The organism is Xanthomonas sp. LF02-5, assembly GCF_034105325.1.
Classification (GTDB): domain Bacteria; phylum Pseudomonadota; class Gammaproteobacteria; order Xanthomonadales; family Xanthomonadaceae; genus Xanthomonas_A; species Xanthomonas_A sontii.
On the sequence record NZ_JAXGGF010000003.1, the window covers coordinates 400,866 to 458,536 of the forward strand.

The window sequence follows — 57,671 nt, forward strand, 5'->3', positions numbered from 1 at the left end:
CGCGGGTGCTGTCCTCGTTCCCCGAACATCTCTCGGCCAAGGCGCAGAAACAGCTGGAGAAGCTCGGCGTGGACGTGCTGACCGGGGTCCCGGTCGCCGACATCGACGCCCATGGCTACCGCCTCGGCAGCACCTTCGTGCCGGCGCGCACCGTGGTCTGGGCCGCCGGCGTGGCCGCCTCGCCGCTGGCGAAGACCCTGCAGACGCCGCTGGACCGCAGCGGCCGCGTGCAGGTGCAGCCGGACCTGAGCGTACCCGGCCATCCGGAACTGTTCGTCGCCGGCGACCTGGCCGCGCTGCAGCAGGCCGACGGCCGCCCGGTTCCCGGGGTGGCGCCGGCCGCCAAGCAGATGGGCCGGCACGTCGCAGACACCCTGCGCCGGCGGCTGCGCGGCGACACCGCCAGCGTGCCGTTCCGCTATGCCGACTACGGCAACCTGGCCACCATCGGGCGCATGGCCGCGATCGTGCACCTGGGCCGGCTGCAGCTCTCCGGGGTGCTGGCCTGGTGGTTCTGGCTGGCCGCGCACGTGTTCTTCCTGATCGGCTTCCGCAACCGCGTGGTGGTGCTGCTCAACTGGGCCTGGGCGTACTGGAGCTACCAGCGCGCCGCGCGCATCATCCTCGGCGACCCGCCCGCGGCGGAGGACACGCAGGCGCAGCCCGCACCGCCCGTGGACAGGTGACACTGCAAGGCCGGGCTGCGATCCTAGCCGGCCTTTTTGCTGCAGCGCAGTGCCGTTTTGGCCACCTTCCTGTTCCTGCTCGACCTGCTGGGCACCTTCGTGTTCGCGATCAGCGGCGCCACCGTCGGCGTGCGCCATCGCCTGGACCTGTTCGGGGTGCTGGTGCTGTCGTGCGCGGCCGCGGTCTCCGGCGGCATCGCCCGCGACGTGCTGATCGGCGCCACCCCGCCGGCGGCGCTGGCCGACGTGCGCTATCTCGGCGTCGCCTGCCTGGCCGGGCTGCTGGCTTTCTACAGCCACCACACGGTCGAGCGCCTGCGCAATCCGGTGCAGATCTTCGACGCGATGGGTCTGGCGCTGTTCGCGGTCTACGGCACCAGCAAGGCGCTGGCGTTCGGCCTGGGTCCGCTCAGCGCGCCGCTGTTGGGCATGCTCAGCGGCATCGGCGGCGGCATCGTCCGCGACCTGCTGGTGGCGCGCACGCCGGTGGTGCTGCAGGCCGAGCTGTACGCGGTGGCGGCGCTGCTCGGCGGCGGCGTGGTGGCCGCGGCGCAGGTGCTGCATCTGCCGCAGCCCTGGGGCCTGGGAGTGGGCGCGGCGCTGTGCTTCGGCCTGCGCTTCATGGCGATCCGCTATGGCTGGCACCTGCCGGTGGCACGCCCGCCGGAGTCGTGATCCAGCGGCGTGCGGACGGACTTCCGCAGCCGGCAGTCGCAGCCGCCCAGGACAAGAAAAAGGCCCGGCAATGCCGGGCCTTCTCGCGCGTTGCAATCGCTCGCCGCAGGCGACTCAGGCGACGAACAGCGCCTTCATCTTCTTCAGCGCGTTCGCCTCGATCTGGCGAATGCGCTCGGCCGACACGCCGTACTCGTCGGCCAGTTCCTGCAAGGTGATCTTGCTGTCGGCATCCAGCCAGCGGCGCTTGATGATGTCGCGCGAACGCGCATCCAGTTCCGCCAGGCCTTCGCGCAGCAGCTGCAGCTGGTTGTCCTCGCTGTCGGCGCGTTCGTAGGCCTGCGAGGGATCTTCCTCGTTGGCCATCAGATACGCGGCCGGCGACGGCGGTGCGTGGTCGTCGTCCTCGTCGGACGGCGCGTCGAAGCCAATGTCGCGACCGGAAAGGCGCGACTCCATCTCCATCACCTCGCGCTCGGACACGTTGAGGTCCTTGGCCACGGCGGTGACCTCGGCCGCGTTCATCCAGCCCAGGCGGGTCTTGGACTTGCGCAGGTTGAAGAACAGCTTGCGCTGCGCCTTGGTCGTGGCGACCTTGACGATGCGCCAGTTCTTCAGGATGTACTCGTGCATTTCGGCACGGATCCAGTGCACCGCGAAGCTGACCAGGCGCACGCCCATGTCCGGGTCGAAGCGCTTGACCGCCTTCATCAGGCCGATGTTGCCTTCCTGGACCAGGTCGCCCAGCGGCAGGCCGTAGCCGTTGTAGCCGCGGGCCACGTGGACCACGAAGCGCAGGTGGGAATGGACCAGTTCGCGGGCCGCGTCCAGGTCTTCCTGGTCGCGATATCGCACCGCCAGTGCACGTTCCTCGTCGGACGTCAGCACCGGGATCTGATGCACGGCGCCGATATAGGCATCCAGCGAACCGAGCGGACTGGGGATCGGGAGGTTGTTGGCAACCAATGCGTTGGAAGTAAGCGTCTGGCTCATAGGGCTCATCTTAGCAGTCTACTAATTGGACTGCTGGGTACAGTAAAAAGTTCCTGTGTTCTGTTTATGCAACATATGAATCAGGAATGACACTGCATCACAAGCCACTGAAACAATCGGGACGCATCGTCATCCCGTTCTCTGACCGCAAAAGTACCAGCCAGTTCGCGAAAATGGCGTCCACGTCAGGCGACAGCGTCGCCCTGTCCAACCGCGGTTCAGGCGCCGCCCAGCACCGCTTCCAGCTCTGCGCGCGGCGGCAGACTCCAGTCGATGGGGGCGGCGCCGCGGCGCTTCAAGTACTCATTGGCCGCGGAGAAATGCTTGCAACCGAGGAAGCCGCGGTGCGCCGACAGCGGCGAGGGGTGCGGGGCCTTGAGCACACGGTGGCGGCGGGTGTCGATGACCTTGCCCTTGGCCTGGGCATAGCTGCCCCATAGCAGGAACACCAGACCCTCGCGCTCGCGGTTGAGGGTCTCCACGACGTGGTCGGTGAAGCCCTCCCAGCCCTTGCCCTGGTGCGCGCCGGCGCGGCCTTCCTCCACCGTCAGCACCGCGTTGAGCAGCAGCACGCCGCGCTGCGCCCACGGCAGCAGGCAGCCGTGGTCCGGCCGGCGGATGCCCAGGTCGTCCTCGATCTCCTTGTAGATGTTCAGCAGCGACGGCGGCACCGACACCCCCGGCAGCACCGAGAAGCACAGCCCGTGCGCCTGGCCGTCGCCGTGGTACGGGTCCTGGCCGAGGATCACCACCTCCACCTTTTCGAACGGGGTGGCGTCGAAGGCGGCGAAGATCTGCCGCCCCGGCGGGAACACCCGCGCACCGGCGGCCTTGCGCTGGCGCAGGAAGGTGGCCAACTCGCGCATCTCCGGACGCAGCAGCCAGTCGCCGACCTGCGCCTTCCACGACGGCTCCAGCTGGATCCGGCTTTCGTCTTCGTTGTTGCTCATCGCTTGCAGGCTCGGGACATCACATCGGTCAGAAGGTCACCGCGATCTCGTCGAGCCGCGCCAGGCGCAACTGGAACAGCACCTTGGTGACCAGCAGGCGCTCTTCGATCGGTTTCTGCACCAGGTCATTGGCGCCGGCGCGCAGCAGCTCGGACTGGGTGTGCGGATTGCTGTCGCCGGTCATCACCAGCACCGGCATGCGCCGCTTGCCGTAGGCGAAGTCGACGCGGATGCGCTGGACCACGTCGCGGCCGTTGAGCTCGCCTTTCAAGGTGACGTCGGTCAGCACCAGGTCGATGCGGCGGGTGGTGCGGCCCAGCGACTCGGCGGTCAGCAGGGCGAAGGCGTCCTCGGCGCTGAGCACGTGCACCACGTGCAGCTGCTGGCGCTCGAGCATGCGCTTGGTGGCTTCGGCCACCACCCGGCTGTCCTCGACGTAGAGCACGGTGGCGCCGGCCACCGGCTGCGGCTGCACGTAGCCGCGAATGAAGGTGGCCAGCGCCTCGTGGCCGAGCGCCTTGTCGAAATAGTCGGTGACGTACTCGGTGAAGCGGCGCTCGATCAGGTGCTGCTGGGCGTCGCCGGAGACCACGATCACCGGCACGTAGGCCTGGCCGGCGGCCTCGCGCACGCTGCGCGCCAGGGTCAGGCCGTCGCCGTCGGGCAGCCCCAGCGAGGTGGTGACCAGATCGACCGGACCGGCCTCCAGCGCGGCGCGCGCCTCGGCGATGCTGGCGCAGCCGACCACGGTCACGTCGGGCAGTTCGCGGTGCAGCACGTCGGCGATCAGCTTGCGCACCAGCTTCGAGCCATCGACCACCATCACCCGGGGGGCGGCGCTGATCAGATGCTTGAGCTCGTGCCCGGCCATGTGCGCCTCAGGTGTCGGTGGGCCGCGTCTGGCGCAGGAAGTGGCCGGTCACCAGCCAGGCGCCGAGCCAGCCCAGCAGCAGGGTGCCGAGCAGCACGAAGCCGGCGTGCAGCGCGTCCAGCCCGTGCAGCACGAAGTGGCTGCCGTAGCTGTCGGCCAGCGCCGCCAGCGGCTGGCCCAGGGCCATGCCGGAGGCCGCGAGCAGGCCCAGCGCCAGCACTCCGGCGCCGAAACCGTACCAGGCGCCCAGGTACAGGAACGGGCGGCGGATGAAGCCGTCGCTGGCGCCGAGCAACTGCAGCACGCCGATCTCCTCGCGCCGCGACTGGATGTCCAGGCGCACGGTGTTGCCGACCACCAGCACCGCACCGGCGCCGAGCAGCAGCGACAGCACCTGCACCAGGCGTTCGCCGAAATGCAGCCAGCCGTCCAGGCGCTTGCGCCACAGCGCGTCGTGCTGGACCAGGTCGGCCTGCGGCAGCGCGGTCAGCGCGGTCGCCAGCGGGGTGTCGTCGGCCGCGGCGGGGGTGACGATCAGCAGCGTCGGCAGCGGGTTGTCCTGCAGCGCGTCCAGCGCTTCGCCCAGGCCGGCGCTGTCGCGCAGTTCGGCCATGCCTTCGGCGGGGGTGCGCAGCGTTACCGCGGCCACGTCGGCGCGGCCGCGCAGGGTCTGCGCCAGCGCCTGCGCCGCGGCGGCGTCGACGTCGGTCTTCAGGAACACGTTGATGTCGCGCGACTGCTGCACGCTGCCGGCGAACTGCTTGAGGTTGTCCAGGGCGATCGACAGGCCCAGCGGCAGGGTCAGCGCCAGCGCCATCACCGCCATGGTCAGCAGCGTGGCCCACGGCTTGCGCATGGCGCGGCCGAGGCTGTAGACGATGCTGTGCAGGTGGTGGTCCCACCACACGCCCAGCCGCGAGGGCGCCGCGGCGCCGGCGTTGCGCGCGCTCATTCGGCCAGGTCCTGCGGCGAGATGTCGTCGACCAGGCGGCCGTGGTCCAGGATCAGCACGCGCTTGCGCATCTGCTTGAGCAGGGCCAGGTCGTGGCTGACCACCAGCACGCTGGTGCCGCGCGCCGGCAGTTCGGCGAACAGCTGCATGATCTCGGCGGCCAGGGTCGGGTCGAGATTGCCGGTGGGTTCGTCGGCGACCAGCAGCCGCGGTTCGCCGACCATCGCCCGGGCGATGCCGACGCGCTGCTGCTCGCCGGCCGACAGCTGCGAAGGCAGCGCCTTCTCGCGGTGGCCCAGGCCCATGCGCTCGAGCACCGAGCGCACGCGCTTGCCGATCTCGGCGCGACGGGTGCCGCGCAGGATCAGTGGCAGCGCGACGTTCTCGGCGATGCTGCGGTCGGTGAGCAAGCGGTGGTCCTGATAGACCGCACCGACCTCGCGCCGATGCAGGGGCACGCGGCGGCCGCGCACCTTCAGCAGGTTGCGCTCGCCGAACAGCACCGCGCCGCGCGAGGGCCGCTCGCTCAGGTGGATCAGCTTGAGCAAGGTGCTCTTGCCGGCACCGGAATGGCCGGTGACGAACAGCATCTCGCCCTCCTCGACCTCGAAGCTGACGTCCACCAGCGCCGCGTGGCCGCCGGCGTACTGTTTGCTGACATTGTCGAACCGCAGAACGCTCATCCGGCGATTATGCCGGAGCGGCCCGGGTGTTCGTCCACCGCGCGCGTCGCACGCGGCGGACGGCCGGTCCGGCTCAGGAGCTGGACACCAGCGAGCGCAGCTTGCGGCCCAGGCGGGTCAGGAACGAATCGTTCTTCGCCGCCGCACCACGCTCGGCCTGGCGCGCGGCCTTGACCGGGGTGGCCACGACCTGCACCGGCTTGGCCGGGGCCGCGGTCGCCGGCGCGACGCTGCCGTTGCCGGCCTGTGCGCCCTCGGCGCCTTCCAGCGGACGCCCGCCGCGACGGCGACGGCGCTTGCGCGGCGGACGCTCGCCTTCGACCGCGGGCGCTGCGCCCTCGGCCGGCGCAGCGCGCGGCGGCTTGGGCGCGGGCGCCGGCGCGGCGGCAACCGGCGCAGTGCCGTCGGCCGCAGCGGCCGTGGCATCGGCCGGACGCGGCGTGCGCGGACGCCGCGGCTTGCCGTCGGCGCTGCGCGACTCGCCACGGCCGCCCGGGCCGCTGCGGCCGCCGCCGGGCTTGCCGCGCCCGCCGCCGCGACGCTGCTCGTCGGCCTCGCGCTGGGCGCGGGCCTCGCGGAAGATCTCGCCGATGCTCTCCTCGCCATCGGCCTCGGCGGCCTCGCCCTCCACCGGCGCGCGCGGGGTGCGCGGCAGCGCCACCAGCAGCTCGGCGGTGACCGGCTCGACCGGGATCTTCTGCTCGATGTAGGCCTCGATGTCCGGCAGGCTCATCGCGTAGCGCTCGCAGGCGAAGCTGATCGCGTCGCCCTCCTCGCCCAGCCGCGCGGTACGACCGATGCGGTGCACGTAGTCCTCGGCGTCGAACGGCAGGTCGTAGTTGTAGACGTACTTGACCCCGTCGATGTGCAGGCCGCGCGCGGCCACGTCGGTGGCCACCAGGATCTCCAGCTGGCCCTTCTGGAAGCGGTTGAGCAGGGTCTCGCGCTTCTTCTGCGGCACGTCGCCGGACAGCACGCCGACCCGGTAGCCGTTGCGCTCAAGCGCCCGCGCCACGCGCTCGACAAACGCCTTGGTGTTGACGAACACCATGGTGCGCGCGCCCTCGCTGCGCGACAGCAGACCCAGCAGCAGGGTCAGCTTCTCCTCGTCGGAGGGGAAGTAGATGCGCTGGCGCACGCGCGCGGCGGTGATGCTCTCGGTCTCGACGACGAGCTTTTCCGGCTCGTTCATGTGCTCGTAGGCCAGCTCCAGCACGCGGTGGCTGAGGGTGGCCGAGAACAGCAGGGTCTGGCGGGTACCGCGCTCGGGCATGCGCCGCAGCAGGAAGCGGATGTCCTTGATGAAGCCCAGGTCGAACATGCGATCGGCTTCGTCGAGCACGCAGATCTCGCAGGCGTGCAGCGACACCACCTTGTGCTGCTTGACGTAGTCGATCAGCCGGCCGGGGGTGGCGATGATCACGTCCACGCCCTGCTGCAGCAGTTCGCGCTGCTTGTCGTAGTCCACGCCGCCGTAGACCAGGGCGAAGCGCAGGCCCAGCTCGGAGCCGAACTTGACCGCGTCCTTGTGGATCTGGATCGCCAGTTCGCGGGTCGGGGCCAGGATCAGCGCGCGCGGATCCTCCGGCTTGCGATCGGCCAGCGCCGGGCGGCTGAGCAGGCGATTCATCACCGCCACCAGGAACGCCAGGGTCTTGCCGGTACCGGTCTGGGCCTGGCCGGCCACGTCGCGGCCGGGAAGGGCCACCGGCAGGGTCAGCGCCTGGATCGGGGTGCAGCGGGTGAAGCCGGCGCTTTCGAGGCCTGCGAGCAGCGCGGGCTGCAGTTCGAACGCGGAAAAAGTCACATCGGTCAGCGGTTTGTCGCTCATCATTCCATCTTCGTGAGGCCACCCCGCCCGAAGCGTAAGGTCGCGGCTTGCATCGGTCCCGGCAGCGTCGCACACTGGCGTCTTCCATGCCGGGTCGCGCGACAGGGGGAATCCCTTGAGATCGCCGCGCAATGCCCCAGTTTACCGCAATGCGGCGGCCACCCGGTCCGGCCAGTCGCATTGGCCCAGGAGAACCCCCAAAGTGAGCGACAAGGTCCTTTACGTCGGCGACGCCGATTTCGATGCCACGGTGCTGCAGTCCGACGAGCCGGTCCTGGTGGACTTCTGGGCCGAGTGGTGCGGCCCGTGCAAGATGATCGCACCGGTGCTGGACGACCTCGCCGACGCCTACGACGGCCGCCTCAAGGTCGCCAAGGTCAACGTGGACGAGAACCGCGCCACCGCGATCAAGTACCACGTCCGCTCGATCCCGATGCTGCTGCTGTTCAAGAACGGCCAGATCCAGGCCACTCAGATCGGCGCGGTCGGCAAGGGCCAGCTGACCCAGATGATCGACAAGACCCTGGGCGGCAGCGCCGCCTGACGCCCGCTGCCGGCGACCGCTCCGCAACCGGGGCGGCGCCGCGGCAGCCCGGCCGGCGCAGCATCGCCGGCGGCTGAATCGCCCACGAACGCCTGCTTGCCGTGCCTGCGTGGCGGTGATAGTGTCGATACATCCGGTGGCATTCGCACACCGCACCCCCTCTGGAAGATTCTCTCCCAGACCTCCTCCCAACCCCGTATGCCCCCACGCTGGGCGCTCGCACTCTTAGCGAGGAACACCACTTGTCCGATCACACCATGTCCGAACCCGGGAGCGCCGACGCCCCCGCCGAGAAGCGCGTGCGCAAGCCGCGCGTCAGCAAGGCCGCGAGCGGCGCGGAAGGCGCCGCCGAGCACGGCGCGCCGGCACAGCCGACCCTGCCGCTGAATCCCGCGCCCGCGCCTGCGCCCGTCCAGACCGAGGCGCCGCGCGCCGCGGCCCCGGAGTCGGCCCCGGCCCCGGCCGCGAGCGGCGGCCAGAGCCACGGCGGCGGCGACGCGCCGGCCCATCAGGGCGGCGGCGGCCAGGCGTCCGAAGGCGGCGAGCCGCGCGAAGGCCGTGAGCCGCGCGACGGCGGCAACAACAACCGCTTCAACAATCAGAACCAGAACAACCAGAACAACCAGCAGGGCAACCGCCGCGACCGCTTCCGCAATCGCCGCGACCGCGACCGCAACCAGCGCGGCGGCGACCGCTTCCAGGACAACGGCCTGCCCAGCGACAACGGCGGCAACGAGCCGTTCGTGCCGCGCCCGCACGCCAGCGTGCCGGAAGGCTTCCCGATCTATTCGCTGAGCGATCTGAAGAAGATGCCGGCGCAGAAGCTGCTGGACATTGCCGAGCAGCTCAACATCCAGGACGGCGTGGCCCGCGCGCGCAAGCAGGACGTGATCTTCGCCCTGCTGAAGGTGCTGACCCGCCACGGCGAAGGCGTCGCCGCCGACGGCGTGCTGGAAATCCTGCCGGACGGCTTCGGCTTCCTGCGCGCGGCCGAGGCCAGCTACCTGGCCGGCCCGGACGACACCTATATCTCGCCCAGCCAGATCCGCCGCTTCAACCTGCGCACCGGCGACCACCTGTCCGGCCGCATCCGCTTCCCGAAGGACGGCGAGCGCTACTTCGCGCTGTCGATCGTCGACACCATCAACGGCGAACCGCTGGAAGCGAGCAAGAACAAGGTCCTGTTCGAGAACCTGACCGCGCTGTTCCCGCGCAAGCGCTTCACCCTGGAGCGCGGCAACGGTTCCTCGGAAGACATCTCCGGCCGCATCCTCGACCTGATGGCGCCGCAGGGCAAGGGTCAGCGCGCGCTGATCGTGTCCCCGCCGAAGGCCGGCAAGACCATGCTGATGCAGCAGGTGGCCACGGCGATCACCACCAACCACCCGGACGTGCACCTGATCGTGCTGCTGATCGACGAGCGCCCGGAAGAAGTGACCGAAATGCAGCGCACCGTGCGCGGCGAGGTCATCTCCTCGACCTTCGACGAGCCGGCCGCGCGCCACGTGCAGGTCGCCGAAATGGTGATCGAGCGCGCCAAGCGCCTGGTCGAACACAAGAAGGACGTGGTGATCCTGCTCGACTCGATCACCCGCCTGGCCCGCGCGTACAACAACGTGGTGCCGTCCTCCGGCAAGGTGCTCAGCGGCGGCGTCGACGCCAACGCCCTGCACCGCCCGAAGCGCTTCTTCGGCGCGGCGCGCAACGTCGAGGAAGGCGGCTCGCTGACCATCATCGCCACCGCGCTGGTCGAGACCGGCAGCAAGATGGACGAGGTGATCTACGAAGAGTTCAAGGGCACCGGCAACAGCGAAGTGCACCTGAACCGCCGTATCGCCGAGAAGCGCGTGTACCCGGCCATCGACATCAACCGCTCCGGCACCCGCCGCGAGGACCTGCTGATCGAGCCGGAACTGCTGCAGAAGATCTGGATCCTGCGCAAGCTGCTGCATCCGATGGACGAGATCGCGGCGATGGAATTCCTGCTGGACAAGATGAAGAACACCAAGTCCAACGACGAGTTCTTCGGTTCGATGAAGCGCTGAGTCCAGGCGCCGATTCGACCGCAACGCCCCGCTTCGGCGGGGCGTTCGCGTTTGTGGCGGCGGCACTGTGTTGCCAGTGTCTTGCTGGCATCGGGTCCGACGGTCTTTCGACGTGGGCGCGGGTGAGATGGGCGGCATTCGCCCCGCCGCGTCCGCCACCATGCCCGTCAACGCCAACACCGCCGTCAGCAAGGTCGCCCCGGTCACCCTCGGTTTCTGGGTGATGAAGATCTGCGCCACCACCCTGGGTGAGACCGGCGGCGACCTGCTGTCGATGACCCTGGACATCGGCTATGCGCTGAGCAGCGTGCTGCTGCTCGGGGTCTTCCTGGTCTCGCTGTGGGCGCAACTGCACGCTCGCAACTTCCAGCCATGGCGCTACTGGTGGGTGATCCTGACCACCAGCACCGCCGGCACCACGCTGTCGGACTACATGGACCGCAGCCTGGGCCTGGGCTACGCGCAGGGCGCGCTGCTGCTGGTGAGCCTGCTGGTCGCGGTGCTGGCGACCTGGTGGCTGTGCGAACGCAGCCTGTCGGTCGAGCGGATCGGCAGCGGCCGCGCCGAGATCTTCTACTGGCTGGCGATCCTGGTCTCCAACACCCTGGGCACCGCGCTGGGCGACTACCTCGCCGACAGTTCGGGGCTGGGCTTCGCCGGCGGCGCGCTGCTGATCGCGGCGCTGCTGGCGGCGATCGCCCTGGCCTATGCGTTCACCGGGGTCTCGCGCACGGCGCTGTTCTGGGCGGCGTTCGTGCTGACCCGCCCGTTCGGCGCGACTCTCGGCGACCTGCTGAGCAAGCCTGCCGGCAAAGGCGGGCTGGACCTGGGTACGGTCGGTGCGTCGCTGCTGCTGGCCGCGCTGTTGCTGGCGGTGCTGGTCGTCTCGACCCGACGCCGCGACGACGACCGCCGCGCGGCGCGCTAACGTCGGCGGGTGGTCTACGCGGGGCAGCCCGGCCTGTAAGACCGGGCGAACACCGGCGCCGATCAACCGCCCTGCAGCGGCGTCAATAGGCGCGGGCCGGCGCCGTCGGCCATGTACACACCGCCAGCCGGCAACAGGTCCGGCGAGAAGCCGGCAGCATCCTCCTCGGCACTCCACGGCGCGCGCTGGCGCGGGCCAGGCACGTAGCTCATCCAGCGGCCATAAGCCGACGGCGCACCCTGGCGGGGCTGGTCGAGCAGCGCGTAATCGACTGGCACGCGCACGTTCCAGTACGGCGCATCCACGTGCTTGCCTTCGCTCGGCGGGCGGAAAGTCCACTTGCGCGCCGCGCCGAGCGCGCTCTTGCCCAGCACGTCGCGCAGTTGCTGCATCTGCCGCTCGGACGCCACCACGCGCAGGTTGACCTGCTCTACTGCGGCGTCGGCGACGCGACCATCGCGGCCCACTTTGAGCACCAGGTACGCCGAGCCCGCGGCACCGACGCTGTAGGCGGCTTCCGGATAGGCCGGCGGCTTCATCTGAATCGCGGTCACCACGCTGTGATCGCTCGGATCGTAGCGGGTAAAGTCGGCACTGCGGATCTCGATCTGATAGTCGTCGCCTTGCAGGCGTTTAGCGACCAGGCGCAGGGTCATCGGCGCGCGCGCCGGCACCGGCTTGCCATCGCGCATGCCCGGCTCGAACTTCCACTGCATCACGCTGTTGCGGACGAAGCCGACCACGCCCTCGGGCAGACGCTCCTGCTGGTCCAGCGCCAGCGCCGACACCGCGCCGCTGGGTTCGATGTCGATGGTGCCGCTCACCAGCATGCTGCTCTCGATCTGCTTGCGCACCGCGCCCGGGCCGACTCCGTCGGCGGCAACGGCAGTCGATGCCAGCAGCAGCGACAGCACGGCGCTCCAGCGCCACCACGAACGGAGGGATCGACGGTGCATCGCGCATTCCTTTGCCTGAGATGAGGCGCCGATTACAACGCACTGGCGGCCCGCCGGCAACTCAGGCCAGGCGCAGCGCGTCCGGGTAAGGCGGCGCGTCCGGATAATCGTCCTCGCGCAGCCGCGCCTGCAGGTCGCGCCACCACTGCGGATCGAACAGTTCGCCGTGCGCATGCCGCACCGCCTCCAGCGAAGCCGCGGGCAGACCCATGAACATCGCGAAGCGCTCCGGGAACACGTCGCGCGGGGCGACGTGGAACCATGGTTCGGCGGACATCGCCTCTTCCTCGTTGCGCGGCTGCGGCCAGTCGCGGAAGTTGCAATCGGTGACCAGGCACAGTTCGTCGTAGTCGTAGAACACCGCGCGTCCCTGCCGCGACACGCCGAAGTTCTTCAGCAGCATGTCGCCGGGGAAGATGTTGTTGCGGGCCATGTCCTTGATCGCCTGCGCGTAGTCCAGCGCCGCCTCGCGCGCGGCCTCGGCGCCCTGCTCGCGCAGGTACAGGTTCAACGGGCGCAGGCGCCGCTGCACGTAGCACAGCTCGACGATCAGGTCGTCGCCGTCCTCGCGCAAGCTGCGCGCGCAGCCCTCCATCAACTCTTTCAGCAGCGCCGGCGCGAAACGCGTGCGCGGGAAGCGCAGCGAGCGGTACGGCTGCGCGTCGAGCAGGCGGCCGACGCGATCGAGGTTGAACACCAGCGCGTACTTCTCCTCGACCTCTTCGCGGCTCATCGTCTTCGGATAGGCGAAACGGTCGCGGATCAGCTTGAACACCAGCGGGTAGCTGGGCAGGGTGAACACCGCCATGACCATGCCCGGCGTGCCCTCGGCATGCACCAGCTGTTCGTTGGGATGCGCCTGGAAGTGGCGGAAGAAGGTGCGGAAGCGCTCGGTCTTGCCCTGCTTGGCGCGGCCGAGCATGGTGTACAGCTCGTCGATCGGCTTGTGCGGCAGCAGACTGCGCAGGAACACCACCGCATCGCCGACGGTGGCCAGGTCGGCCTGGAAATAGCTGCGCGAGATGCCAAACAGCTGCGCCACGTCGTTGCGCTTGGTCAGTACCGCTTCGGCGCGCAGGCCTTGTTCGTCGTTGACCAGGGCGATCACGCAGGGCGAGAAGCGGTGTTCGCCGAACACACGGCCGATCAGGTAAGCCCGGCGCTCGCGATAGAACACCGTCTCCAGCAGTTCGATGCCGCGCACCGGGTTCTCGCCCCAGTGGGCGAGGTCGTCCTGCAGCCGCACCGCGATGGCCGCCGCGCAGCGCGTGCGGTGCGCGTACGGCACGTCGAACCGGTAGTCGCCGAGCACACGCACGAACGCGTCCACCGGCCGCGCCTCGGACACCACGTAGTTGTGCCGCGCCACCGGGTGGGTGATGGCGTCGGTGGGCTCGATGTCCAGTGCCACGAACTCGATCTGCGCGTCCACGCCCTGGGTGCGGAAGAAGCGCCGGGTCAGGGTGTTGTAGAAGGTCTTGTACAGCTCCTGGTCGATCAGCGCGGCGATCAGTTCGGCGTAGTGGTCGCGCGCACGGATCCACAGCGCGCGATCGTGCGCCTGGCCGAGCAGTACCGCGCGCAGGCGCAGCATGCACTCGGCGATGCACTGGTCGTACAGGGCGATGCGTTCGATCGCATCTTCGCGCGCGGCGCTCCAGTCGCGCGCCTCGAAGCGCTGGCGCGCACGCGAGGAGATTTGTGCGAAGCGCGCGTGGTAGTCCTCGAACGCCTCGAAAACGATGCGGCCGATGACCAGGGCACGGCGTTCGGACGGCAGCGGCAGCGGCGTGGAGGACATGGCCGCAGTGTACCCAGGTGGCGGCGTCGCGCGGGTGTCGGGCACCCTGCCGCGCTCCGTCTCGTGCGCACATCCAGCGACCTGCTTCGCCAGGATCGAGCCGGACGCAGGTCGGCCGTAGAAGCGGCTTCAGCCGCGACCGGCCGTACCGGGAATGCCCTGTCGCGGCTGAAGCTGCTCCTACCGGACGCTTCCTGCGCCGGAAACGCAAAGGGCCGCCCCGAGGGGCGGCCCTTTGCGTCACATCCAGTTCGGGCGATCAGGCGTTCAACGTCGCCAGGGCGTCGTTGAGGGTCTTGCTCGGCCGCATCGCCTTGCCGATCAGCTCCAGGTTCGGACGGTAATAGCCCTGGATGTCGACCGGCTGGCCCTGCACGCCGTTGAGCTCGGCGACGATGGTCGCTTCCTGCTCGGTCAGCTGCTTGGCCAGCGGCGCGAAGCGCGCCTTCAGCGCGGCGTCCTCGTCCTGCGCGGCCAGCGCCTGCGCCCAGTACATGGCGAGGTAGAAGTGGCTACCGCGGTTGTCCAGCCCGCCGACCTTGCGCGAAGGCGACTTGTCGTTGTCCAGGAACTGGCCGTTGGCCTGGTCCAGGGTGCGCGCCAGCACGCCGATGGCGGCATCGTGGTGGCGCTGGCCCAGGTGCTCCAGCGACGCGGCCAGGGCCAGGAACTCGCCCAGCGAATCCCAGCGCAGGTAGTTCTCTTCGACGAACTGCTGCACGTGCTTGGGCGCCGAACCGCCGGCACCGGTCTCGAACAGGCCGCCGCCGGCCATCAGCGGCACGATCGACAGCATCTTGGCGCTGGTGCCCAGCTCCATGATCGGGAACAGGTCGGTGAGGTAATCGCGCAGCACGTTGCCGGTGACCGAGATGGTGTCCTCGCCCTTGCGGATGCGCTGCAGCGAGAACGCGGTGGCTTCCACCGGCGGCAGGATGCGGATGTCCAGGCCGTTGAGGTCGTGATCCTGCAGGTAGCGCTCCACCTTCTGGATCATCAGCGCATCGTGGGCGCGCTGCGGATCCAGCCAGAACACCGCCGGGGTGGCGCTCAGGCGCGCGCGCTCGACCGCCAGCTTGACCCAGTCCTGGATCGGCGCGTCCTTGGTCTGGCACATGCGCCAGATGTCGCCGGCTTCCACCGCATGCTCCAGCAGCACCGTGCCGCCGGCATCGGTGACGCGCACGGTGCCGTCGACCGGGATCTGGAAGGTCTTGTCGTGCGAACCGTATTCCTCGGCCTTCTGCGCCATCAGGCCGACGTTGGGCACGCTGCCCATGGTCGCCGGGTCGAACGCGCCATGCAGCTTGCAATCCTCGATCACCGCCTGGTACACGCCGGCGTAGCAGCGGTCCGGGATCACCGCCTTGGTGTCCTGCAGCTTGCCCTCGGCGTTCCACATCTTGCCGGAGTCGCGGATCATCGCCGGCATCGACGCATCGACGATCACGTCGCTGGGCACGTGCAGGTTGGTGATGCCCTTGTCGGAGTTGACCATCGCCAGCGCCGGGCGCTGCGCGTACAGCGCCTGCAGGTCGGCCTCGATCGGCGCACGCTGCGCCTCCGGCAGGCTGGCGATGCGCGCGTACAGGTCGCCGATGCCGTTGTTGGCGTCGAAGCCCACCTGCTTGAGCGTGGCGGCGTGCTTGTCCAGCACGTCGCGGTAGAACGCCTCGACGACCACGCCGAACATGATCGGGTCGGAGACCTTCATCATCGTCGCCTTCAGGTGCAGCGAGAACAGCACGCCCTGCTGCTTGGCATCGGCGATCTGCGCCTGCACGAAGGCGGCCAGCGCACGCTTGCTCATCACCGCCGCGTCGATCAGCTCGCCGGCCTGCACCGCGGTCTTTTCCTTCAGCACGGTCACCGCGCCGTCCTTGCCGACCAGCTCAATCTTGATGCTGCCAGCCTGTTCGATCAGCGCCGAACGCTCGCTGCCGTAGAAATCGCCGGCGTCCATGTGCGCCACGTGCGACTTGGACTCGGCGCTCCACGCGCCCATGCGGTGCGGGTGCTTGCGCGCGTAGTTCTTCACCGAGGCCGGCGCGCGGCGATCAGAATTGCCCTCGCGCAGCACCGGATTGACCGCACTGCCCTTGACCTTGTCGTAGCGCGCCTTTGCTTCTTTCTCTTTCTCGTCCTTCGGCTCGTCCACGTAGTCCGGCAGCGCATAACCCTGCTGCTGCAGTTCCTTGATCGCGGCCTTGAGCTGCGGCACCGAGGCGCTGATGTTGGGCAGCTTGATGATGTTGGCTTCCGGCGTGGTCGCCAGCTGGCCCAGCTCGGCCAGGTCGTCGGCGATGCGCTGGTCCTCGCGCAGGTATTCGGGGAACTGCGAAATCAGGCGGCCGGCCAGCGAGATGTCGCGGGTCTCCACGGCGATGCCGGCAGTGCCGGCGAACGCGGCGACGATCGGCAGCAGCGACTGCGTCGCCAGGTACGGGGCTTCATCGGTGAGCGTGTACAGGATCTTGGGCGTATTCGACATGACGCGACGGATGACCTCTGGCAGGGGGAAATAGGCAGCACCGACAGTACGGCGGCGTATGTTTTCTTGTAGTTTCGCGATGCCGCCAACCGCCGGACATCGGCCGTCCATTGTCGCGTGTCTGCCGGCTGCGGGCAAAGCGCGGGGTCTTGCGGCCCACCAGTGCGATTCATGCGCCTTCCCGAGGCAGCACCGGCTATCCGGCGATTTTGTCTCCACCGCCTCGGCGCGAGCGGCGTATGCTCGGCACGGCACCGGCCACGCCGATGCGTTTCCATAGGACATGGAACAGGGGGACAACATGGATTTCTACGCGCACTCGACCGAGCGCCGGGATCGTCACGACTGGCAAAGGCTGGCCGAGCATTTGAATGGTGTCGGCGAGCGCGCCGCAGGCTACGCCGCCGCATTCGGCGGGCAGACGATGGCGCGCGTCGCCGGGCAACTGCACGATCTTGGCAAGTACACCGAAAAATTCCAGGCGCGCCTGAATGGCGACCCGTCCAGGGTGGACCATGCGACCTGGGGCGCGCGGAAGGCCCGCGAGCTGTACGGCAATGGCGGCACGCTGCTGGCCTACGGCATCGCCGGACATCATGCGGGGCTGGCAGATGGACAGCGCGACGATCTGACATCCCGCTCCTCGCTGCGCGAACGGCTTTCGGACGAGTACCAAGCGCACGCGTTGCCGCCGTTACTGCAAGACTGGAAGCGCGAGATCGTGCTGCCCGCCAAGCTGGAATTCCCGACAGAATTCAGCGGCCACCCTCGCACAGAGCGCCGGGCGTTCCAGATGACGGTCCTCGCGCGCATGCTGTTCTCCTGCCTGGTCGATGCCGATTTCGTCGATACCGACGACTTCTACCGGCGTGTGGAAGGACGCAAGACACGCGCCGAGGAGACCGGCACGCGACCGACGCTGATGCAGTTGCGGGAACGGCTGGACCGTCATCTGGCCGGCTTTCCCACCGAAGGCGGCATCAACCCGATCCGCACCAGGATCCTGCGCGAGGCGCGGGCCAGGGCGCACGCGCGTCCCGGCCTGTTCTCGCTCACCGTGCCGACCGGCGGCGGCAAGACCCTGGCTTCGCTGGCGTTCGCACTGGATCACGCCATCGCGCACGGCTTGCGCCGGGTGATCTACGTGATTCCGTTCACCAGCATCGTCGATCAGACCGCCGCGGTGTTTCGCAACGCACTCGACGTCCACAACCGCGACGACGTGGTGCTGGAACATCACAGCGCGTTCTTCGACGATCCGTCCAAGGAACTGCAATCGATAGACAAGCGCAAGCTGGCGATGGAGAACTGGGATGCGCCGATCGTGGTCACCACCTCCGTGCAGTTCTTCGAGAGCCTGTTCGCCGACCGCCCCACGCGCTGCCGCAAGCTGCACAACATCGCCGGCAGCGTGGTGATCCTGGACGAAGCGCAGACGCTTCCGCAGAAACTGCTGCGTCCGTGTGTCGCGCTGCTGGACGAGTTGGCACGCAACTACCGGGTCAGCCCGGTGCTGTGCACCGCCACCCAGCCCGCGCTGCGCCAGGACCAGGGCTTCCCCGACGGGCTGGAACACGTCGAGGAACTGGTGGCGGACCCGGAGACGCTGTATGCGCAGTTGCGCCGCGTGCGAGTGCGACATGTCGGCACGCTGGAAGACGACGCGCTGGGCGAACAGTTGCGGCAACGCGCGCAGGTCCTGTGCATCGTCAACAATCGTCGCCATGCCCGCGCTCTGTTCGACGCCATCGCCGAACAGCCCGGCGCACGCCACCTGACCACGCTGATGCACGCGCGGCATCGCAGTGTGGCATTGGCGCAGATACGCGATGACCTGAAAGCGGGCAGGCCGTGCCGGCTGGTCGCGACCAGCCTGATCGAAGCAGGCGTGGACGTCGACTTTCCGACCGTTCTGCGCGCGGAAGCCGGCCTGGATTCGGTGGCGCAAGCGGCAGGACGTTGCAACCGCGAAGGCAGGCATCCGACCGATGCCAGCGAGGTACTGGTGTTCGCCCCTGTGCAGTGGCAGCCGCCGCAGGAACTGAAGGTGTTCACCGAGGTCTTCCGCGAGGTCGAGCGCGCCCATCGCGACGACCTGCTGGCGATGGATGCGCTCCATGCCTACTTCAAGGCGCTGTATCGGCGCCTGGGCGACGAACTGTTGGACAACACGGCGATCCTTACCCAACTGCGCACCGCCGGCCTCGACGACCTGCCCTTCGACACGCTGGCGCAGAAATTCAAAGTGATCCAGACCAACATGCGCCCGCTGATCGTGCCGTATGCGCCGTACACGGCCGACAAGAGCGCCGCGGAACGCGAAGTGGCCGACGTCAACGAGGTGCTGCGGCAACTGGAACACGCCGAGCGGATCGGCGTAGCCGGCGCCGCCCGCCGCCTGCAACCGTGGCTGGTGCAGGTGCCCGAGCAGGCCTACAAGGCGCTCTGGCAGGCCTCGGCAATCGCTCCCATTGCACCCGATCGCTACGGCGAGCAGTTCATGCGCCTGTGCAATCCGCGCCTGTACGACGCGCGGTTCGGGTTGCATTGGGAGGACCCGCAGTTCCTGGACCCGGAGAGCCTGTGTCTTTGATGGATCGAAGCATTGAACGCACCTCAACTTCTGAAAATGAGCATGCCGCAACCGTGGAAACACCGCATGTAGGCGAAGGGAGACAAGGATGAGTTACGGAATCAAGCTCCATGTCTGGGGCGAGCGGGCGTTGTTCACGCGCCCGGAAATGAAGGTCGAGCGGGTGTCCTACGACATCATCACACCCTCGGCCGCACGCGGGATTCTCGAAGCGATCCACTGGAAACCGGCGATCCGCTGGGTCATCGATGGCATCCAGGTGCTCAAGCCGATCCGCTTCGAGTCGATCCGCCGCAACGAGGTCGGCGGCAAGTTGTCCGCCGCCAGCGTCGGCAAGGCGATCAACGCAGGACGCACCGATGGCCTGGTCAACTACGTGGAGGAGGACCGCCAGCAACGTGCGGCTACGCTGCTGCGCGACGTTGGCTATGTGATCGCTGCGCATTTCGAGTTGACCGACAAGGCCGGCCCGGACGACAACGTCGGCAAGCATCTGGACATCTTCAACCGCCGCGCGCGACGCGGGCAGTGCTTCCAGGCGCCCTGCCTGGGTACCCGCGAGTTCCCCGCCAGCTTCGCCCTGCTCGGCGACGACGACCCACCGCCGGCCAGCGACCCGGGCTTGTCCGGGGAACGCGACCTGGGCTGGATGCTGCACGACATCGACTTCGCCAACGGCATGACCCCGCGCTTCTTCCGCGCGCGGATGCTCGACGGACTGGTCGCCGTCCCGCCGCCCCACGACAGCGGGGTGTGCGCATGATCCTGTCCGCCCTCGCCGACTACTACCAGCGCCTGCTCAACGACCCTGCCTCGGGGATCGCCGCACCCGGCTACAGCCAGCAGAACATCGGCTACACCGTGGTGCTGGCCGCCGACGGCATCGTCGTTTCGGTCGAGGACGAACACCGCGTCGAGGGCAAGAAACGTCTCGCCAAGGCCATGCTCGTCCCGCAGCCGGAAAAGCGCACCGCGGGAATCAAGTCCAACTTCCTGTGGGACAAGACCAGCTACGTGCTCGGCGTGAGCGCCACCAGCAAGCGCAGCGAACAGGAGCGTGCCGCGTTCAAGGCATTGCACCAGCAGGCGCTGGCCGGCACCGACGATCCTGGCCTGCAGGCGCTGCTGGCGTTTCTGGCGGCCTGGACGCCGGCGCAGTACGCCGACCACGCGGCTTTCGCTCCGCACGGCGAGGCGCTGCTGGACGCCAACCTGGTGTTCCGGCTAGAGGGCGATGTCGGCCATCTGCATGAACGTGCCGCCGCGCGTGCGGCCTGGGACCGGCAGCAAGGCCAAGGTACCGAAGGCGAACAGGGCCTCTGCCTGGTCAGCGGCAAGCGGGCGCCACTGGCCCGGCTGCATCCGGCCATCAAGGGCGTGAACGGCGCACAGAGTTCCGGCGCGTCCCTCGTCTCGTTCAATCTCGATGCCTTCACCTCCTACGGCAAGCGCCAGGGCGAGAACGCACCGATCTCCGAACAGGCCGCCTCTGCCTACACCACGGCGCTCAACCATCTGCTGCGCCGCGACGCGCACAATCGCCAGCGCGTGCAGATCGGCGATACCACCGTGGTGTTCTGGGCGCAGGCCGGCACCCCCACACAAGCGAAGAACGCCGAGGACGTCTTCGCCGAGTTCATGCGCGGCAGCGATGCCGACGATCCCGCCATCGCCGACGGTCGCGCCACCCGGCGCCTCGAACTGATCCTGAAGCAAGTGCGGCAGGCGCGGCCGCTGCGCGACCTGGACGAGACCCTGGACGACGAGGCGCACATCTTCGTGCTCGGACTGGCGCCGAACGCCTCGCGCCTGTCGATCCGCTTCTGGGAAACGCAAACGCTGGCGGGGTTCGCCAAGCGCTTGGCCGACCACTACGACGACCTCACGCTCGTGCCACCGGCCTGGAAGCGCGCGCCCACGCCGTCCTACCTTGCCCTGCAGACCGCCCCGGTCTACGGCGAACACGGCAAGCCCAAGGCCGAGGACGTCTCGCCGTTGCTGGCGGGCGAACTTAGCCGGGCGATCCTCACCGGCGGTCGCTATCCGCAGGGCCTGCTCGGCGGCGTGGTGATGCGCTTCCGTGCCGACGGGCAACTGACCCCTTTGCGCATCGCACTGTGCCGGGCGGTGCTGGCACGCGCGGCGCGCTTGAACACGCAACAAGGACTGTCCACCGACCACAAGGAACCACCCATGAGTCTCGACACCGGCAATACCGACCCCGGCTACCTGCTGGGACGGCTGTTCGCATCGCTGGAAAACCTGCAACGTGCCGCGCTGGGCGACCGCATCAACGCCACCATCCGCGACCGCTACTACGGCGCCGCCTCGGCCACCCCGGCGAGCATCTTCCCGGTGCTGTTGCGCAGCGCGCAGAACCACTTCGGCAAGCTGCGCAAGGACAAGGCCGGCCTAGCGGTGAACCTGGAAAAGGAGGTCCGCCTGATCGTCGATGCTCTGCCGCCCAGCTTCCCCCGCAGCCTGCCGATCCAGGAACAAGGCCGCTTCGCGATCGGCTACTACCACCAGACCCAGGCGCGCTTCGCCCGCAACGACGGCCAGGACGCCCCCGACACCGCTTCCGAAGGAGAGACCGCATGAGCGCCATCGCCAACCGCTACGAGTTCGTCTACCTGTTCGACGTCACCAACGGCAATCCCAACGGCGACCCCGATGCCGGCAACCTGCCGCGCCTGGATCCGGAAACCAACCGCGGCCTGGTCACCGACGTGGCCCTCAAGCGCAAGATCCGCAACTACGTGGCGCTTGAGCAGGAAGGTCAGCCCGGCCATGCGATCTACATGCAGGAGAAGTCGGTGCTGAACAATCAGCACAAGCAAGCCTACGCGGCACTGAAGATCGAACCGGAAGCCAAGAAGCTGCCCAAGGATGAAGCCAAGGCGCGCGAACTGACGGCCTGGATGTGCAAGAACTTCTTCGACGTGCGCACCTTCGGCGCGGTGATGACCACCGAAGTCAATTCCGGGCAGGTCCGCGGCCCAGTGCAACTGGCCTTCGCCAGCTCGGTGGAACCGGTGCTGCCGCTGGAAGTGTCGATCACCCGCGTGGCGGTGACCAACGAGAAGGACCTGGAAAAGGAACGCACCATGGGCCGCAAGCACATCCTGCCCTATGGTCTGTACCGCGCACACGGCTTCATCTCCGCCAAGCTGGCAGAGCGCACCGGCTTCTCCGAGGACGACCTGCAACTGCTGTGGCGGGCCCTGACCAACCTGTTCGAGCACGACCGCTCCGCCGCGCGCGGCGAGATGTCGGCGCGCAAGCTGATCGTGTTCAAGCACGACCACCCGATGGGCAACGCGCCGGCGCACGTGCTGTTCGACAAGGTGAAGGTCGAACGCGTCGCCGACAGCGACGCCGGCCCGGCACGCAGTTTCGCCGACTACCGGGTCACGATCGACCGCGACCTGCCGGCCGGCGTCAGCGTGACGGATCTGTTCTGAGGCAAACGGGAGCGGGACATGGACGATGCCGACCTGATCCCGCTCTCCGCCCTGCAGCACTACCTGTACTGCCCGCGGCAGTGCGCGCTCATCCATGTGGAGCAGCAATGGGCTGAGAACCGGCAGACGGCCGAGGGACGCCTGCTGCACCAGCGCGCCGACGCGCCGCAGGCCGAACGCCGGCGCGGCGTGCGCACCGTGACCGCGATGCCGCTGCTGGCGCTGGAGCTGGGCATCACCGGCAAGGCCGACGTGGTGGAGTTCCATCCCAACGGCGACGCCGACGTCGCCTTCCCCGTCGAGTACAAGCGCGGGCGCCCCAAGGCGCATCGCGCCGACGAAGTGCAACTGTGCGCGCAGGCGCTGTGCCTGGAGCACATGCTGGGACGCGCGGTGCCGGCCGGTGCACTGTTCTACGGGCAGACGCGCCGGCGCAAGGAAGTGGCCTTCGACGCGGCGTTACGCGACCTCACGCTGCGCACCATCGCCGCGACCCGCGCGATGCTGCTAGCCGGCTTGACCCCGTCCGCACGCTACGACGCCAAGCGCTGCGATGCCTGCTCCCTGATCGACCTGTGCCAGCCGCGCCTGCTCGACCGCGGCAGCGTCGCGCACTGGGTGCACGACCAACTCGATGCCGAGGAGGACTGACCATGCGCCGCCAACTCAATACGCTGTACGCCACCACCGACGGCGCCTGGCTGCGCAAGGATGGCGCCAACGTGGTCCTGGAGGTCGAGCGGCAGGAGCGCGCCCGCCTGCCCGTGCACATGCTGGAGAGCCTGGTCTGCATCGGTCGCGTCGCCGTCTCCCCGCAGTTGCTGGGCTTCTGCGCCGAACAGGGCATCAGCATCTGCTACCTGACGCCGCAGGGCCGTTTCCTGGCGCGGGTCGAAGGGCCGGTCTCCGGCAACGTGCTGCTGCGTCGCGCGCAGTACCGGCGCAGCGACGACCCCGCCGGCTGCGCCGCCATCGTCCGTCACCTGCTGGCAGGCAAGATCCACAACCAGCGCGCCGTCCTGGCGCGCGGCTGGCGCGACCACGGCGACCGGCTGACCGACACCGCGGCATTCCAGCATGCGTTGAAGCGGCTCAAGCGCATTCCGCAACGCGTGCTCGTCGAAACCGACGTGGACGTCCTGCGCGGCCTGGAGGGTGAAGCGGCGCAAGCGTACTTCGGCGTGTTCGGCCAACTCGTGCGCGCCGAACACCCGTTGCTGCGCTTCGGCGGCCGCAACCGGCGTCCGCCACGCGACGCCTTCAACGCCCTGCTCTCGTTCCTCTACACACTGCTCACCCACGATTGCCGCTCGGCCCTGGAAACCGTGGGCCTGGACCCGGCGGTGGGCTTCCTGCACCGGGACCGCCCCGGACGTCCCAGCCTGGCACTGGACCTGGCCGAGGAGTTCCGCCCGCTCCTGGGCGAACGCCTGGCGCTGTCGCTGATCAACCGCCGGCAGCTGCATGCACGCGACTTCCAGGTGTTCGACAACGGCGCGGTTCTGCTGAAGGACGATGCCCGCAAGACCGTGCTGGTAGCCTATCAGGAACGCAAGCGCGAACAACTGCACCACGCCTTCCTCGGCGAGAAGGTGGAGATCGGCCTGCTGCCCTTCGTGCAGGCGCAGTTGCTGGCCCGGCACTTGCGGGGCGACCTGGACGGCTACCCCGCCTTCTTCTGGAAATGACAGGGACACGCGGCGCATGATGGTCTTGGTCAGCTACGATGTCAGCACCAGCTCCCCTGGCGGCGAGAAGCGCCTGCGCAAGGTCGCCAAGGCCTGCAGAGACCGTGGGCAGCGTGTCCAGTTCTCGGTCTTCGAGATCGAAGTCGACCCCGCGCAATGGGCCGAACTTCGGCAGCGCCTGTGCGACCTGATCGATCCCGGCATCGACAGCCTGCGCTTCTACCATCTTGGCGCCAAGTGGGAAGCCCGCGTCGAACACGTCGGCGCCAAACCCAGCCTGGACCTCAAGGGGCCGCTGATCTTCTGACGCGAACCGCAAGCGACCGGCACATCCCGGGGAGGTTCGCGCATTTCGCAAGCCATTGATGCAGAAGGAAAGCGCTCGCCATCCGCGCTGGACACCGACATCGACACGGTCGCGCGGCACCTCCCCGGCGCCGGTTCGCGCGAATGCCGCTTTTCCTCCAACGCGTCTCTGCACTTATGCTGGGGCAGTCGCACCCTCACGGGTGCGTGGATTGAAACTGCTTGTGTCCGGCGTCGCTGCTGGCGTCGTCTGTCGCACCCTCACGGGTGCGTGGATTGAAACAGATCGCCGCCGTCTTTGCCGAGTACGAGCGCCGGGTCGCACCCTCACGGGTGCGTGGATTGAAACAACTGGAAGTTGCCCCTTGGCGTGCCGTCGGAGACGTCGCACCCTCACGGGTGCGTGGATTGAAACCCAATAGGGGAGGGGGCTGCAGGATCCTGGCCGGGTCGCACCCTCACGGGTGCGTGGATTGAAACCGAAAATCATGGGCGAGGTCGCGCTCGCCTTAGGTCGCACCCTCACGGGTGCGTGGATTGAAACATCATCGGGACTGAAATGGTGGGCGTAACGCAGGTCGCACCCTCACGGGTGCGTGGATTGAAACCCGATTACGCATGCGCCGAACTCCATTCGGCGGGCGTCGCACCCTCACGGGTGCGTGGATTGAAACGCTCGGATGTGGCCGGAAGGTGCGGGTCGGCATCGGTCGCACCCTCACGGGTGCGTGGATTGAAACCAGCGCAAGTTCCAGTTCCTAGCGCCGACTGTCGTCGCACCCTCACGGGTGCGTGGATTGAAACAGGCGCGACAGGGCGCAAGCCTCTGGCCCATTGAGTCGCACCCTCACGGGTGCGTGGATTGAAACTGCAGACTCTGGGTGGGAACCTCACGGCTGGTGGCGTCGCACCCTCACGGGTGCGTGGATTGAAACTATACATTGAGAGCGATTGCGGAGCGGATCAGCGTGTCGCACCCTCACGGGTGCGTGGATTGAAACTTGGCGATCGCCGCCATGGCGACGGTGACGGCCTGGGGTCGCACCCTCACGGGTGCGTGGATTGAAACGCGGCGTAACCGCCATGGCCGACTCTCCTGCCAAGTCGCACCCTCACGGGTGCGTGGATTGAAACTCCTGATGCACTGCGAAGTCCACGGCTGCGTTGACGTCGCACCCTCACGGGTGCGTGGATTGAAACTGATGACCGCCGACACATTGACCTTCAGCCGCGGTCGCACCCTCACGGGTGCGTGGATTGAAACAGATCCACAGTGACCTGGCTGAACCCGAGGTCGCGTCGCACCCTCACGGGTGCGTGGATTGAAACGGCAACAACCTCTACAACTTCGCAGGGCGCACCTATGTCGCACCCTCACGGGTGCGTGGATTGAAACCTGTAAAAAACATGAATAGCTTTACAGATGCTACGTCGCACCCTCACGGGTGCGTGGATTGAAACTTTCGCCGATCATCCTGTTCGGCTACTGGCTTGTGTCGCACCCTCACGGGTGCGTGGATTGAAACCCATAAGGGCCGCGTCAGTCTGCTTGCGGTCTGCGTCGCACCCTCACGGGTGCGTGGATTGAAACAAGTGCCGTGACGCGCGCAGCCAGGTCGTCTAGCGTCGCACCCTCACGGGTGCGTGGATTGAAACTGACCATCACGAGGGCAGCATGATTAACCAGCAGGTCGCACCCTCACGGGTGCGTGGATTGAAACAACGGCCGACAGACCGCCACGTTTGTGCATGACCTGTCGCACCCTCACGGGTGCGTGGATTGAAACATGGACTTCGACACCGGCGGCTACACCGGCCCCGGTCGCACCCTCACGGGTGCGTGGATTGAAACAACTCGCATTCCGTGTCCCAGCGCGAAAGCCTGGAGTCGCACCCTCACGGGTGCGTGGATTGAAACTCGTACACGTTGAGTTGCTTGTGGCCCTTGCGGCCGTCGCACCCTCACGGGTGCGTGGATTGAAACGTCGATCGAGGGCGTCAGTTCGTCGGCCCCCTGAGTCGCACCCTCACGGGTGCGTGGGTTGAAACTGCGCGCCGGCGAAGCTCAATGAGGATCGTGGCAGTCGCACCCTCACGGGTGCGTGGATACTCGTGCCAGATGGCATAGACGTCTCGGTGCCACCCGTCGCACCCTCACGGATGCGTGGATTGAAACTCCATCGCCTTGATCAGCTCGGCGCCCTCACCGGTCGCACCCTCACGAGTGCGTGGGTTGAAACGAAGGAACACTTGCGTTCATGGCGGGCTATGGCATGTCGCACCCTCGCGGGTGCGTGGATTGAAGTGCTGATGGACATGCCGGCTGGCAACAGTCACACCCTCACGGGTGCGCGGATTGAATCCTCTCCCTGCCAGCTTTGAATCCGCACTCCGAGCCGGAAGCTCGACTCCCTGCTTTGCGTCATCCCCCGGATAGGGTGCCAGACCTCAGACGTACCCGAGCCCGCGCCAGTAGTCCAGCGGACGCCTGGCGGGCACGCCCAACGACGCCGCAATCTCGAGAATGCGCGGCACGTCGCGCCGGTAGACCACAAACAGGTGATTGTCTTCGGTGGTCATATCGTCGATTTCCACCACGTCGTAGCCGTCGCCTTCGTCCGTCCACTCGGCAAGGTGGCGGTCCAGCCAGGTGTAGTACTCGGTCTGCGTCCCCACGTTCTTGGGAAAGGCAGGGAATGCGTCGCCCATCATCTGGCAGAGCTCGTGGTGGACATCGATCATCTTGTCGCCGTTGGCGGAGTAACGCTCCATCGCCGCGGTGATCGCGACTGCATACGCCTGTTCCTCGCACTCGGTCCACTCCAGCTCCGGCAGGAAGGCTTCGATGTCCCGAACGATCTCGCTTCGTTCGTCGGGTTCGGTGCTGCCGGAAGAAAGAAGCTCGACGAGTTCCAAGAGGGGTGCGTTCATTGCGCTCACTGACGGCTGAAGGATGATCGACGCCCAGCCCAGGCCGGCCATCCACCCAAGGCGAATCGGCCCGACCGCAACACTGGACACGCAGAAAAAAGCGCGCCGGAGCGCACCACGCGCGGCACTATAGCCGCTGGTGTTTGACATGCAAGTGTCCGTGGAGCGAAACACCCGGCCGCCACCCGGCACGGATGCAAGGCGTGGAGTACCGGGGCGACCGCGCTCAGTACGTGCCGTCGAACGCAAAGATCGGCGCGCGCTGGCGCCACGCGCCCGCGGTGAAATCCGGGAATGCGACGGTCTGGAAGCCGCTGGCGATCGACTGTTCGGAGAGCGGGGTGATCGCGCTCCACGTCACGGCGTCGTAGATGTCGATCGGCATCGGTGCCCTCGCCTTCAATGCTTCGACGAAGGCATGGATGACGAACCAGTCCATGCCGCCGTGGCCGGCGCCGGCCGCGGTGGCGGCGTAGCGCGTCCACAGCGGGTGTTCGTATTGGTCCTGGTAGGGCTTGAACGCTTCCCATTGGTGCGGCGGGCTGCGGCCTTCGAGGTGGATCGACTGGTTGAGATCCATCCAGATGCCCTTGGTGCCCTGCACGCGGAAGCCCATCGAGTAGGGACGCGGCAGCGAGGTGTCGTGCTGCAGCAGGATGGTCTCGCCATTGGCGCAGGCCAGGGTGGTGGTGACGACGTCGCCCAGCTTGAACGCCACCTTGGTGCTGGGATGGGTGTTGCCGCCACTCTTGGCCACGGTGTAGTCGTGCAGGCCGCGGGCCTTGCTGGCGAAGGCGTTGAGATGGGTGATGCGGTTGCCGCGGTTGATGCCGGCGTACATCGCGCACGGGCCGATGCCGTGGCTGGGATACAGCTCGCCGTTGCGCTGCACCGAGTGCGCGGTGCGCCAGCGCGCTTCGCTCCAGCCCTTGGCACCGAACTCCACGCCGCTGTCGTAGGGCTGGTCCGGGTCGCCGGAGTTGAACTTCACCCCGCGCAGATCGTGCTGGTAGCCGGCTTGCAGATGTACCAGTTCGCCGAACAGGCCCTGCCGCACCATCTGCAGCGCGGCCATCACGTCGCGGCGGTAGCAGACGTTCTCCAGCAGCATGTACGGGGTGCCGGTGGCGAGTTGGGCGTTGAGCACGTCCCAGTGGTCCTGCAGGGTGATGCCGGCCACCACTTCGCAGCCGACCGCCACGCCGGCTTGCATCGCCGCGATCGCCATCGGCGCATGCCATTCCCAGGGCGTGGCCACGATCACACCATCCAGGCCCTTGTGCGCGAGCACGCGCTTCCAGGCGCTGGAGTCGCGGTCCTGACCGTAGGCGGTGGGTGCGGGCTTGCCGGCCTTGGCGACCATGGACATGGCGCGGCCGAGCATGATCGGCTCGCTATCGCACAGGGCGACCAGGTCCACGTCGTCGCGGCGCAGCAGTTCGGTCAGCAGCACCTGGCCGCGCATGCCGGTGCCGATCATGGCCAGGCGCAGGGTGCGCTTGCGCGCCCAGGCCGGTGTCTGCGGCAGCAGGCTGCCGGCGGCGATGGCGGCACCGGCGGCGATGAAGTCGCGTCGTTTCATGATGTGCGGTCTCCTCTTGGATGCGCGCCGGCGTCGGCCGGCACGCATGCTGCTGCGGGTGCGCTCACTTGAAGCGGTAGCCGATGGTCACGCTGTAGCCGCGGCCGAAGATGGTGGCGTAGTCGCTGGAATCGCCCAGGAAGCTGTTCGGATCGTAGAACGGCAGGCGGTCGAACAGGTTCTTGACGGTGAAGCTCAGGTTCCAGGCGTCGTCCGGGCGCCAGGTGACGCTGAGGTTGGCGGTCCACCACGACGGCGCGCCATCGCACTTGCTCGGCTGCAGCTTGAGGTAGCCGGCGGTGCAGGTCTGCGGGTTGTTGTCCTCGGCGTCGATCCGGTCGGTGGCCCACTTGGTGCCGCCGACGTAGTTGACGAACATGCTGGTGGTGACCTGGCGGTAGGTCCAGTCGGCGTTGAGCGTGGCGCGCAGGCGCGGGTTGTTGTAGTAGCCGACCACGTCGCCGTAGTACCAACCGCTGTCCTGGTCCATGTAGAAGCGGTTGCGGTTGGCGATGGTGGCGGCCAGGCCGATGTTCAGCCCGTCCCACTGGCCGAGCGAGAAGCGGCTGCGCGCGTCGATGTCGAAGCCGTCGACCAGGGTCTTGCCGCGGTTGCGGTACTGGCCGACCACACTGGCGACATTGCCCACGCTGTAGCCCGGCAGCGTGCCCGGGCAGGCCACGCCACTGGCCGGATCGGCGCACATCGCCGCCAGCTGGGCGAGGTTGGCGCGGTCGCTGTCGGTGATCGGCGAGCGGGTCATGGCGGTGATGTCGCCGGCGCGGCGGTAGTCCGGGGCGACGATCTCGTTGTCGCGGTAGATGAACCAGTAGTCGGCCGAGACCGACAGCCAGTTGGCCGGCTCGTAGACGAAACCGAGCGTGGCGATCTTGGCCTTCTCCGGCTTCAGGTCCGGGTTCGGCTGGGTCATGCGCGCCACGGTGCGGCTGCAGTCGGCATTGAGCAGACTCTTGGCCAGATCCACGTCGCCGCTGCGGCGCGACTGCAGCAGCAGGTTGGCGATGGCGTTGGTCTCGCCGCAGCGCACCTCGTCGCGATAGCCGCCCAGCTGCGCATAGACGCCGCCGCTGCCGGACTCGGCGAGGCTGGGCGCACGGAAGCCGGTGGAATAGGTGCCGCGCAGCAGCAGTTGCTCGAAGGCCTGGTACTTGAAGCCGACCTTGGGCGCGAGGTTGGTACTGAAGTTCGGGTACTTGTCGGCGCGCAACGCGGCGTCGAGTTCCAGCTTGTCGGTGATCGGCGCGACGGTCTCGGCGAACAACGCATAGGTGTTGCGCTTGCCATCGAACCAGGAGCCGCCCTGCTGGGTGATCAGGCCGTTGGCCGCGTCCGGGTTGCCGGGGGTGTAAAACGTCTCGCGGCTGGCGTTGAAGCCGAACGCGGCGCGCATCTCGCCGGCCGGCAGTTGGAACAGCGGGCCTTCGATCTTGCCGTCGAGGGTGTGCAGGCGCGTCCACGATTCGATGTCGAAGGTGGGGAATGCTTGGCGGATCAGCGCGGCGTTGGCGGCGCTGATCTCGCCGAACCTGTACGCCGGGTGGTCGGAGATGATCACCCGGCCGGTGCCCGGGTCGATGGTGAACGGGCCGAACGCCTTCTCGAAGCCTTTCACGTTGACGTTGACGGTCTGGTAGGTGACCGAGTGGGTGCCGGCGGTGGCGAAGGCGGTTTCCCAGTTCCAGTCGCCGAAGCTGCCGCGCGCGCCGCCGAGCACGCGGTAGCTCTTGTCGGTGTTGCGCTGGCCGAAGTAGTCGGGGCCGGCGTCCTGCAGCAGGTACTGCAGGCCGACCACCCCGCCCATCATCGCCTTCAACTGCGGGCTGGCATGGTTGTACTCGTTGTTGGGCCCGAGGAACGGATACAGGAACCGGTTGACGGTGTTGCCGGTGTTGCGCGAGAACCAGCTGGTGGGGTTGCCGGTGGTGGTGTTGAACGCGCGTGGGGTGCCGCCGTTGGCGCGCAGGTCGATGTCGGTGTAGGTGGCCTCGGCGAACAGTTCGGTGCTGGCGCCGACCAGGAAGGTGCCGTTGAGGTAGGCGGTGTTGCGTTCGGACTTGGCGCCGGCGTCGATCTCGTTGTTCAACCAGGTTTCCCACACGCAGCGCGGGCCGGCGGCCTCGCTGGTCAGCACGTTCTGGCAGCCCGGTGCGGCTTCCTGCACGCGGCGCCCGGTGACCGGGTCGAAGGCGAAGTAGCTGCCCGGGTTGAACTGGCCCGGCTTGCTGCCCACGCCCAGGCGCAGGTTGGTCAGGTAGTTGGGATTGTTGACGTAGTACTGCGCCGGGCGCTTGTCGTAGAAGTCGCGCAGCGGGATCGCGTCGCGCCGGTACACGTTGACCGCGCCGTAGACGTTGAAGCGGTTCTCGGTGAGGTCGCCGAAGCCGGCGGTGATGCTGGCCTGGTGTTCGCCGTAGGACTCGATGCGGGTGGAGGTGTCGTTGCTGAAATTGATCTCCGCGCCCTGGAAGTTGCGCTTGGTGATCACGTTGATGACGCCGGCCACCGCGTCGGTGCCGTACACCGCCGAGGCGCCGTCGGTCAGCACTTCCATGCGCTCGATCGCCGCGGCCGGGATCGCATCGATGTTGACGAACTGGGTCTGGAAGCCGGCCGGCGCGCCGTAGTACGACAGGCGGCGGCCGTTCAACAGCACCAGCGTGCCCTGCGCGCCGAGGCCGCGCAGATTGGCCTGCGAGGCGCCATCGGAGCCGGTGAACAGCGAGCGCGCGTCCTGTTGCGCCGGGCGTGCCGCGGGCAGGTTGTCGAGCACCTGCAGCAGGGTGCGCGCGCCCATCGCCTGGATGTCCTGCTTGCTGATCACCTGCACCGGCGAGGCGGTCTCCACGTCGGTGCGGCGGATGTTGGAGCCGGTGACTTCGACCCGGGCCAGGTCGGTGGCGGCCTGACTGTCCTGTGCGGCGGCTGGCTGCAGGGCGGCGAGCAGGACACCGGCGATGGCCAGGGTCAACGGAGCGAGCGGGCGACAGCGGGGATGGCGGTGACGGGCGGGCAACATCGGGGTTCTCTCCTGGCAGGGTGCGGCGCGAACGCGGAATCGGCGGGCAAAGCGCTCCCGGGCCACGGCCGGGCGGCCGCAGTCGGGAAAGGCGGGGGAGGAGCGGTGTTACGGGGCGGTCATGGGGCGACGAAGCTGGCGGTGTCGCCCTCCTGACCGATCAGCACGGCGTTGGCCCAATTGGCGCAGACCTGGGCAGGCTCCGGCCCCTGCGCGCCGAGCGTGCGCAGGCTCAGCGTGGACAGGCCGCGGATGTCCAGTTCCGGCTTGACCACGCCCGGCGCGCTGACCAGACCGCTGTCGTAGAGCAGGCGGCCATCGCCCCAGACCTGGAACTGCAGGCCGCCGGCGCTGCGGCAGGCGTCGTCGATGCCCAGGTCGGCGCGCAGCAGGCGCCAGTCGCCGTGCAGGCGCAGGTCGAGGCGGCTGTCGGCGCCCACGCCCAGGCCGCGGCGGAACTGCAGCCCGTTCATGCGCATGCCGGCATCGCCGCGCAAGGCCTGGTCGGCGCGCACGCGACCGGCCAGCGCCGCCGGCAACGCCAGTTCGGACAAGTAACGCTGCTGCGCCGGCCGCTCCGGCGCCGGGTGCTCGAGGATGTGGAAGGTGGACAGCGCGATCGGGCCGACGTCGCGCGGCTGCAGCGCGTCGAAGGCGCGCGGGCGGCGCTGCGCGGCGACGACCATCGGATCGTTGCTGTCGGCGCCGTCGCCCTCGGGGTTCTGCACGCTCAGCACGCGGAAGCGCAGCAGGCGGCCGGCATGCGCGGGGAAGTCGATGCGCTGCATGCCTTCCTGCAGGCGCAGATGGCCGCGCGCCACCGGCTCGCCCCATTCGCCATTGCTGTCGCCCAGGTAGACCTCGTAGTCGCGCACCTGGCCGTGCTTCCAGTTCTTGTCGTTGCGCGGCGCCAGCTCGATGCCGTCGATCATCTTGCGCTCGCCAAAACCGATCACCCATTCGTGCGCGCCGGTGCGCACGGCCTGGTTGCGCACGCTGCGGAACCAGGTGCCCGGGTCGTCGTCGAAGGCGTTCTCCAGCGGATGGCCGGGCTCCTCGGCCGGGCGGTTGACCACCAGCAGGCTGTCGGCGGGCAGCGCGCGGCCCAGCTCCGGCGCCGGCGGATAGGCGTCGTCGGCCGCAGCGGCGGCGACCGGGAAGTCCAACCGCAGCTGCAGGGGCTGGCGGATGTCCTGCACGGCGGTGCGCACGTGCACGGTGCCGCGGCGCTCCGTGGCGTCGAAGTACCAGCCTTCGCTGGCCTGGGCGAAGGCCGCGGCGTCGGCGAGCGCGGGCAGCGCGCGTTCGCCGACCTGCACCGACCGCGGCGCCTGCCGCGCGAGCACGCGCAAGGCATAGCGGCGCTGCGACAGCTGTCCGGCGTAACGGCCTTGCACCGGATCGATCCATACCTGCACCGGGCCGCTGCCCTGCGCCGGCGCCTGCATGCGCACCACCTGCGTGCTGGACTCGCCCTGCTGGTAGCGGCGGGTGTTGCCGTCGTCCTCGTACAGCGTGTACTGCGAGGCCCCCTGCGGATACAGGTCGAAGGTCACCTCGTCCAGCGGCTTCTCGCCGTCGTACAGCATCGCCGGGTACATCGGCAGGATCGCGCCGGCACGCACGAACAGCGGCAGCGTGGCCAGGTCGACCTGGCGATCGAGCTGACGGCCATCGGCGCCGGCCTGCACGCGGCGGCCGTCCCAGTAGTCGATCCAGCCGCCGGCCGGCAGATGGATGTCGCGCCGCCAGCCGCGGCTGGCCGCCTGGCTGCGGTATACCGGCGCCACCAGCAGGTCGCGGCCGAGCAGGAACTGGGTCTTGTAGGTCTCGTCCTGCGCGTGCGGATCGCGTGGGTCCTCCCACATCAATCCGCGCACCGGCGGCGCGCCGGTCTGCGCGGCGTCGTGCACCAGGCCGTACATGTACGGGGTCAGGCGCATTTTCAGCTTCAGGTAATCGCGGTTGATGCTGCGGTACGGCTCGTCGTACCACCACGGATGCTTGCGCGCGTTCGACGACCAGCCGCTCATGCCCATCAGCACCGGGGTGAAGGCCTTCCACTGCAGGTCGCGGGTGAAGGTCTCGGCGCTGCCGCCGAAGATCGCATCCACGTCGCCGGCGGCGTAGGCCATGCCCGACAGGCCGGAGCCGATCAGGGTCGGCACGTGCCAGCGGATGTAGTCCCAACTGCTGCTCTGGTCGCCGGTCCAGGCCACCGCGTAGCGCTGGATGCCGGCCCAGCCCATCACCGTCCACAGGAACGGGCGCGCATCGGAGTTGGCGAGGATGCCGTCGTAGGCCTGGTGGTTGGCGTCCATCGCGAACTGGTAGCCCTTGCCGGTCCAGGCCACGTCCAGCTTCTGCACGCGGCTGCCGGCCTTGCCGACTTCCCAGGCGATCTTGTCCACGCCGTTCTCGGTCCACAGGCCGGTGCGGAAGCCATAGCGGGCCAGGCCCTGCACGGTCTCCGGCAGCCTGGTGTAGCCGCAGCCGTAGCCGTCGTTGGGCAGGATCCAGCCGCCGGGCATGTCGTGCTCGCGGTATTGCCGCGCCACGCTGTCGACCACGTCCGGGGTGGTGCCGGTGGGGCCGTCATGCCAGCCGTCGGGCACGGTGCCGGGCTTCTTGGCGTTGTCGCCGTCGTTGTAGCAATCGGCATCGCCGTAGGACAGCGACCAGCGCGCCAGCATGCTCGGGCGGCCGGTCAGCCGGGTATAGCGCTCGATCAGGGCCGGCAGGTCGGCGCCGACGAAGTAGTAGGCGTCGAAGCGGTCTTCGCGATGCAGCAGCGTGGCCTGGTCGGGCTGGCGCAGGTCATAGCTGCCGTCGCTCCAGGTATTGCGCAGCATGCCCCAACCGCGGCTGCTAAGCAGCATCGGCGCCGGGCTCGGGCGATCGCCCTCCTCCCAGCCGCCGGAATACGACACTTCCAGTTCGCGGCCCTTGAACTCGAAGCGCCCGTTCTGCTGGCCGCCGCCGTAATAGGCTTCGTCGGCCTGCGAGGACAGCACCTGCACGCTCTGCGTGGCGTCCAGGTCCAGCGGCTGCAGTTCCTGCCACAGCGCGATCGCGCGGCCCTGTTCCAGCCGCTCCAGGCGCAGTCGCAGCGGTTGCCGCTGCACGTGCAGCACCAGCGCGTCGGTGCGCACGCGCAGCTCCTGCGCATCGTCTTCCAGCTGCGCCTGCACCGCGGCCTTGGGCTGCGGCAGCACGATCGGCGTGGCCTTGTCGCCAGCGCCGGTGAGCGTGCCGTGGCGCCCGGCCTGCACGCGCACGATGTCGGCCGCCGGCAGTTCGATGCGCAGGCGCACGCCGCGGTCGGTCTGCAGGTCCCAGCCTTGCACGCCGTCGCGGCTGGCGCTGGCGGCGACCGTGCGCAGGTTGCCGACCGGCTCGGCCACGGCGCTGGCCGCCACCAGCAGCAGGGCCGGCAGCGCGATCGCCGGCAACAGCGGCGAGCGACGAACGCGGTTCTCCACACGACCCCCAAACCCGTTTCCCCGGGCGTTTCGAAAGCGTTGCGCCGACTCTAGGCCAGGAATTTGAAAGATGTCAATAAATTGAAAGCAAAAAACAAGATTTATTTTGGCAAAACGAAAGATATTGCCTCGCATGACTTTGCTTTCCGCTCGGCAGAATCGGCTGATCCGGCTTGCGATAGCGGTATCCAATTGCACCTTTCGTTTTAAGGCGGGCGATCCGCAAGCACATTGGGCACAGGTAAATACTTTCTTTTTTCTTTCGATGTTTGACATTTCGAAAGAAAAGCCGGATGGTGCGCTGGCCCAACAGGAACCACCGCATGGACCTCCTTCCGCTTTCCGATGCATCCGCCTGGCAGCGCCTGGGCGGGGCCGATACCGCCCGCGAGATCGCCCAGCAGCCGGCGCTGTGGCGGACCCTGGCGCAGGATCTGGCGCAGGCCAGCGACCGCCTGCAGGCCTTCCTCGGCGACCGCCTCGCCGATCCGAACCAGCGCGTGCTGTTCACCGGCGCCGGCAGTTCCGGCTTCATCGCCGAGATGGTGGCCGACGCGATCAATGCGCAGTGGCCGGCCGAGGTGCGTGCGGTGCACACCACCAGCCTGCTGACCCATCCGGCGCTGTACCTGCAGCGCGCGCGGCCGACCCTGCTGGTGTCGTTCGGGCGCAGCGGCTCCAGCCCGGAAAGCGTGGCCGCGGTGGAGCGCGTGCGCAGCGACGTGGACGACGCGCGCTTCCTCGACATCACCTGCAACGCCGATGGCGAACTGGCCCGCCGCGGCGCCGGCCGCGCCGACACCTGCACCCTGCTGATGCCGCCGGCCAGCTGCGATCGCGCCTTCGCCATGACCAGCAGCCTGACCTGCATGCTGCTGGCGGCGCTGAGCGTGTTCGAGCGTGCGCCATGGGAAACGCGCAGCGCGCGCCTGCAGCGGCTGGCCGAATTGGCCGACCGCGGCCTGGCGCAATGGGATGGCGCGGTGGCGGCGCTGGCGCAGCGCCCGTTCGCGCGGGTGATCTATCTCGGCAGCGGCCCGCTGGAAGCGCTGGCGCGCGAGGCCGCGCTGAAGGTGCTGGAACTCACCGCCGGCCGCGTGCTGGCGCTGGCCAACACGCCGCTGGGCTTCCGCCACGGTCCCAAGTCCACGCTCGACCGCAGCACCCTGGTGGTGATGCTGCGCAGCGTGCAGCCGCTGGCGCGCCGCTACGAGCAGGACCTGCTCGACGAACTGCGTCGCGATGGCGTGGCCGGCCAGGTGCTGGCGATCGGCCCGCATGCGGACATCGGGGCCGGCGACGACCACACGCTCGCCGTCGCCGGCCTGGACGATCCGTGGCTGGCGCCGCTGTGGCTGGGCTTCGCGCAGCTGTTCGCGCTGCAGCGTTCGGCCGCGCTCGGCCTGACCCCGGACAATCCGTTCCCCGACGGCACCGTCAACCGCGTGGTCCAGGGCGTCACCATCCACCATGGCTGAGCACGGCGCGCCCACCTGCTACGGCCTCGACGTCGGCGGCAGCAAGATCGAGCTGGTGGCCTGCGACGCTGCGCTGCAGGTGCTGTGGCGGCGCCGCGTGGCCACGCCGCAGGGCGATTACGCCGGCTTCCTGCAGGCGGTGGTGGCGCTGGTGGCCGCGGCCGATGCCGCGCTCGGCCACCACGACAGCCCGCTCGGCATCGCCCTGCCCGGCGTGCGCGACCGCCGCAGCGGCCGCCAGCTGAGCGCGAACGTGCCGGCGCTGACCGGCCAGTGCGTGGCGCAGGACCTGCAGGCGCGGCTGCCGCGTCCGCTGCGCATCGGCAACGACCTGCAATGCTTCGCGCTGTCCGAGGCGTACGGCGGTGCCGCCGACGGCTACCCCAGCATGTTCGGCGCCATCCTCGGCACGGGCGCCGGTGGCGGCTTCTGCGTGCAGGGCCGCCTGCTCGCCGGCTGCAACGGCATCGCCGGCGAATGGGGCCACTGGAGCGTGCCCGGGCACCTGCTGCAGCGCCACCGCCTGCCGCTGCTGGACTGCGGCTGCGGCCTGCAGGGCTGCGTGGAGCGCTACGTGTCCGGCAGCGGCGTGGCGGCGATCGCGCGCCATCTCGGCAGCGACGCCGCCGACGCCAGCGCGGTGATCGCCCTGGCCGAGGCCGGCGATGCGCGCGCGCAGCAGGCGCTGGACATCCACCGCGACCTGCTCGGCCACAGCCTGGCCGCCGTGGTGCTGGCACTGGACCCGCACGTGATCGTGCTCGGCGGCGGGCTGTCGCAATACCCGCCGCTGTACCGGCAACTGCCCGACGCCATCGCCGCGCACCTGTTCGCCGGCGTGCAGGTGCCGCCGATCGTGCCGCCGCGCTTCGGCGATGCCGGCGGCGCCCGCGGTGCCGCGCTGCTGGCCTGCCATCCCGCCTATTCCTGATCCGCCGGAGTGTCCATGTCGCCCTTGCAGACCCTGCTCGCCTCCCACCGCGCCGGCGCCAACGTCGGCCTGTACAGCGTCTGCTGCAGCAACGACCAGGTGCTGCGCGCGGCGATGCAGGTCGCGCTGGCCCACGACACGCTGCTGCTGGTGGAGGCCACCTCCAACCAGGTCGACCAGTTCGGCGGCTACACCGGCATGACCCCGGCGCAGTACCGCGACTACGTCGGCGCACTGGCCGACACGGAAGGCTTCCCGCGCGCGCGGCTGATCCTGGGCGGCGATCACCTGGGCCCGAACGCCTGGCAGAAGGGGCCGGCCGCCGAGGCCATGGCGCATGCGCGCGTGCTGATCGCGCAGTACGTCGCCGCGGGCTTCCACAAGATCCACCTGGACTGCAGCATGGCCTGCGCCGACGATCCGGTGCCGCTGCCCGATGCCGTCGTCGCTGCGCGGTCGGCCGAACTGGCCGAGATCGCCGAGCGCACCGCCGCCGCACATGGGCTGCCGCCGCCGGTGTACGTGATCGGCACCGAGGTGCCGATTCCCGGCGGCGAAGCCTCGCTGGCCGGCGGCCTGCAGGTGACCACGCCGGCCGCGGCCGCGCAGACCCTGGCCATCCACCGGCAGGCCTTCGACACGCCGCCGCTGCGCGCCGCGTGGCAGCGGGTGATCGCGCTGGTGGTGCAGCCGGGCGTCGATTTCGACCACAGCCACGTGCACGACTACGACCCGGCCGCCGCCGCCGCGCTGGCCGATTTCCTCGAGCAGCAACCGCGCATCGTGTTCGAGGCGCACTCCACCGATTACCAGCGCGAGGACGCGCTGCACGCGCTGGTGCGCGACCACTTCGCCATCCTCAAGGTCGGCCCCGCCGCCACCTTCGCCTATCGCGAGGCGCTGTGCGCGCTGGCCGCGATCGAAGCCGAACTGCTGCCGGCGGCGCAGTGCTCGCAGCTGCCGCAGGTGCTGGACGCAGCGATGCAGGCGCAACCCGGATATTGGCAGTCCTACTATCCGGGCGACGCCGCCGCGCAACGCCTGCTGCGCCGCCATTCCTTCAGCGACCGCTGCCGCTACTACTGGGGCGAGCCGACGGTGCGCGCGGCGGTGGACACCTTGTTCGCCAACCTGGAACGGCATGCGCCGCCGCTGGTGCTGCTCAGCCAGTTCCTGCCCGAGCAGTACCGCGCGGTGCGCGCAGGCCAGCTCGCCACTACCCCGGCGGCGCTGGTCCAGCACCGCGTCGGCCTGTGCCTGGGCGAATACGCCCGCGCCTGCAGTGCCAACCGCGCCGGCGCGCGCCGGCCAAGCGCCGAAGCGGCTGCCGGCGTCGCGGCGAACGGCTAATCTTCCCGGTCGCCCGCGAATCCGAGAATGGCCATGCGCAACACCCGCTCCCGCCGCCAGCAGATCCTGCAGTCGCTGCTCGAACACGGCACGGTGCAGGTTGCCGATCTGGTGGAACGCTTCGACGTGTCGGCGGTGACCATTCGCGCCGATCTCAACCATTTCGAGGCGCAGGGCCTGGCCACCCGCACCCACGGCGGCGCCACGCTGGTGCGCACGCCGCCGCAGGAGCAGGACATCCACGAAAAGGACGCGCTGAACCTGCCGCTGAAGGAATCGATCGGCGCCTGCGCCGCGCGCATGGTGCAGCCCGGCGCCAACATCATCATCGACTCCGGTTCGACCACGATGACCCTGGCCCGGCATCTGCGCGGGCACCGCGACGTCACGGTGATGACCAACGGCCTCAACATCGCCTGGGAACTGGCCAACGCGCCCGGCATCAACGTGCTGCTCACCGGCGGCCAGTTGCGCCAGCAATCGCTGTCGCTGCAGGGCAGCCAGGCCGAGGCCAGCCTCAACGCCTACGGTTTCGACACGCTGTTCCTGGGCGTGGACGGCCTGGACCTGCAGTTCGGCCTGACCACCCACGACGAGGCCGAAGCGCGGCTCAACCACCGCATGGTCGAGCGCGCGCGGCGCATCGTGGTGCTGACCGACGCCTCCAAGTTCGGCCGGGTCAGCCTGCACCGCATCGCCCGCCTGGACCAGATCCACGCCATCATCACCGACGCCGGCATCGACGAGGCCACCCGCGAGGGGCTGCAGCGGCTGGGCATCGAGGTGATCGTCGCCGAGCCCGCGCCATGACCGATACGCGTTCCCTGCACGGCCGCCTGCTCACCCCGCTGGGCTGGCGCCGCGGCCACGTCCACTTCGACACCCACGTGCGCCGGCTGCAGGTGGACGACCACAGTGGCGGCGACGATCCGCAGCTGCCGCTGATCCTGCCGGGCTTCGTCGACCTGCACGTGCACGGCGCCGCCGGCGTGGACCTGATGCAGGGCGGCGACGCGGCGCGGCGCATCGCCCGCGCTCACCTGCGCTTCGGCACCACCACCCTGCTGGCGACCACCATGACCGCCGGCGTCGAGGAGATCGCGCACGCACTGCGCGGCGTCGCCGCGACCATGGCCGCGCCCGATGCCGACGCGGCCTGCATCGCCGGCGTGCACCTGGAAGGCCCCTTCATCAGCCCGCAGCGGCTGGGCGCGCAGCCCGACCGCACGATCGAGGCCAGCCTCGCCCTGGTCCAGCAGTGGCAGGCGCTGGCGCCGATCCGGGTGCTGACCCTGGCGCCGGAGATCGGCGCGCACACCGCGCTGATTCCGGCGCTGACCGCACTGGGCATCCGCGTGCAGCTCGGCCACAGCGCCGGCAGCTACGAGGACGGCGTGGCGGCGCTGCAGGCCGGCGCGGCCGGCTTCACCCACCTGTTCAACGGCATGACCGGCGTGGACCACTATCGCCCCGGCATCGCCGCCGCGGCGCTGGCGCATGCGCAGTACGCCGAACTGATTCCCGACCTGCAGCATGTGCATCCCGGCGTGATTCGCCTTGCCGCGCGCGCGATCCCGCGCCTGTACGCGGTGACCGACGCCACCGCCGCCACCGGCATGCCCGACGGCGAATACGCACTGGGCGAGCAGCGCGTGCACAAGTGCGGCGGCTGCGTGCGCCTGGCCAGCGGCTCGCTGGCCGGCAGCGCACTGACCATGGATCAGGCGTTGCGCAACCTGGTGCAGGCGGGCCTGGAACTGGCCGATGCCGCACAGCGCGTGTCCACCTTCCCGGCCGACTACCTGGGCCTGGGCGACCGCGGCCGCATCGCCCCCGACGCCCGCGCCGACCTGGCGGTGCTGGACAGCGACCTGCGCCTGCGCCAGGTGGTGGTGGGTGGGCGCATGCTGGATCTGCACGCGCATCACTGATCGCCGTGCGCGGCTGCGCGGTGCTGGCCAGCGGTGGTGCACGCAGACGCCGCCGAGTGGACGGCAAGGCATCGTCCAGGACGTGCGTCGGGATGGAAGGGCGCCGCTGATCCGCCGGATGCAGCTTGCGCCTCCGTGGCAGGAGCGGCGTCAGCCGCGACGGGCGTACCCGCTAAGGCCGGTCGCGGCTGAAGCCGCTCCTATGACGGGTTTCCGGGCTGTGGGAGTGTCCTGAAGTCCCCCCACACCTTCTTCCTCCAGCGCATCGGCAGTGCTGTCGGAGCATCGGGCCACGCATAAAAAAGGCGCAGCCTCGCGGCTGCGCCAGCGTGTCGCACGTGCCGGGAGAGAGGCGGCGCGTGCGACCCGTGACCGGGCCTCAGCCCTGGATCACTTCACCTCGAACGTCTGCGGCGTGCCCGCCGCCTGACCGTTCACGGTGACCTCGGCCTTGTACTGGCCGGCCGGCCAGCCCTTGGGATTGGTGAACTCGAAGTTGGTGGTGTCGGCACCGCTGGTATTGAGCGTCTCGGTGCGCTCGCCGGCGGTCTGGCCGTCCTGGAACACCAGCTTGGCGCCGACGTTGGCGTTGGTCGCCGAGCCCTCGGTCTTCACCGAAACGATGATCTTGTCCTTGCTGGCGAGCGTGGTCATCGGCGCGACGGACTTGTCCGCGGCGGCAGTGTTGCCGACAGCGACGGCGGCCACGTTCACCGCATTGGCGCCTGCGGCGGCCGGCGCCGGCTGCTCCGCCGGGGCTGCGGCTGCGGCCGGACCCGGCATCTGCTCGGTCGGCGCGGACGAGGTGGGATCGGGCGACACGGTCTGTTGCTGCTCCTGCTTCTTGCAGCCGGCCAGTGCCAACGCGCCGACCAGGGCGATCATCAAGGGCGAAAACGCGGAGATCGAGCGGGTCTTCATCGGTGGGGACTCCTGTCGGAATAACGAAAGGTGGTGGTGGCGACGCCTCAGGCGCCGGCCGGCAGCTTGAGGGTCTGGCCGGGATAGATCTTGTCGGGGTCGGCCAGCACGTCGCGGTTGGCCTCGAAGATGCGCGTCCAGGCGTTGCCGTCGCCGTAATGCAGCTTGGCGATCTTGGATAACGAATCGCCAGGCTTGACCACGTACACCTGCTGCACCTGCTCGGCGGTGCTGTCGACCTTGCTCTGCACGGCGGAAAAATCCGCCTTCTGTACGACGTCGGCGGTGGTGTCCACCTTGGCGGTGACCGCCGAGAAATCGGCGCGCTTGTCACTGTTCATCGCGTGGCTTCCTGCGTGATGGGACGCTGCCACGGTGTCACAGGATTTGTTAAAAAAGGATCGCGCGGCCGTGAACCGCGAGGCTGCGGTTCAGGCGCGCAGCGCGCATTCCAACGCGGCGAAATGTGTCGCTCAAACGCTCGGGACCGTGCATGCCAGCGGGACCGCGGGCACTCGCCACCATCGCCATGTGGGCGCATCGTCCAGGCGACGACTGCGCGAAGCCCGGTCTGCCGCAGAGAAGCTGACGACAGCGCTCCCCTCAGGGCGCTCCTTGTGGGAGGGACTTCAGTCCCGACTGCAGCACGCTCGGCCGCGTCGATGATGTCGCGCGTCGCGGCCGATGGTGCAATCGCAGTGTCAGCGCTGGCCTACTGACGCAGATCGCGCAGGAAGCTCAGCGGTTCGGCCACGTCCGCGGTGGCGCGCCAGGGATTGATGTCCAGCCCGCCGCGGCGGGTGTAGCGCGCCTCCACCTGCAGCGACTGCGGCCGGCAGCGGGTCATCAGGTCGTGGAAGATGCGTTCCACGCACTGCTCGTGGAAGCCGGCGTGCTCGCGGAAACTGATCAGGTAGCGCAGCAGGCCTTCGCGGTCGATGCGGCCGCCGCGATAGCGCACATGCAGCGAGGCCCAGTCCGGCTGACCGGTGACCGGGCAGTTGGATTTGAGCAATTCGCTGGTCAGGGTTTCCTCGACCACGTCGCCGTCGGCAGCGGACAGGAAGTCCGGACGCGGCGGACCGTAGCAGTCGATGGCGATGTCCAACGCATCGAGCGACTCGCCCTCGCCCAGCGTGTCCATCGGCGGCAGGCCGAACTCCATCGCCACGTCGGCACCGGCGCGCGCCGACAGGTCGGTGACGATGCAACTGCGCAGCGCTTCAGCGCTGTTGAAGCGCATCGCGTTGAGCGAGTTGAGATAGAGCTTGAGCGATTTGGATTCGATCAGGTTGGGCGAGGCGCACGGCACGTGCAGGGTCGCGGTGGCGACACAGGGCTTGCCCTGCGCATCGAGCCAGCTCAGTTCGTAGGCGTGCCAGCGGTCCACGCCGAAGAACGGCAGCGCCGCGGGGTCGAGACCGATCTCGGTGCGCGCCGCAGCGCGCGGGATGGGAAACAGCAGCGCGGGATCGTACTGCGACGGGTAGGCGACCTCGCGGCCGAGACTGGAATCCTGGGGGGTGTTCATGCCGTGCAGTGTAGCGGGCGCGTTCTGGCTGGGAGGTGTATGGGGCGGGGATTCGGGATTCGGGAGTGGCAAAAGCAAAATCTGGCTCACTTGGATCGACGTGTTTGCGTCGATGCGAGGCGTTGCACGTCGCGACCGAGATCGCTTCCACAAAGGCTCACCGCGAGCCCCCCGGATGCACTGTGGGAGGGACTTCAGTCCCGACGCATTGCGCCATCGGCAAGCGCGCCACTCGCGCCTCGCGCCTGCATGACGGTTGACTCCCCGGGGACGATCGAGCGCCGCTCCAACGGATATGCGATGGGGCAGCACCGATGACGATTCCCTAAGCCGCCGCACCCACGCGCTTGCGAATCCCCAATCCCGACTCCCCAATCACTGCTTCAAATAATCCAGCGTCACCTGCAGCATCGCGCGCAGGCCGACGTCCAGGGCGGTCTCGTCGAGCAGGAACTGCGGCGAGTGGTTGCTGGGCGCGGTGGCCGGGTCGATGCCGGGGCCGGTGGCGCCGACGAAGAAGAACATCGACGGCACCTGCTGCGCGTAGAACGAGAAATCCTCCGCGCCCATCTGCAGCGGCGGTTCGTAGACGTTGCCGGCGCCGACCACTGCCCGCAGGCTGGGCAGCATGCGCGCAGTCAGCGCCGGGTCGTTGACCGTGGCCGGGTTGCCGTCCTGGTCGGGCACGTGCGCCTCGGCCTTGGCGCCGTGCGCGGCGGCGGTGTGCTCGGCCACGGTCTTGAGGTCGGCGAAGATCTGCTGGCGCATGCCCTCGTCGAAGGTGCGGATGGTGCCGACCATCTCCACGTCGTCGGGGATGATGTTGTAGCGGATGCCGCCCTTGATCGCGCCGAAGCTGAGCACCGCCGGCTGCTTGGACAGGTTGGCGCGTCGGCTGATCACCGTCTGCGCCGCGCCGATCAGGTCGGCGCTGGTCACGATCGGGTCGATGCCGTTCCACGGCGCCGAGCCGTGGGTCTGGCGGCCGATCACCTTGATGCTGAAACGGTCCGAGGCGGCCATCAGCGGGCCGCCGCGCACCGCGATCTTGCCGGCCTGGACGCTGGAGAACACGTGCAGGCCGAACATCGCCTGCGGCTTGAAGTCGCGGAACAGGCCTTCCTTGAGCATCAGCGAGGCGCCGCCCTCTTCGTTGCCCGGCGCGCCCTCCTCCGAGGGCTGGAACACCAGCATGACCTCGCCCGGCAGCTGCGCGCGCATCGCCACCAGCGCCTCGGCGACGCCGAGCAGGATCGCGGTGTGCGCGTCGTGGCCACAGGCGTGCATCACCCCCACGGTCTCGCCGCGGTACTCGCTGGTGGCCTTGGAGGCGAACGGCAGGCCGGTCTGCTCGGTCACCGGCAGCGCGTCCATGTCCGCGCGCAGGGCGATCTTCGGTCCCGGCAGCGCGCCTTTGACGATGGCCACCACGCCATGATGGGCGATGCCGGTCTGCGGCTTCAGGCCCAGCGCGCGCAGCCGTTCGGCGACCTTGGCGGCGGTGCGCTCCTCGCGGTTGGACAGCTCCGGGTGCTGGTGGAAGTCGCGCCGCCACTCCACCACCTTGGCCTGCAACCTGGCCGCGGCGGCCGTCACCTCCGGGCGCTCGGCGCTCTGCGCCCAGGCCAGGGCGGGGACGGCGAACAGCATCGCGGACAGCAGGCGGGACAGGCGCGGCATGGCAGGGCTCCAGATCGGGACGCAACGGGCGTTCAGTCACTGTAGTGCATCGGCCGCCAGCGAGGGGCGGCCACGGATCCCGCTGCGGACAAAAAACCCTTGCGAATCCGTGTCAACCGATGCGCCGCCTGCGCGTTGCGAGAGCGGACGACCGGCCTTGCCCGCCCGCAGGGTCTGTCCCTTCAGTCATGGTCCAATCGCAACGCGCCGGCGATATGCTTTCTCGCTCGTCACCAGCCACTGCGGGAGGGCCCTCCACCCCGCCTCGCCACAGGAGTTTCCCCGGATGTCGCGTTTCTGGAAGATTGCGCTGCTGATCCTCGCAGCGGTGGCCGTGGTGGTGGTGGGCATGCGCGTCATGCGCGGCGGACATCACAAGGGCGGCGGCCCCGGTGACGGCATGGGCGACGACAGCGACAACACGCCGGTCCCGGTGACGGTCGTCGCCGCCACCCACCAGGCGGTGCCGATCTACGCCACCGCCACCGGCACGGTGACCGCGCTGAGCACCGTCACCGTCAGCCCGCAGGTCGGCGGCCAGCTGATGAGCCTGAATTTCCGCGAAGGCCAGGAAGTGAAGAAGGGCGAGCTGCTGGCGCAGATCGACCCGCGCTCGCTGCAGGCCAGCTACGACCAGGCCGCGGCGAGCAAGCGCCAGAACCAGGCGCTGCTGGCCACCGCGCGTTCCACCTTCCAGCGCTCCGACTCGCCGGCCTACCGCCAGTACGTGGCCAAGACCGACCTGGACACGCAGCGCAACCAGGTGGCGCAGTACGAAGCGGCGGTCGCCGCCAACGACGCGCAGATGCGTGCAGCGCAGGTGCAGCTGCAGTACACCCGCATCCTCGCCCCCAGCGACGGCATCGCCGGCATCCGCGGCGTGGACGTGGGCAACATCGTCAGCACCAGCAGCACCATCGTCACCATCACCCAGGTGCACCCGATCTACGTGACCTTCAACCTGCCGGAGATCCAGCTGCAGGACGTGCGCCAGGCGCAGGCGGCCGCGCCGCTGCCGGTGACCGCGCTGGACCGCACCGATGCGCATCCGATCGCCAGCGACGGCCAGGTCGACGTGATCGACAACCAGATCAGCGCCGACACCGGCACCTTCAAGGTCCGCGCGGTGTTCCCGAACGACGACCGCGCGCTGTGGCCGGGCCAGTTCGTCAACGTGCGCCTGACCCTGCGCACCGTAGCCGACGGCGTGGTGGTGCCGACCCAGGCGGTGCAGCGCGGGCCCAACGGCGACTACGTGTACGTGGTGCAGGCCGACAACACGGTCAAGATGCAGACGGTGAAGCAGGGCACGGAAGTGGGCGACAGCCACGTGCAGCTGACCGAAGGCCTGAAGGCCGGTGAGCGGGTGGTCACCGAAGGCCAGTTCCGGCTCAAGCCCGGCACCAAGGTGAACGCGCTGAAGCCGGGCGAAGCGCCGCCGGAGCCGACCGAGGCCGAACTGAAGGAGGCCGAGGGCAAGCAACAGCAGCGCGGCGGCGGACGCCGCGGCGGCGGCGGGCCGCGCTGAGCGTGCCGCGCACGCGGCGCGCGGCGGCAACGGCCCTGCCGCGCCTGCGTGGCGGGCGGCGGCCGGATCGCGCGCAGGCGGCGGCGTTCCCGCCCTGCGTCGCGATCGCGGCACGGGGCCACGGCCCCCGCTGATTCCGCCGTCTTTCCCGGCGCCGGCCTGGCCGCACCGGACTCTCACCAGCAAGGATCTTCCCCGTGGGCTTTTCGACGATCTTCATCCGCCGCCCGATCGCCACCACCTTGCTGATGGCAGGCGTGCTGCTGCTCGGCATCCTCGGCTACCGGCAACTGCCGGTGTCGGCGCTGCCGGAAATCGACGCGCCCAGCCTGGTGGTGACCACGCAGTATCCCGGCGCCAACGCCAGCACCATGGCCTCGCTGGTGACCACGCCGCTGGAGCGCCAGCTCGGGCAGATCTCCGGGCTGCAGATGATGACCTCCGACTCGTCGGCCGGCCTGTCCACGATCGTGCTGCAGTTCGCGATGGACCGCGACATCGACATCGCCGCGCAGGACGTGCAGGCGGCGATCCGCCAGTCCACCCTGCCCTCCTCGCTGCCCTACCAGCCGGTCTACAACCGGGTGAACCCGGCCGACGCGGCGATCCTCACCCTCAAGCTCAGCTCCGACACGCTGCCGCTGCGCGAGGTCAACAACTACGCCGACTCGATCCTGGCCCAGCGCCTGTCGCAGGTGCCGGGCGTGGGCCTGGTGTCGATCGCCGGCAACGTGCGCCCGGCGGTGCGCATCCAGGTCAATCCGGCGCAGCTGTCGAACATGGGCCTGACCCTGGAGGCGCTGCGCAGCGCGCTGACCCAGACCAACGTCAACGCGCCGAAGGGCTCGCTCAACGGCAAGACCCAGTCCTACAGCATCGGCACCAACGACCAGCTGTCCAGCGCCGCCGAGTACCGCGACACCGTGATCAGCTACCGCAACGGCGCGCCGGTGCGGCTGTCGGACGTGGCCAAGGTGGTGGACGGGGTGGAGAACGACCAGCTCGCCGCCTGGGCCGACGGCAAGCCGGCGGTGCTGCTGGAAGTGCGCCGCCAGCCCGGCGCCAACATCGTGCAGACGGTGGAGCAGATCCGCGCGATCCTGCCGCAGTTGCAGGGCGTGCTGCCGGCCGGCGTGCACCTGGACGTGTTCTCCGACCGCACCGAGACCATCCGCGCCTCGGTGCACGAGGTCAAGTTCACCCTGATCCTGACCATCGGCCTGGTGGTGGCGGTGATCTTCGTGTTCCTGCGCCGGCTGTGGGCCACCGTGATCCCGTCGGTGGCGGTGCCGCTGTCGCTGGCCGGCACCTTCGCGGTGATGGCCTTCGCCGGCATGTCGCTGGACAACCTGTCGCTGATGGCGCTGGTGGTGGCCACCGGCTTCGTGGTCGACGATGCGATCGTGATGATCGAGAACATCGTGCGCTACATCGAACAGGGCAAGAGCGGCCGCGAGGCCGCGGAGATCGGCGCGCGCCAGATCGGCTTCACCGTGCTGTCGCTGACCGTGTCGCTGGTGGCGGTGTTCCTGCCGCTGATCCTGATGCCCGGCGTCACCGGCCGCCTGTTCCACGAGTTCGCCTGGGTGCTGAGCATCGCCGTGGTGATCTCGATGCTGGTGTCGCTGACGCTGACGCCGATGATGTGCGCCTACCTGCTCAAGCCCGACGCCCTGCCCGAGGGCGAGGACGCGCACGAGCGCACCGCGGCGGCCGGCAAGACCACGCTGTGGTCGCGCACCGTGGGCGTGTACGAGCGCAGCCTGGACTGGGTGCTGGGCCACCAGAAGCTGACCCTGCTGGTGGCGCTGGCGACGATGGTGCTGACCGTGCTGCTTTATGTGGTGATCCCCAAGGGCCTGCTTCCCGAGCAGGACACCGGGCTGATCACCGGCGTGGTCCAGGCCGACCAGAACGTGGCGTTCCCGCAGATGGAGCAGCGCACCCAGGCGGTGGCCGAGGCGCTGCGGCGCGACCCGGCGGTGACCGGCGTGGCCGCCTTCATCGGCGCCGGCTCGATGAACCCCACCCTCAACCAGGGCCAGCTCAGCATCGTGCTGAAGCCGCGCAGCGACCGCGACAGCCTGGAAGACCTGCTGCCGCGGCTGCAGAAGGCGGTGGCCGGGCTGCCCGGCGTCGCCCTGTACCTGAAGCCGGTGCAGGACGTGACCCTGGACACCCGCGTGGCCGCCACCGAATACCAGTACTCGCTCTCGGACGTGGACAGCGCCGAGCTGGCGACCCAGGCCACGCGCCTGACCGAGGCGCTGCGCAAGCGCCCGGAACTGGCCGACGTGGACAACAACCTGGCCAACCAGGGCCGTGCGCTGGAACTGCACGTGGACCGCGAGAAGGCCAGCACCCTCGGCGTGCCGATGCAGACCATCGACGACACGCTGTACGACGCCTTCGGCCAGCGCCAGATCTCCACCATCTTCACCCAGCTCAACCAGTACCGCGTGGTGCTGGAAGTGGCGCCGGAGTTCCGCACCAGCACCGCGCTGCTCAACCAGCTGGCGGTGGCCAGCAACGGCAGCGGCGCGCTGACCGCCAGCAACGCCACCAGCTTCGGCCAGACCACTTCCAGCAACTCCTCCACCGCCACCGGCATCGGCGCGCAGAACACCGGCATCACCGTCGGCAGCGGCGGCACCGTGCCGCTGGCGGCGGTGGCCGAGGCCAAGCAGTCGACCACGCCGCTGGTGGTCAGCCACCAGCAGCAGCTGCCGGCGGTCACCGTGTCGTTCAACCTGGCGCAGGGCTACTCGCTGTCGCAGGCGGTGGCGGCGATCGAGGAAACCCGCGCGCAGTTGCAGTTGCCGCCGCAGTTGCATGCCGAGTTCATCGGCAAGGCCGCCGAATTCACCGGCAGCCAGACCGACGTGGTGTGGCTGCTGCTGGCCTCGGTGGTGCTGATCTACATCGTGCTGGGCGTGCTGTACGAGAGCTACATCCACCCGCTGACGATCATCTCCACGCTGCCGCCGGCCGGCGTCGGCGCGCTGCTGGCGCTGATGCTGTGCGGGCTGAGCCTGTCGGTGGACGGCATCGTCGGCATCGTGCTGCTCATCGGCATCGTCAAGAAGAACGCGATCATGATGATCGACTTCGCGATCGACGCACGCCGCGAGGGCGCCAACGCCCACGACGCGATCCGCCGCGCCTGCCTGCTGCGCTTCCGCCCGATCATGATGACCACCGCCGCGGCGATGCTGGGCGCACTGCCGCTGGCGCTGGGCGACGGCATCGGCTCGGAACTGCGCCGCCCGCTGGGCATCTCCATCGTCGGCGGCCTGCTGCTGTCGCAGCTGGTCACCCTGTACACCACCCCGGTGATCTACCTGTACATGGAACGCGCCTCCGAGCGCGTGCGTCGCTGGCGCGAGCGGCGTGCGGCGCGGGTGTCGATGGAGCGGCCGGCATGAGGGGGTTGAGAAGCCGGGACTCGGGACCCGGGACCCGGGACCCGCAAAGCGGGCTCCGCGCACGCCCGCAAAACAACGATGCTTCCGCGCTTGCCACTGAACAACAAAGCGACCAATTCGCACGGGTCCCGGGTCCCGAGTCCCGGGTCCCGGCTCTCCTGATCCCTGCCCCATGAACATCTCCGCGCCCTTCATCCGCCGTCCCATCGGCACCGCGCTGCTGGCCATCGGCCTGTTCGTGATCGGCATGATGTGCTACCTGCGCCTGGGCGTGGCGGCGCTGCCGAACATCTCGATCCCGGTGATCTTCGTGCAGGCCAGCCAGGCCGGCGCCGATGCCTCGACCATGGCCGCCACGGTCACCGCGCCGCTGGAGCGGCACCTGGGCCAGGTGCCGGGCATCGACACCATGCGCTCCTCCAGCTCGGAGGGGAACAGCCAGGTGTTCATGGTGTTCCAGAGCAGCCGCAACATCGATTCGGCGGCGCAGGACGTGCAGACCGCGATCAACGCCGCGCAGGCCGACCTGCCCTCCGGCCTGGCCACGCCGCGCTACCAGAAGGCCAATCCCAACGACGACCCGGTCATCGCCATCGCCCTGACCTCGGACACGCAGTCGGCCGACGAGCTGTACAACGTCGCCGATTCGCTGCTGGCGCAGCGCCTGCGCCAGATCACCGGCGTGGCCTCGGTGGACATCGGCGGCGCCTCCACCCCGGCGGTGCGGGTGGACGTGAACCTGCGCGCGCTCAACGCCATGGGCCTGACCCCGGACGACCTGCGCAACGCGGTGCGCGCGGCCAACGTCACCTCGCCCACCGGCTTCCTCAGCGACGGCGCCACCACCACGGCCATCGTCGCCAACGACGCGGTGGCCAAGGCCGCCGACTTCGGCCAGGTGGTGATCAGCCAGCAACAGGGCCGCGCGGTGCGCCTACGCGACATCGCCAACGTCTACGACGGCCAGCAGGACGCGTACCAGGCGGCCTGGTTCGGCGGCAAGCCGGCGGTGGTGATGTATGTGTTCACCCGCGCCGGCGCCAACATCGTGGAAACGGTGGACCGGGTCAAGGCCGAGATCCCGATGCTGCGCACCTACCTGCAGCCGGGCACGAAGATGACGGCGTACTTCGACCGTACCCCGACCATCCGCGCCTCGCTCAACGAGGTGCAGGCCACGCTGATGATCAGCCTGGCGATGGTGGTGCTGACCATGGCGCTGTTCCTGCGCCGGCTGGCGCCCACGCTGATCGCCGCGGCCACCGTGCCGCTGTCGCTGGCCGGCGCGGCGCTGGCGATGTACGTCATGGGCTTCACCCTCAACAACCTGAGCCTGCTGGCGCTGGTGATCGCGATCGGCTTCGTCGTCGACGATGCGATCGTGGTCATCGAGAACATCATGCGCCACCTCGACGAGGGCATGTCGCGGCTGGACGCGGCGCTGGCCGGCGCGCGCGAGATCGGCTTCACCATCGTCTCGATCACCGCCTCGCTGGTGGCGGTGTTCATTCCGATCCTGTTCGCCAGCGGCATGATCGGGGTGTTCTTCCGCGAGTTCACCGTCACCCTGGTCGCGGCGATCTGCGTCTCGGCGGTGGTGTCGCTGACGCTGACCCCGGCGCTGTGCAGCCGCTTTCTGTCCGCGCACGCCGAGCCGGAGCAACCCGGCCGCTTCGGCGCCTGGCTGGAGCGCATGCACGATCGCATGCTGCGCGTGTACACCGTGGCCCTGGACTTCTCGCTGCGCCACGCGCTGCTGCTGGCGCTGACCCCGCTGCTGCTGATCGCGGCCACGGTGTTCCTGGCCGGCGCGGTCAAGAAGGGCTCGTTCCCGGCGCAGGACACCGGCCTGATCTGGGGCCGCGCCACCTCCAGCGCCACGGTGTCTTTCGCCGACATGGTCAACCGCCAGCGCCGCATCACCGACATGCTGATGTCCGACCCTGCGGTGAAGATCGTCGGTGCGCGCCTGGGCAGCAGCCGCCAGGGCTCCAGCGCCAGCTTCAACATCGAGCTCAAGCGCCGCGACGAAGGCCGCACCGATACCACCGCGCAGGTGCTGGCGCGGCTCAGCGCCAAGGCCGACCGCTACCCCGACCTGCAGTTGCGCCTGCGCGCGATCCAGGACCTGCCCAGCGACGGTGGCGGCGGCACCAGCCAGGGCGCGCAGTACCGCGTCTCGCTGCAGGGCAACGACAACGCGCAGTTGCAGGAGTGGCTGCCCAAGCTGCAGGCCGCCCTGAAGCAGAACCCCAAGCTGCGCGACGTCGGCACCGACGTGGACAACGCCGGCCTGCGCCAGAACATCGTGATCGACCGCGCCCTGGCCGCGCGCCTGGGCGTGTCGATCGGCGCCATCGACGGCGCGCTGTACGGCGCGTTCGGCCAGCGCCAGATCTCCACCATCTACTCCGACCTCAACCAGTACAGCGTGGTGGTCAACGCGCTGCCGGACCAGACCGCCACGCCGGCGGCGCTGGACCGCATCTACGTGCCCGCGCGCAACGGCACGATGATCCCGCTGACCGCGGTCGCCCACCAGGTACCGGGGCTGGCGCCGTCGCAGATCACGCACATGAACCAGTACACGACGATGGACCTGAGCTACAACCTGGCGCCGGGCGTCAGCACCGGCGAGGGCGACGCGATCATCGCCGCCACCGTGGCCGGGCTGCGCATGCCCGGCGACATCCGCATCGCCGACGGCGGCGGCTTCGGCGTGCAGTTGCAGCCGAACTCGATGCTGGTGCTGGTGCTGGCCGCGATCGTGGTGGTCTACATCGTGCTGGGCATGCTCTACGAGAGCCTGGTGCACCCGGTGACCATCCTCTCCACCCTGCCGGCCGCCGGCATGGGCGCGCTGCTGGCGCTATGGGTCACCGGCACCGAGCTGTCGGTGATCTCGATGATCGCGCTGGTGCTGCTGATCGGCATCGTCAAGAAGAACGCGATCATGATGATCGACTTCGCCCTGGTCGCCGAGCGCGAGCACGGCAAGACCCCGCTGGAGGCCGCGCGCGAAGCCTGCATCGTGCGCTTCCGCCCGATCATGATGACCACGATGGTGGCGATCCTGGCCGCGGTGCCGCTGGCGGTGGGCCTGGGCGAAGGCTCGGAACTGCGCCGCCCGCTCGGCATCGCGATGATCGGCGGCCTGCTGATCTCGCAGAGCCTGACCCTGCTCAGCACCCCGGCGCTGTACGTGATCTTCTCCTGCCTGCGCGAACGCTGGTACGCCCGGCGCGCGCGGCGGCGCGAGCGGCGGCAGCTGCGGGTGGCCTGAAGGCCGGGAATCGGGAATAGAGAATGGGGAATCGGAAAAGCGAGGAGCAAAGAGCGGTCATGCGCCACTGAGGCGAAAGCGGCACCAGCTGCCTCAGTCACTCGACCCTCATGCTCTTCCCATTCCCCACTCCCGATTCCCTATTCCCGGCTTCTCAGCCACACCCTTCCACGTAATCCACCTGCGGCGGCAGGCCCACGCGCCAGGCGACGGCCTTGCCGGCTGCGTCGGTCTCGAACACCAGCACGCCAGGCTGGCCGGACTCGCCGCGCACGCGCAGCATCTTGGCGCCTTCGACGTACTTGTGCGGCTGCTCTTCCACGCGACCGGCGTACAGCGCGCGCAGTTGCGCCAGGTCCATGCCGACCTTGCCGCCGCCGGGCGCGGTCTCCTTGGGGGTGCGCACGTCGTAGCGCACCAACTTGTCGTCTTCGACCATCAGGCCGAACCGGTTGTTGCCCTTGGCCCAGCGCGGACGCAGCACGTAGCAGCTGCTGCCGGCGCTGGGCTGGCCGTCGAGCTCGCCGCCCCAGGCGGCGCGTGCCTGCGCCGCCGACATGCCCAGGCGCAGGTCGCCATAGCCATCGATGCGGGCCAGTTGCCGGTCGTCCGCGGCCAGTTCCGGCGGCAGCGCCGAGGCCGGCGCCTGTGCCGGCGGCACGTCGCTATCGGGCTGGTCGATGTCCGGCGGCGGCAAGGCGCCGTCGTCGGCCGTGGCGGGTGCCGCGGTCGGCGCCTGCGCCGGCGCAGACGGTGCGGGAGGCGCGGCTGGCGGCGCGGGCGGCTGCCGGTCGCAGGCGGCGAGCGCGAGCAGCAACACCGCCACGCCTGGTTGAATCGGCTTCATCGCACTTCCTCGCTGGACCAGCGCATAGGCTAGCGTGCATGCGCTTGCGCTGCACGGCGCTGCGGCGACGACACGCAGCGCGCAGCCGCGGCTCGGCACAGCGCCCTGAACCGGGCGTTCGATCACGCCGATGACAAGACGGCTGCAGGCACCGACACGCCGACGCATCGCCCCTGTCATCGGCATTTCACCGCGCTGCGCCACGCTGCGCGCCTACCGACCCCGCCGCCATGCACCCGCGCAAGACCGCCCTCGCCCTTGCGGCACTGCAATCTCACGATGCGCCGCTGGACATGCGCCAGCGACGCGTGCTGATCCTGGCCGACGGCCAGCGCAGCGTCGAGGAACTGGCCACGCTGGGCGGCCGCGGCGCCGATGCGATCGTGCAGGGGCTGCTGGAGCAGGGCTACCTGGACGATGGGCGCAGCGTCGCCGCCGCAACGGTGGTCGCGAGCGCGCCACCACCACCGGCCGACCCGCGTCGCGCCCTGCTCAATGCACGCATGTATCTGCTGGACCTGCTGCAACTGCAGCGGCATCCGGCCTCGCCTGCCCTGCAGCTGCAGTTGCGCGCCGCGCGCGAGGAGCAGGACACCCTGCGCGCGATCGCGCTGGCGCTGCGCACCATGCCGGAGATGACCTCCGAGCGCTACGCGCAGCGCATCCGCGAGCGCGTGTTGGAGATCCTGCCGGCATCGCTGCACGGCGCGCTGACGGCCGCGGCGGAGGCCGCCTGACGGGCAGCGCCGCCGTGCGTCGCAGCGGCAGTCCCGGCAGCAGCCTGAGCGACGCGGCCGCGCCGGCGCCCGCTCAGGGCGCGCGGAAGTGCCGGCGCAGGCCCTGCCAGCACTGCTGGTAGTCGCGCTGGCGATGCGCGGCGTCCAGCGCCTGTGCGGTCGGGCGCAGCACCGCACGGGTCTCGAACATGAAGGCCATGGTGTCGGCGATGACGTCCGGCCGCGACAGGTCGGCCTGCGAGGCCTTGTCGAAGGTGGCCGCATCCGGGCCGTGCCCGCTCATGCAGTTGTGCAGCGACGCGCCGCCCGGGGCGAAGCCGTCGGCCTTGGCATCGTAGACGCCGTGCACCAGGCCCATGAACTCGCTGGCCACGTTGCGGTGGAACCACGGCGGCCGGAAGGTGTGCTGCGCCACCAACCAGCGCGGCGGGAAGATCGCGAAATCCATGTTGGCGGTGCCGGGCGTGTCACTGGGCGCGGTCAGCACGGTGAAGATGCTGGGATCGGGATGGTCGAAACTGATCGAGCCGATGGTGTTGAAGCGGCGCAGGTCGTACTTGTACGGCGCGTAGTTGCCGTGCCAGGCAACCACGTCCAGCGGCGAATGCCCGATCGGCGCGCGCCACAGATGGCCCTGGAACTTGGCGATCAGTGCGAAGTCGCCCTCGTCTTCCTCGTAGGCGGCGACCGGCGTGAGGAAATCGCGTGGGTTGGCCAGGCCGTTGGCGCCGATCGGCCCCAGGTCGGGCAGCCGCAGCAGGCCGCCGAAGTTCTCGCACACGTAGCCGCGCGCGGGGCCGTCGGGCAGTTCCACGCGGAAGCGCACGCCGCGCGGGATCACCGCGATTTCCTGCGGCGCCACTTCCAGCGTGCCCAGTTCGGTGCACAGGCGCAGTTGCCCGAGCTGCGGGACCAACAGCAGTTCCGCATCGGCGTTGTAGAAGAACCGGCCCTGCATCGACGCGTTGGCCGCATACAGGTGCACCGCCACGCCATGCTGCGCCTCGGCCGAGCCGTTGCCGGCCATGGTGTACAGGCCGTCGACGAAGTCCACCGGCGTCTCCGGCAGCGGCAACGGGCTCCAGCGCAACTGGTCCGGCGGCACCGGACCACGCTGGAAGTCGTTGTGGAACGCGCCGGCACGGTCGTAAGCGACGAAGCCGCCGTGCATCACCGCCGGGCGGATGCGATACAGCCAGCTGCGCCGGTTGGCGCCGCGCGGCGCGGTGAACGCGGTTCCCGACAACTGCTCGGCGTACAGGCCGTGGGCCACGCGCTGTGGCGAGTTCTGCCCGACCGGCAACGCGCCGGGCACCGCCTCGGTGGCGAATTCGTTGCCGAAGCCGGACATGTAGCGATGATGGTCATGCATATGCTTGAGCCTTGGATATCAAGCCCCTCTCCCACCGGGAGAGGGGTTGGGGTGAGGGTACGGCGACCCAGTGGCGTCGCAAATCACCTGGATCACGGCATCGATCGAAAGCAGTACGTCATTGTTCCAGAAGCGCATGACCCGCCAGCCCTGCGATTGAAGCCAACGCGTTCTTGTGACATCGCATGGTCCTGCGTGTTGCGCGCCATCGATTTCGACAATCAGCTTTGCCGCCACACAACAGAAATCTGCGACATACGGTGGGATCGGGTACTGACGCCGGAACTTGGCACCTTGCAACTGTCCGCTTCTCAGACAACGCCATAGTGCGCGCTCGGCGTCGGTCATGGTGCGACGTAGGTGGCGTGCGTGTGCCAGTGTCGATGTGGGTAGTGGCGGTTTGATCGTCATGACCCCACCGTACCCTCACCCCAACCCCTCTCCCGGTGGGAGAGGGGCTAAAGCTGCTGTCGGAAGTCTCCGCGATGCGCCGTCAGGACCTGACCTGGCCGCGCGCGTCCACTCGCGTCGAGCATCCGCTGTCTGCCAGCCTCCGCGCGCCGCCCGCGTTCCGCCCTCAGAGCACGCCGCGCTTCATCTGGTCGCGCTCGATGCTCTCGAACAGCGCCTGGAAGTTGCCTTCGCCGAAGCCTTCGTTGCCCTTGCGCTGGATGATCTCGAAGAAGATCGGGCCGATGCAGTTCTGGGTGAAGATCTGCAGCAGCTTGCGTTGCTTGGTCTCCAGGTCGGCGTCGATCAGGATCTTGTTGCGCGCCAGCCGCGCCACGTCCTCGCCGTGATTGGGGATGCGCTGGTCGATCACCTCGAAGTAGGTGTCCGGCGTGTCCAGGAACTCGACACCGGCCGCGCGCATGCGCTCGACGGTCTCGTAGATGTCGTCGGTGAAGCAGGCGATGTGCTGGATGCCTTCGCCGCGGTAGGCGTCCAGGTACTCGTTGATCTGGCTCTTCGGATCGGACGATTCGTTGAGCGGGATGCGCACCACGCCGTCCGGCGCGGTCATCGCCTTGGACACCAGCCCGGTCTTGGCGCCCTTGATGTCGAAGTAGCGGATCTCGCGGAAGTTGAACAGGCGCTCGTAGTAGTCCGACCAGCGCTGCATATTGCCGAAGTACAGGTTGTGGGTCAGGTGGTCGATGAAGGTCAG

43 protein-coding genes and 1 CRISPR repeat array (2 of these 44 cut by a window edge) are annotated in these 57,671 nt (G+C 68.9%); of the genes, 21 read left to right on the forward strand and 22 right to left on the reverse strand.

Annotated features, from left to right (window positions below):
- Positions 1–686 carry the 3' portion of an NAD(P)/FAD-dependent oxidoreductase gene (locus SLW52_RS10770; RefSeq protein WP_320740174.1) on the forward strand. 619 nt of this gene lie to the left of the window's left edge, so 686 of the gene's 1,305 nt are visible here — the last part of the coding sequence; its start codon lies beyond the left edge, outside the window; its stop codon occupies positions 684–686.
- Positions 687–743: 57 nt separating this feature from the next.
- Entirely contained in the window at positions 744–1,361 is a 618-nt protein-coding gene (locus SLW52_RS10775; protein ID WP_267097867.1) for a trimeric intracellular cation channel family protein, read from the forward strand.
- A 114-nt stretch (positions 1,362–1,475) separates the two neighbouring features.
- Here the strand turns inward: SLW52_RS10775 and rpoH are convergent, their stop codons facing one another.
- The 6 genes from rpoH to rhlB all read right to left on the reverse strand — a co-directional run bounded on the left by rpoH (position 1,476) and on the right by rhlB (position 7,641).
- The gene (gene rpoH / locus SLW52_RS10780; protein WP_026144446.1) at positions 1,476–2,354 is read right to left on the reverse strand and encodes an RNA polymerase sigma factor RpoH; all 879 of its coding nucleotides are present in this window, start codon (positions 2,352–2,354) and stop codon (positions 1,476–1,478) included.
- 218 nt (positions 2,355–2,572) lie between these two features.
- Positions 2,573–3,304 carry a uracil-DNA glycosylase gene (ung, locus tag SLW52_RS10785; protein WP_320740173.1) on the reverse strand — a complete coding sequence of 244 codons (732 nt, stop codon included), beginning with the start codon at positions 3,302–3,304 and terminating at the stop codon, positions 2,573–2,575.
- A 28-nt stretch (positions 3,305–3,332) separates the two neighbouring features.
- Positions 3,333–4,175: a response regulator gene (locus SLW52_RS10790; RefSeq protein WP_043094535.1), complete on the reverse strand. Its 843-nt coding sequence runs from the start codon at positions 4,173–4,175 to the stop codon at positions 3,333–3,335.
- Between the two features lie 7 nt (positions 4,176–4,182).
- Positions 4,183–5,127, reverse strand: a complete 945-nt coding sequence (ftsX, locus tag SLW52_RS10795; protein ID WP_010343178.1) for a permease-like cell division protein FtsX — start codon at positions 5,125–5,127, stop codon at positions 4,183–4,185.
- Positions 5,124–5,810, reverse strand: coding sequence for a cell division ATP-binding protein FtsE (ftsE, locus tag SLW52_RS10800; protein WP_043094534.1), 687 nt, complete (start codon positions 5,808–5,810; stop codon positions 5,124–5,126). Before ftsE ends, ftsX begins: the two co-directional genes overlap by 4 nt.
- Before the next feature lie 73 nt (positions 5,811–5,883).
- Positions 5,884–7,641 (reverse strand): ATP-dependent RNA helicase RhlB, encoded by a 1,758-nt coding sequence (gene rhlB / locus SLW52_RS10805; RefSeq protein ID WP_320740172.1) that lies wholly within the window; start codon positions 7,639–7,641, stop codon positions 5,884–5,886.
- 202 nt (positions 7,642–7,843) lie between these two features.
- On the opposite strand from rhlB, the gene trxA reads away from it, so the two are divergent.
- From trxA to SLW52_RS10820, 3 genes are all read left to right on the forward strand, one after another.
- Entirely contained in the window at positions 7,844–8,185 is a 342-nt protein-coding gene (gene trxA / locus SLW52_RS10810; RefSeq protein ID WP_017908556.1) for a thioredoxin TrxA, read from the forward strand.
- Positions 8,186–8,427: 242 nt separating this feature from the next.
- On the forward strand, positions 8,428–10,230 hold the full coding sequence (gene rho, locus SLW52_RS10815) for a transcription termination factor Rho (RefSeq protein ID WP_284468279.1): 1,803 nt from the start codon (positions 8,428–8,430) through the stop codon (positions 10,228–10,230).
- Positions 10,231–10,357: 127 nt separating this feature from the next.
- The gene (locus SLW52_RS10820) at positions 10,358–11,158 is read left to right on the forward strand and encodes a hypothetical protein (protein ID WP_320740171.1); all 801 of its coding nucleotides are present in this window, start codon (positions 10,358–10,360) and stop codon (positions 11,156–11,158) included.
- A 62-nt stretch (positions 11,159–11,220) separates the two neighbouring features.
- On the opposite strand, the gene SLW52_RS10825 is transcribed toward SLW52_RS10820, so the two are convergent.
- The 3 genes from SLW52_RS10825 to SLW52_RS10835 all read right to left on the reverse strand — a co-directional run bounded on the left by SLW52_RS10825 (position 11,221) and on the right by SLW52_RS10835 (position 16,406).
- Positions 11,221–12,114 (reverse strand): energy transducer TonB, encoded by an 894-nt coding sequence (locus SLW52_RS10825; protein WP_320740170.1) that lies wholly within the window; start codon positions 12,112–12,114, stop codon positions 11,221–11,223.
- A 61-nt stretch (positions 12,115–12,175) separates the two neighbouring features.
- The gene (gene aceK / locus SLW52_RS10830) at positions 12,176–13,915 is read right to left on the reverse strand and encodes a bifunctional isocitrate dehydrogenase kinase/phosphatase (RefSeq protein WP_017907371.1); all 1,740 of its coding nucleotides are present in this window, start codon (positions 13,913–13,915) and stop codon (positions 12,176–12,178) included.
- A 259-nt stretch (positions 13,916–14,174) separates the two neighbouring features.
- Positions 14,175–16,406 (reverse strand): NADP-dependent isocitrate dehydrogenase, encoded by a 2,232-nt coding sequence (locus tag SLW52_RS10835; protein WP_320740169.1) that lies wholly within the window; start codon positions 16,404–16,406, stop codon positions 14,175–14,177.
- 301 nt (positions 16,407–16,707) lie between these two features.
- Between SLW52_RS10835 and SLW52_RS10840 the strand changes: the two genes are divergently transcribed.
- The 7 genes from SLW52_RS10840 to cas2 all read left to right on the forward strand — a co-directional run bounded on the left by SLW52_RS10840 (position 16,708) and on the right by cas2 (position 24,458).
- A complete protein-coding gene (locus tag SLW52_RS10840; RefSeq protein WP_320740168.1) occupies positions 16,708–18,999 on the forward strand; it encodes a CRISPR-associated endonuclease Cas3'' in 2,292 nt (763 codons plus the stop codon).
- An 88-nt stretch (positions 19,000–19,087) separates the two neighbouring features.
- Positions 19,088–19,762, forward strand: a complete 675-nt coding sequence (cas5c, locus tag SLW52_RS10845) for a type I-C CRISPR-associated protein Cas5c (RefSeq protein WP_267084964.1) — start codon at positions 19,088–19,090, stop codon at positions 19,760–19,762.
- Positions 19,759–21,600, forward strand: coding sequence for a type I-C CRISPR-associated protein Cas8c/Csd1 (gene cas8c, locus SLW52_RS10850; protein WP_320740167.1), 1,842 nt, complete (start codon positions 19,759–19,761; stop codon positions 21,598–21,600). The genes cas5c and cas8c overlap by 4 nt, the downstream gene beginning before the upstream one ends.
- A complete protein-coding gene (cas7c, locus tag SLW52_RS10855; RefSeq protein ID WP_320740166.1) occupies positions 21,597–22,463 on the forward strand; it encodes a type I-C CRISPR-associated protein Cas7/Csd2 in 867 nt (288 codons plus the stop codon). The genes cas8c and cas7c overlap by 4 nt, the downstream gene beginning before the upstream one ends.
- An 18-nt stretch (positions 22,464–22,481) precedes the next feature.
- A complete protein-coding gene (gene cas4 / locus SLW52_RS10860) occupies positions 22,482–23,114 on the forward strand; it encodes a CRISPR-associated protein Cas4 (RefSeq protein WP_152238770.1) in 633 nt (210 codons plus the stop codon).
- Between the two features lie 2 nt (positions 23,115–23,116).
- Entirely contained in the window at positions 23,117–24,151 is a 1,035-nt protein-coding gene (gene cas1c, locus SLW52_RS10865) for a type I-C CRISPR-associated endonuclease Cas1c (RefSeq protein ID WP_150410255.1), read from the forward strand.
- Positions 24,152–24,167: 16 nt separating this feature from the next.
- Positions 24,168–24,458, forward strand: coding sequence for a CRISPR-associated endonuclease Cas2 (cas2, locus tag SLW52_RS10870; protein WP_017907380.1), 291 nt, complete (start codon positions 24,168–24,170; stop codon positions 24,456–24,458).
- 187 nt (positions 24,459–24,645) lie between these two features.
- Positions 24,646–26,820: a CRISPR direct-repeat array (repeat unit 31 nt; unit sequence GTCGCACCCTCACGGGTGCGTGGATTGAAAC).
- 85 nt (positions 26,821–26,905) lie between these two features.
- Here cas2 and SLW52_RS10875 read toward each other — a convergent pair.
- From SLW52_RS10875 to SLW52_RS10895, 5 genes are all read right to left on the reverse strand, one after another.
- The gene (locus SLW52_RS10875) at positions 26,906–27,538 is read right to left on the reverse strand and encodes a hypothetical protein (protein ID WP_226977769.1); all 633 of its coding nucleotides are present in this window, start codon (positions 27,536–27,538) and stop codon (positions 26,906–26,908) included.
- Between the two features lie 76 nt (positions 27,539–27,614).
- Positions 27,615–28,970 carry a Gfo/Idh/MocA family oxidoreductase gene (locus tag SLW52_RS10880; protein ID WP_320740165.1) on the reverse strand — a complete coding sequence of 452 codons (1,356 nt, stop codon included), beginning with the start codon at positions 28,968–28,970 and terminating at the stop codon, positions 27,615–27,617.
- Between the two features lie 64 nt (positions 28,971–29,034).
- Positions 29,035–32,007, reverse strand: a complete 2,973-nt coding sequence (locus SLW52_RS10885) for a TonB-dependent receptor (RefSeq protein ID WP_320740164.1) — start codon at positions 32,005–32,007, stop codon at positions 29,035–29,037.
- A gap of 119 nt (positions 32,008–32,126) precedes the next feature.
- The gene (locus SLW52_RS10890) at positions 32,127–35,489 is read right to left on the reverse strand and encodes a TIM-barrel domain-containing protein (RefSeq protein WP_320740163.1); all 3,363 of its coding nucleotides are present in this window, start codon (positions 35,487–35,489) and stop codon (positions 32,127–32,129) included.
- Between the two features lie 73 nt (positions 35,490–35,562).
- Positions 35,563–35,814 carry a hypothetical protein gene (locus SLW52_RS10895; protein WP_320740161.1) on the reverse strand — a complete coding sequence of 84 codons (252 nt, stop codon included), beginning with the start codon at positions 35,812–35,814 and terminating at the stop codon, positions 35,563–35,565.
- Between SLW52_RS10895 and SLW52_RS10900 the strand changes: the two genes are divergently transcribed.
- The 5 genes from SLW52_RS10900 to SLW52_RS10920 are packed head-to-tail and all read left to right on the forward strand — an operon-like array spanning position 35,813 to position 41,179.
- Entirely contained in the window at positions 35,813–36,967 is a 1,155-nt protein-coding gene (locus tag SLW52_RS10900; RefSeq protein WP_295920211.1) for an SIS domain-containing protein, read from the forward strand. The two genes, SLW52_RS10895 and SLW52_RS10900, sit on opposite strands and share 2 nt — an antisense overlap.
- A complete protein-coding gene (locus SLW52_RS10905) occupies positions 36,960–37,898 on the forward strand; it encodes an ROK family protein (protein ID WP_295920209.1) in 939 nt (312 codons plus the stop codon). The genes SLW52_RS10900 and SLW52_RS10905 overlap by 8 nt, the downstream gene beginning before the upstream one ends.
- 15 nt (positions 37,899–37,913) lie before the next feature.
- Positions 37,914–39,248 (forward strand): D-tagatose-bisphosphate aldolase, class II, non-catalytic subunit, encoded by a 1,335-nt coding sequence (locus SLW52_RS10910; protein WP_320740158.1) that lies wholly within the window; start codon positions 37,914–37,916, stop codon positions 39,246–39,248.
- A gap of 33 nt (positions 39,249–39,281) precedes the next feature.
- Positions 39,282–40,058 carry a DeoR family transcriptional regulator gene (locus SLW52_RS10915; RefSeq protein ID WP_320740293.1) on the forward strand — a complete coding sequence of 259 codons (777 nt, stop codon included), beginning with the start codon at positions 39,282–39,284 and terminating at the stop codon, positions 40,056–40,058.
- Positions 40,055–41,179 (forward strand): amidohydrolase family protein, encoded by a 1,125-nt coding sequence (locus SLW52_RS10920; protein WP_295920593.1) that lies wholly within the window; start codon positions 40,055–40,057, stop codon positions 41,177–41,179. Before SLW52_RS10915 ends, SLW52_RS10920 begins: the two co-directional genes overlap by 4 nt.
- A 390-nt stretch (positions 41,180–41,569) precedes the next feature.
- Here the strand turns inward: SLW52_RS10920 and SLW52_RS10925 are convergent, their stop codons facing one another.
- The 4 genes from SLW52_RS10925 to SLW52_RS10940 form a co-directional block, all read right to left on the reverse strand.
- On the reverse strand, positions 41,570–42,100 hold the full coding sequence (locus SLW52_RS10925; RefSeq protein ID WP_295920594.1) for a hypothetical protein: 531 nt from the start codon (positions 42,098–42,100) through the stop codon (positions 41,570–41,572).
- Positions 42,101–42,147: 47 nt separating this feature from the next.
- The gene (locus SLW52_RS10930; RefSeq protein WP_017911040.1) at positions 42,148–42,441 is read right to left on the reverse strand and encodes a LysM peptidoglycan-binding domain-containing protein; all 294 of its coding nucleotides are present in this window, start codon (positions 42,439–42,441) and stop codon (positions 42,148–42,150) included.
- A 371-nt stretch (positions 42,442–42,812) separates the two neighbouring features.
- A complete protein-coding gene (gene queF / locus SLW52_RS10935; protein ID WP_043094508.1) occupies positions 42,813–43,631 on the reverse strand; it encodes an NADPH-dependent 7-cyano-7-deazaguanine reductase QueF in 819 nt (272 codons plus the stop codon).
- A gap of 375 nt (positions 43,632–44,006) precedes the next feature.
- Positions 44,007–45,311 carry a M20 family metallopeptidase gene (locus tag SLW52_RS10940; protein WP_267103344.1) on the reverse strand — a complete coding sequence of 435 codons (1,305 nt, stop codon included), beginning with the start codon at positions 45,309–45,311 and terminating at the stop codon, positions 44,007–44,009.
- 286 nt (positions 45,312–45,597) lie between these two features.
- On the opposite strand from SLW52_RS10940, the gene SLW52_RS10945 reads away from it, so the two are divergent.
- The 3 genes from SLW52_RS10945 to SLW52_RS10955 all read left to right on the forward strand — a co-directional run bounded on the left by SLW52_RS10945 (position 45,598) and on the right by SLW52_RS10955 (position 53,547).
- Complete coding sequence (locus SLW52_RS10945; protein WP_295920597.1) at positions 45,598–46,839, forward strand: efflux RND transporter periplasmic adaptor subunit; 1,242 nt, start codon at positions 45,598–45,600, stop codon at positions 46,837–46,839.
- Between the two features lie 197 nt (positions 46,840–47,036).
- A complete protein-coding gene (locus tag SLW52_RS10950) occupies positions 47,037–50,264 on the forward strand; it encodes an efflux RND transporter permease subunit (RefSeq protein ID WP_267108669.1) in 3,228 nt (1,075 codons plus the stop codon).
- 172 nt (positions 50,265–50,436) lie between these two features.
- The gene (locus tag SLW52_RS10955; RefSeq protein ID WP_267121895.1) at positions 50,437–53,547 is read left to right on the forward strand and encodes an efflux RND transporter permease subunit; all 3,111 of its coding nucleotides are present in this window, start codon (positions 50,437–50,439) and stop codon (positions 53,545–53,547) included.
- Positions 53,548–53,701: 154 nt separating this feature from the next.
- On the opposite strand, the gene SLW52_RS10960 is transcribed toward SLW52_RS10955, so the two are convergent.
- Positions 53,702–54,394, reverse strand: a complete 693-nt coding sequence (locus SLW52_RS10960; RefSeq protein WP_267121894.1) for a lectin — start codon at positions 54,392–54,394, stop codon at positions 53,702–53,704.
- A gap of 230 nt (positions 54,395–54,624) precedes the next feature.
- Here SLW52_RS10960 and SLW52_RS10965 point away from each other — a divergent pair, with 230 nt between their 5' ends.
- The gene (locus tag SLW52_RS10965; protein ID WP_152236751.1) at positions 54,625–55,131 is read left to right on the forward strand and encodes a hypothetical protein; all 507 of its coding nucleotides are present in this window, start codon (positions 54,625–54,627) and stop codon (positions 55,129–55,131) included.
- A 73-nt stretch (positions 55,132–55,204) separates the two neighbouring features.
- On the opposite strand, the gene hmgA is transcribed toward SLW52_RS10965, so the two are convergent.
- The 3 genes from hmgA to hppD form a co-directional block, all read right to left on the reverse strand.
- Positions 55,205–56,503 carry a homogentisate 1,2-dioxygenase gene (gene hmgA, locus SLW52_RS10970; protein WP_267121893.1) on the reverse strand — a complete coding sequence of 433 codons (1,299 nt, stop codon included), beginning with the start codon at positions 56,501–56,503 and terminating at the stop codon, positions 55,205–55,207.
- Between the two features lie 18 nt (positions 56,504–56,521).
- Entirely contained in the window at positions 56,522–56,914 is a 393-nt protein-coding gene (locus tag SLW52_RS10975) for a DUF559 domain-containing protein (protein ID WP_320744246.1), read from the reverse strand.
- Between the two features lie 166 nt (positions 56,915–57,080).
- On the reverse strand, positions 57,081–57,671 hold the 3' portion of the coding sequence (gene hppD / locus SLW52_RS10980) for a 4-hydroxyphenylpyruvate dioxygenase (RefSeq protein WP_087963682.1). 477 nt of this gene lie beyond the right edge of the window; 591 of the gene's 1,068 nt are visible here — the last part of the coding sequence; its start codon lies beyond the right edge, outside the window; its stop codon occupies positions 57,081–57,083.

Excerpts from the sequence above, each read along its gene's own strand:
- rpoH (WP_026144446.1), bottom strand. The coding sequence starts at position 2,354 with ATGAGCCAGACGCTTACTTCCAACGCATTGGTTGCCAACAACCTCCCG.
- ung (WP_320740173.1), bottom strand. The coding sequence starts at position 3,304 with ATGAGCAACAACGAAGACGAAAGCCGGATCCAGCTGGAGCCGTCGTGG.
- SLW52_RS10790 (WP_043094535.1), bottom strand. The coding sequence starts at position 4,175 with ATGGCCGGGCACGAGCTCAAGCATCTGATCAGCGCCGCCCCCCGGGTG.
- ftsX (WP_010343178.1), bottom strand. The coding sequence starts at position 5,127 with ATGAGCGCGCGCAACGCCGGCGCCGCGGCGCCCTCGCGGCTGGGCGTG.
- ftsE (WP_043094534.1), bottom strand. The coding sequence starts at position 5,810 with ATGAGCGTTCTGCGGTTCGACAATGTCAGCAAACAGTACGCCGGCGGC.
- rhlB (WP_320740172.1), bottom strand. The coding sequence starts at position 7,641 with ATGAGCGACAAACCGCTGACCGATGTGACTTTTTCCGCGTTCGAACTG.
- SLW52_RS10820 (WP_320740171.1), top strand. The coding sequence starts at position 10,358 with ATGGGCGGCATTCGCCCCGCCGCGTCCGCCACCATGCCCGTCAACGCC.
- SLW52_RS10825 (WP_320740170.1), bottom strand. The coding sequence starts at position 12,114 with ATGCACCGTCGATCCCTCCGTTCGTGGTGGCGCTGGAGCGCCGTGCTG.
- aceK (WP_017907371.1), bottom strand. The coding sequence starts at position 13,915 with ATGTCCTCCACGCCGCTGCCGCTGCCGTCCGAACGCCGTGCCCTGGTC.
- SLW52_RS10835 (WP_320740169.1), bottom strand. The coding sequence starts at position 16,406 with ATGTCGAATACGCCCAAGATCCTGTACACGCTCACCGATGAAGCCCCG.
- SLW52_RS10840 (WP_320740168.1), top strand. The coding sequence starts at position 16,708 with ATGGATTTCTACGCGCACTCGACCGAGCGCCGGGATCGTCACGACTGG.
- cas5c (WP_267084964.1), top strand. The coding sequence starts at position 19,088 with ATGAGTTACGGAATCAAGCTCCATGTCTGGGGCGAGCGGGCGTTGTTC.
- cas8c (WP_320740167.1), top strand. The coding sequence starts at position 19,759 with ATGATCCTGTCCGCCCTCGCCGACTACTACCAGCGCCTGCTCAACGAC.
- cas7c (WP_320740166.1), top strand. The coding sequence starts at position 21,597 with ATGAGCGCCATCGCCAACCGCTACGAGTTCGTCTACCTGTTCGACGTC.
- cas4 (WP_152238770.1), top strand. The coding sequence starts at position 22,482 with ATGGACGATGCCGACCTGATCCCGCTCTCCGCCCTGCAGCACTACCTG.
- cas1c (WP_150410255.1), top strand. The coding sequence starts at position 23,117 with ATGCGCCGCCAACTCAATACGCTGTACGCCACCACCGACGGCGCCTGG.
- cas2 (WP_017907380.1), top strand. The coding sequence starts at position 24,168 with ATGATGGTCTTGGTCAGCTACGATGTCAGCACCAGCTCCCCTGGCGGC.
- SLW52_RS10875 (WP_226977769.1), bottom strand. The coding sequence starts at position 27,538 with ATGTCAAACACCAGCGGCTATAGTGCCGCGCGTGGTGCGCTCCGGCGC.
- SLW52_RS10880 (WP_320740165.1), bottom strand. The coding sequence starts at position 28,970 with ATGAAACGACGCGACTTCATCGCCGCCGGTGCCGCCATCGCCGCCGGC.
- SLW52_RS10885 (WP_320740164.1), bottom strand. The coding sequence starts at position 32,007 with ATGTTGCCCGCCCGTCACCGCCATCCCCGCTGTCGCCCGCTCGCTCCG.
- SLW52_RS10900 (WP_295920211.1), top strand. The coding sequence starts at position 35,813 with ATGGACCTCCTTCCGCTTTCCGATGCATCCGCCTGGCAGCGCCTGGGC.
- SLW52_RS10895 (WP_320740161.1), bottom strand. The coding sequence starts at position 35,814 with ATGCGGTGGTTCCTGTTGGGCCAGCGCACCATCCGGCTTTTCTTTCGA.
- SLW52_RS10905 (WP_295920209.1), top strand. The coding sequence starts at position 36,960 with ATGGCTGAGCACGGCGCGCCCACCTGCTACGGCCTCGACGTCGGCGGC.
- SLW52_RS10910 (WP_320740158.1), top strand. The coding sequence starts at position 37,914 with ATGTCGCCCTTGCAGACCCTGCTCGCCTCCCACCGCGCCGGCGCCAAC.
- SLW52_RS10915 (WP_320740293.1), top strand. The coding sequence starts at position 39,282 with ATGCGCAACACCCGCTCCCGCCGCCAGCAGATCCTGCAGTCGCTGCTC.
- SLW52_RS10920 (WP_295920593.1), top strand. The coding sequence starts at position 40,055 with ATGACCGATACGCGTTCCCTGCACGGCCGCCTGCTCACCCCGCTGGGC.
- SLW52_RS10925 (WP_295920594.1), bottom strand. The coding sequence starts at position 42,100 with ATGAAGACCCGCTCGATCTCCGCGTTTTCGCCCTTGATGATCGCCCTG.
- SLW52_RS10930 (WP_017911040.1), bottom strand. The coding sequence starts at position 42,441 with ATGAACAGTGACAAGCGCGCCGATTTCTCGGCGGTCACCGCCAAGGTG.
- queF (WP_043094508.1), bottom strand. The coding sequence starts at position 43,631 with ATGAACACCCCCCAGGATTCCAGTCTCGGCCGCGAGGTCGCCTACCCG.
- SLW52_RS10940 (WP_267103344.1), bottom strand. The coding sequence starts at position 45,311 with ATGCCGCGCCTGTCCCGCCTGCTGTCCGCGATGCTGTTCGCCGTCCCC.
- SLW52_RS10945 (WP_295920597.1), top strand. The coding sequence starts at position 45,598 with ATGTCGCGTTTCTGGAAGATTGCGCTGCTGATCCTCGCAGCGGTGGCC.
- SLW52_RS10955 (WP_267121895.1), top strand. The coding sequence starts at position 50,437 with ATGAACATCTCCGCGCCCTTCATCCGCCGTCCCATCGGCACCGCGCTG.
- SLW52_RS10960 (WP_267121894.1), bottom strand. The coding sequence starts at position 54,394 with ATGAAGCCGATTCAACCAGGCGTGGCGGTGTTGCTGCTCGCGCTCGCC.
- SLW52_RS10965 (WP_152236751.1), top strand. The coding sequence starts at position 54,625 with ATGCACCCGCGCAAGACCGCCCTCGCCCTTGCGGCACTGCAATCTCAC.
- hmgA (WP_267121893.1), bottom strand. The coding sequence starts at position 56,503 with ATGCATGACCATCATCGCTACATGTCCGGCTTCGGCAACGAATTCGCC.
- SLW52_RS10975 (WP_320744246.1), bottom strand. The coding sequence starts at position 56,914 with ATGACGATCAAACCGCCACTACCCACATCGACACTGGCACACGCACGC.